Annotated in this window: 49 protein-coding genes and 5 tRNA genes (1 of these 54 only partly in view); 9 read left to right on the top strand and 45 right to left on the bottom strand. The window is 39.9% G+C overall.

What is annotated here, in order from left to right; genetic code table 11:
• The 27 genes from QWZ17_RS22950 to QWZ17_RS22820 form a co-directional block, all read right to left on the bottom strand.
• A protein-coding gene (locus QWZ17_RS22950) for an O-antigen ligase family protein (protein WP_290307654.1) crosses the window boundary here: on the bottom strand, positions 1-572 show its 5' portion. 265 nt of this gene lie to the left of the window's left edge; 572 of the gene's 837 nt are visible here — the first part of the coding sequence; the start codon lies at positions 570-572; its stop codon lies beyond the left edge, outside the window.
• A gap of 532 nt (positions 573-1104) precedes the next feature.
• Positions 1105-2634: a lipopolysaccharide biosynthesis protein gene (locus tag QWZ17_RS22945; protein ID WP_290307653.1), complete on the bottom strand. Its 1530-nt coding sequence runs from the start codon at positions 2632-2634 to the stop codon at positions 1105-1107.
• Entirely contained in the window at positions 2631-3908 is a 1278-nt protein-coding gene (locus QWZ17_RS22940) for a hypothetical protein (protein ID WP_290307652.1), read from the bottom strand. The genes QWZ17_RS22945 and QWZ17_RS22940 overlap by 4 nt, the downstream gene beginning before the upstream one ends.
• A 12-nt stretch (positions 3909-3920) precedes the next feature.
• Complete coding sequence (locus QWZ17_RS22935) at positions 3921-6326, bottom strand: GumC family protein (RefSeq protein ID WP_290307651.1); 2406 nt, start codon at positions 6324-6326, stop codon at positions 3921-3923.
• A gap of 7 nt (positions 6327-6333) precedes the next feature.
• Entirely contained in the window at positions 6334-7179 is an 846-nt protein-coding gene (locus QWZ17_RS22930) for a polysaccharide biosynthesis/export family protein (protein ID WP_290307650.1), read from the bottom strand.
• 161 nt (positions 7180-7340) lie between these two features.
• Entirely contained in the window at positions 7341-7652 is a 312-nt protein-coding gene (locus QWZ17_RS22925) for a DUF3467 domain-containing protein (protein ID WP_290307649.1), read from the bottom strand.
• A gap of 221 nt (positions 7653-7873) precedes the next feature.
• On the bottom strand, positions 7874-12163 hold the full coding sequence (gene rpoC / locus QWZ17_RS22920) for a DNA-directed RNA polymerase subunit beta' (protein WP_290307648.1): 4290 nt from the start codon (positions 12161-12163) through the stop codon (positions 7874-7876).
• Between the two features lie 110 nt (positions 12164-12273).
• Positions 12274-16077, bottom strand: coding sequence for a DNA-directed RNA polymerase subunit beta (gene rpoB / locus QWZ17_RS22915; RefSeq protein WP_290307647.1), 3804 nt, complete (start codon positions 16075-16077; stop codon positions 12274-12276).
• Positions 16078-16303: 226 nt separating this feature from the next.
• Entirely contained in the window at positions 16304-16687 is a 384-nt protein-coding gene (gene rplL / locus QWZ17_RS22910; protein WP_144908957.1) for a 50S ribosomal protein L7/L12, read from the bottom strand.
• 65 nt (positions 16688-16752) lie between these two features.
• Positions 16753-17271 carry a 50S ribosomal protein L10 gene (gene rplJ / locus QWZ17_RS22905; protein ID WP_290307645.1) on the bottom strand — a complete coding sequence of 173 codons (519 nt, stop codon included), beginning with the start codon at positions 17269-17271 and terminating at the stop codon, positions 16753-16755.
• 2 nt (positions 17272-17273) lie between these two features.
• Positions 17274-17972: a 50S ribosomal protein L1 gene (rplA, locus tag QWZ17_RS22900; RefSeq protein ID WP_259088657.1), complete on the bottom strand. Its 699-nt coding sequence runs from the start codon at positions 17970-17972 to the stop codon at positions 17274-17276.
• Between the two features lie 99 nt (positions 17973-18071).
• Positions 18072-18512: a 50S ribosomal protein L11 gene (gene rplK / locus QWZ17_RS22895; RefSeq protein ID WP_259088649.1), complete on the bottom strand. Its 441-nt coding sequence runs from the start codon at positions 18510-18512 to the stop codon at positions 18072-18074.
• Positions 18513-18705: 193 nt separating this feature from the next.
• On the bottom strand, positions 18706-19248 hold the full coding sequence (gene nusG / locus QWZ17_RS22890) for a transcription termination/antitermination protein NusG (protein ID WP_076374894.1): 543 nt from the start codon (positions 19246-19248) through the stop codon (positions 18706-18708).
• Between the two features lie 16 nt (positions 19249-19264).
• Entirely contained in the window at positions 19265-19456 is a 192-nt protein-coding gene (gene secE, locus QWZ17_RS22885) for a preprotein translocase subunit SecE (RefSeq protein ID WP_290307643.1), read from the bottom strand.
• A 17-nt stretch (positions 19457-19473) separates the two neighbouring features.
• Positions 19474-19544: transfer RNA gene (locus QWZ17_RS22880), tRNA-Trp, on the bottom strand.
• Between the two features lie 77 nt (positions 19545-19621).
• Complete coding sequence (gene tuf, locus QWZ17_RS22875; protein ID WP_290307642.1) at positions 19622-20809, bottom strand: elongation factor Tu; 1188 nt, start codon at positions 20807-20809, stop codon at positions 19622-19624.
• A 59-nt stretch (positions 20810-20868) separates the two neighbouring features.
• Positions 20869-20940, bottom strand: a tRNA-Thr gene (locus QWZ17_RS22870).
• A 97-nt stretch (positions 20941-21037) separates the two neighbouring features.
• Positions 21038-21110: transfer RNA gene (locus QWZ17_RS22865), tRNA-Gly, on the bottom strand.
• 150 nt (positions 21111-21260) lie between these two features.
• Positions 21261-21341: transfer RNA gene (locus QWZ17_RS22860), tRNA-Tyr, on the bottom strand.
• A 66-nt stretch (positions 21342-21407) separates the two neighbouring features.
• A tRNA-Thr gene (locus QWZ17_RS22855) sits at positions 21408-21480 on the bottom strand.
• Positions 21481-21729: 249 nt separating this feature from the next.
• Positions 21730-22077 carry a ribosome hibernation-promoting factor, HPF/YfiA family gene (gene hpf / locus QWZ17_RS22850; RefSeq protein ID WP_290307641.1) on the bottom strand — a complete coding sequence of 116 codons (348 nt, stop codon included), beginning with the start codon at positions 22075-22077 and terminating at the stop codon, positions 21730-21732.
• A 13-nt stretch (positions 22078-22090) separates the two neighbouring features.
• Entirely contained in the window at positions 22091-23038 is a 948-nt protein-coding gene (locus tag QWZ17_RS22845; RefSeq protein ID WP_353959528.1) for a tyrosine-type recombinase/integrase, read from the bottom strand.
• A 41-nt stretch (positions 23039-23079) separates the two neighbouring features.
• Positions 23080-23271 carry a 30S ribosomal protein S21 gene (gene rpsU / locus QWZ17_RS22840; protein WP_290307640.1) on the bottom strand — a complete coding sequence of 64 codons (192 nt, stop codon included), beginning with the start codon at positions 23269-23271 and terminating at the stop codon, positions 23080-23082.
• A gap of 97 nt (positions 23272-23368) precedes the next feature.
• Complete coding sequence (locus QWZ17_RS22835; protein ID WP_290307639.1) at positions 23369-23626, bottom strand: hypothetical protein; 258 nt, start codon at positions 23624-23626, stop codon at positions 23369-23371.
• A 53-nt stretch (positions 23627-23679) separates the two neighbouring features.
• A complete protein-coding gene (locus QWZ17_RS22830) occupies positions 23680-24858 on the bottom strand; it encodes an acyl-CoA dehydrogenase family protein (RefSeq protein ID WP_290307638.1) in 1179 nt (392 codons plus the stop codon).
• Between the two features lie 492 nt (positions 24859-25350).
• Entirely contained in the window at positions 25351-25878 is a 528-nt protein-coding gene (locus QWZ17_RS22825) for an adenine phosphoribosyltransferase (protein WP_290307637.1), read from the bottom strand.
• Positions 25875-26741, bottom strand: a complete 867-nt coding sequence (locus tag QWZ17_RS22820; protein ID WP_290307636.1) for a ComEA family DNA-binding protein — start codon at positions 26739-26741, stop codon at positions 25875-25877. Before QWZ17_RS22820 ends, QWZ17_RS22825 begins: the two co-directional genes overlap by 4 nt.
• 78 nt (positions 26742-26819) lie before the next feature.
• On the opposite strand from QWZ17_RS22820, the gene QWZ17_RS22815 reads away from it, so the two are divergent.
• The 4 genes from QWZ17_RS22815 to QWZ17_RS22800 all read left to right on the top strand — a co-directional run bounded on the left by QWZ17_RS22815 (position 26820) and on the right by QWZ17_RS22800 (position 32121).
• Positions 26820-28574 (top strand): bifunctional lysophospholipid acyltransferase family protein/GNAT family N-acetyltransferase, encoded by a 1755-nt coding sequence (locus tag QWZ17_RS22815; RefSeq protein ID WP_290307635.1) that lies wholly within the window; start codon positions 26820-26822, stop codon positions 28572-28574.
• Positions 28575-28783: 209 nt separating this feature from the next.
• Complete coding sequence (locus QWZ17_RS22810; protein WP_290307634.1) at positions 28784-30529, top strand: ATP-binding response regulator; 1746 nt, start codon at positions 28784-28786, stop codon at positions 30527-30529.
• Between the two features lie 613 nt (positions 30530-31142).
• Positions 31143-31751, top strand: a complete 609-nt coding sequence (locus tag QWZ17_RS22805; RefSeq protein WP_290307633.1) for a TNT domain-containing protein — start codon at positions 31143-31145, stop codon at positions 31749-31751.
• Positions 31752-31764: 13 nt separating this feature from the next.
• Positions 31765-32121: a hypothetical protein gene (locus QWZ17_RS22800; protein WP_290307632.1), complete on the top strand. Its 357-nt coding sequence runs from the start codon at positions 31765-31767 to the stop codon at positions 32119-32121.
• Positions 32122-32498: 377 nt separating this feature from the next.
• Here the strand turns inward: QWZ17_RS22800 and QWZ17_RS22795 are convergent, their stop codons facing one another.
• Together QWZ17_RS22795 and QWZ17_RS22790 are read right to left on the bottom strand one after the other, a co-directional pair.
• Positions 32499-35747 (bottom strand): TonB-dependent receptor, encoded by a 3249-nt coding sequence (locus QWZ17_RS22795; RefSeq protein ID WP_290307631.1) that lies wholly within the window; start codon positions 35745-35747, stop codon positions 32499-32501.
• Positions 35748-36393: 646 nt separating this feature from the next.
• The gene (locus QWZ17_RS22790; protein ID WP_290307630.1) at positions 36394-36540 is read right to left on the bottom strand and encodes a hypothetical protein; all 147 of its coding nucleotides are present in this window, start codon (positions 36538-36540) and stop codon (positions 36394-36396) included.
• Between the two features lie 311 nt (positions 36541-36851).
• Between QWZ17_RS22790 and QWZ17_RS22785 the strand changes: the two genes are divergently transcribed.
• Entirely contained in the window at positions 36852-37196 is a 345-nt protein-coding gene (locus QWZ17_RS22785; RefSeq protein WP_290307629.1) for an ArsR/SmtB family transcription factor, read from the top strand.
• Here the strand turns inward: QWZ17_RS22785 and QWZ17_RS22780 are convergent.
• From QWZ17_RS22780 to rpsT, 7 genes are all read right to left on the bottom strand, one after another.
• Entirely contained in the window at positions 37167-37703 is a 537-nt protein-coding gene (locus QWZ17_RS22780) for a DUF962 domain-containing protein (RefSeq protein ID WP_290307628.1), read from the bottom strand. The two genes, QWZ17_RS22785 and QWZ17_RS22780, sit on opposite strands and share 30 nt — an antisense overlap.
• A 66-nt stretch (positions 37704-37769) precedes the next feature.
• On the bottom strand, positions 37770-39332 hold the full coding sequence (rny, locus tag QWZ17_RS22775; protein ID WP_290307627.1) for a ribonuclease Y: 1563 nt from the start codon (positions 39330-39332) through the stop codon (positions 37770-37772).
• Between the two features lie 232 nt (positions 39333-39564).
• Positions 39565-39855 (bottom strand): cell division protein ZapA, encoded by a 291-nt coding sequence (locus QWZ17_RS22770; RefSeq protein WP_290307626.1) that lies wholly within the window; start codon positions 39853-39855, stop codon positions 39565-39567.
• Between the two features lie 21 nt (positions 39856-39876).
• Complete coding sequence (locus tag QWZ17_RS22765; protein ID WP_259088560.1) at positions 39877-40167, bottom strand: hypothetical protein; 291 nt, start codon at positions 40165-40167, stop codon at positions 39877-39879.
• A 116-nt stretch (positions 40168-40283) separates the two neighbouring features.
• The gene (gene pheT, locus QWZ17_RS22760; protein WP_290307625.1) at positions 40284-42683 is read right to left on the bottom strand and encodes a phenylalanine--tRNA ligase subunit beta; all 2400 of its coding nucleotides are present in this window, start codon (positions 42681-42683) and stop codon (positions 40284-40286) included.
• A gap of 199 nt (positions 42684-42882) precedes the next feature.
• Positions 42883-43581: a RadC family protein gene (radC, locus tag QWZ17_RS22755; RefSeq protein WP_290307624.1), complete on the bottom strand. Its 699-nt coding sequence runs from the start codon at positions 43579-43581 to the stop codon at positions 42883-42885.
• 84 nt (positions 43582-43665) lie between these two features.
• The gene (gene rpsT / locus QWZ17_RS22750; protein WP_290307623.1) at positions 43666-43920 is read right to left on the bottom strand and encodes a 30S ribosomal protein S20; all 255 of its coding nucleotides are present in this window, start codon (positions 43918-43920) and stop codon (positions 43666-43668) included.
• A 344-nt stretch (positions 43921-44264) separates the two neighbouring features.
• On the opposite strand from rpsT, the gene QWZ17_RS22745 reads away from it, so the two are divergent.
• The 4 genes from QWZ17_RS22745 (at position 44265) to QWZ17_RS22730 (ending at position 47535) form a co-directional block, all read left to right on the top strand.
• Positions 44265-45023 carry a class I SAM-dependent methyltransferase gene (locus tag QWZ17_RS22745; protein ID WP_290307622.1) on the top strand — a complete coding sequence of 253 codons (759 nt, stop codon included), beginning with the start codon at positions 44265-44267 and terminating at the stop codon, positions 45021-45023.
• Between the two features lie 56 nt (positions 45024-45079).
• A complete protein-coding gene (locus QWZ17_RS22740) occupies positions 45080-45970 on the top strand; it encodes a zinc dependent phospholipase C family protein (RefSeq protein ID WP_290307621.1) in 891 nt (296 codons plus the stop codon).
• 68 nt (positions 45971-46038) lie between these two features.
• Positions 46039-46731 (top strand): TapB family protein, encoded by a 693-nt coding sequence (locus tag QWZ17_RS22735; RefSeq protein WP_290307620.1) that lies wholly within the window; start codon positions 46039-46041, stop codon positions 46729-46731.
• 72 nt (positions 46732-46803) lie between these two features.
• Complete coding sequence (locus tag QWZ17_RS22730) at positions 46804-47535, top strand: TMEM175 family protein (protein WP_290307619.1); 732 nt, start codon at positions 46804-46806, stop codon at positions 47533-47535.
• A gap of 29 nt (positions 47536-47564) precedes the next feature.
• On the opposite strand, the gene QWZ17_RS22725 is transcribed toward QWZ17_RS22730, so the two are convergent.
• The 9 genes from QWZ17_RS22725 to QWZ17_RS22685 form a co-directional block, all read right to left on the bottom strand.
• Positions 47565-48320 (bottom strand): DUF4261 domain-containing protein, encoded by a 756-nt coding sequence (locus tag QWZ17_RS22725; RefSeq protein WP_290307618.1) that lies wholly within the window; start codon positions 48318-48320, stop codon positions 47565-47567.
• Positions 48321-48429: 109 nt separating this feature from the next.
• Positions 48430-49080, bottom strand: a complete 651-nt coding sequence (locus QWZ17_RS22720) for a DedA family protein (RefSeq protein WP_290307617.1) — start codon at positions 49078-49080, stop codon at positions 48430-48432.
• Positions 49081-49125: 45 nt separating this feature from the next.
• Positions 49126-49875, bottom strand: a complete 750-nt coding sequence (locus QWZ17_RS22715) for a DUF4397 domain-containing protein (RefSeq protein ID WP_290307616.1) — start codon at positions 49873-49875, stop codon at positions 49126-49128.
• Positions 49875-50588, bottom strand: coding sequence for a DUF4397 domain-containing protein (locus QWZ17_RS22710; RefSeq protein ID WP_290307615.1), 714 nt, complete (start codon positions 50586-50588; stop codon positions 49875-49877). The genes QWZ17_RS22715 and QWZ17_RS22710 overlap by 1 nt, the downstream gene beginning before the upstream one ends.
• Before the next feature lie 111 nt (positions 50589-50699).
• Positions 50700-51824 (bottom strand): DNA polymerase III subunit beta, encoded by a 1125-nt coding sequence (gene dnaN / locus QWZ17_RS22705; protein ID WP_290307614.1) that lies wholly within the window; start codon positions 51822-51824, stop codon positions 50700-50702.
• A 33-nt stretch (positions 51825-51857) separates the two neighbouring features.
• A complete protein-coding gene (gldG, locus tag QWZ17_RS22700) occupies positions 51858-54263 on the bottom strand; it encodes a gliding motility-associated ABC transporter substrate-binding protein GldG (protein WP_290307613.1) in 2406 nt (801 codons plus the stop codon).
• 319 nt (positions 54264-54582) lie between these two features.
• Positions 54583-55227: a hypothetical protein gene (locus tag QWZ17_RS22695; protein ID WP_290307612.1), complete on the bottom strand. Its 645-nt coding sequence runs from the start codon at positions 55225-55227 to the stop codon at positions 54583-54585.
• A 48-nt stretch (positions 55228-55275) separates the two neighbouring features.
• Complete coding sequence (locus QWZ17_RS22690) at positions 55276-55980, bottom strand: ATP-binding cassette domain-containing protein (RefSeq protein ID WP_290307611.1); 705 nt, start codon at positions 55978-55980, stop codon at positions 55276-55278.
• A gap of 293 nt (positions 55981-56273) precedes the next feature.
• Positions 56274-56942, bottom strand: a complete 669-nt coding sequence (locus QWZ17_RS22685; RefSeq protein ID WP_290307610.1) for a ferredoxin reductase domain-containing protein — start codon at positions 56940-56942, stop codon at positions 56274-56276.
• Between the last annotated feature and the right edge of the window lie 729 nt (positions 56943-57671).

The raw sequence follows: 57671 nt of genomic DNA, 5'->3' as shown, positions 1-57671 counted from the left end.
AAAACAAAAAAATAGCTTTCAAATCCGAATGCTTCTGCATCACTGGATCTTTTTGAATTATCCGAACTAAAACCCAGATTTTCAATTATGTAATCAAATCCATTACCAAAAATAGGGCTATCATTAAAATACTTAAAAGAAAGCAATAATTGGGTTTGCCGCATGTCAACACTGCTACCTTCTGTTGAACTACCGCCGGTTAAAACAACATCAGCCAATTGATCCATAGTTTTACTTACTTTGGGAATCTGAAATAATACTATAATCAGTAGGGGCAAAATTAATATGTACTGAAAAAAGCGTTCTGCAGTTATTGAAAATAGTGCATAAATTCCGTAGCTACCAATAAATATCAGCAAGATGATTCTTGAATTCGAAAAGTATAAATTAATAATAAAAAGAGCTATTAAAGTTAAAATATACCTTTTGGAAACTTTGATTTGTTTTATATTTTGGTAAAAAAAAATGGAAATAAGTGCAATAGTATTTAGCAGAAACCCATACAGATATGGGTGAAAACTAAACGAATTTACTCTTAACCGACCATCGCCAGTAAGTAAATAACTCTTCATATAGTCCTGTGTTTTAAATGCTTCAGCTATAATTGAGTTATATGGATTTGCTTTTATAATAAAACACACAATTCCGTAAAGCGCAAAAATTAAAAAAACAAAAAGAAGCTTTCGAAATAACTTTGAGTAGTTGTAAACATTGTATAATGCAACGTAAACAAATAGGCAACACAGGATATTTATGGTTAAAAATGAAATAGGCTTAGCTAATTTGTGATAAAAATTAACAGTTGCTCGATGGTCAAATAGACCTATTGTTAAGATTAAAATCGAAAATAATACAAATATGTATTTTAGCGGAAAAGTTTTGAGAATGCTAAGCCAAGATTTATTTTTATAAATTGCTATACATAGCGTTAACAATATAAATTGATTATACGGTATAACAAAAAAAATGGTAATTCCGGCCGGAACAAATAGTACAAAAATAAGAAACCAAAAAACCTGGTTGATTCCTGAATCAGTCACTATTTTGTAGAATAAACCGAAGCAAATTAAGGAAACTAAAATACCAACCATTTTTATAATATAATTATAAACTATTAATTGAGTTCCGTTTTTTAAATTTTAAGACGCCTATTACAAAATCCCTGTCGTTTTTATTTAAAAGAAGAAAAATGACAGATGGAATTAAAACAACTCCATAAACCAAACATGATATCCCAATCCTTAAATAAGCTTTAGAGACGTGATTTAGCATGGGAAGAGTGTAAAATAACAAAACTGTTACCGCGGCAATAAATGAACTGGGAAATAAAAAGGATTTTAGAAAAATTCTACTGGAATTCAACTTCATAACCTTCGAATAATAATAGGTGTAGTAAAAAAGCATCTGAAATATGTTGTAAAAAAGGTACCCAAAAACTACCCCGCCTACCTTATAAATTGGAGTTAAAAACCAAGCTATTCCTAATGAAAGAATAGAAGAAAAGGCCGACATTATAACAATTGGTCTGAGCTTGGCTTCAGAAAGAACCAAACTTGATAGCGCAGAAGTATGTGCAGCAAGCAATGTTAAAATCCATATAACTAACCATATCAATAAATAACTATACCCCTTTCCAACGTATAAAGTGAGTAAATCAGAAGATATCAATATAAAGCCGAAAACAAAAAAAGATAAAAAGATTGTTATATACTTAGTTCCATCATAGGCTATTTTATTTATTTTGTCTGTATCTCCTAAAGCCTTAGCTTTAGATGCTGATGGTAGTATAACCGCAGTAAAACTGGAACCCAAAAGTAAAATTACACTTGCAAAGCCTTCCAAAATCCGATAATCTGCAACAAACGCTACACCTGCTCTTAAACTCAATATAATAGGTCTCAAATAGACGGCCGAAAACTGAAAAATCCCAAACGAGAATATACTTAAACAGTAAGGTAAAATCTGCTTGAAAACATCGTTATAATATCGCGGCAAATATGATATTTTATAGCCTAAGCTATTTATTTTCAAAACACTAAAGGGGATAATTATTAATGACGAAAATGTAGTTAACATAAAAAAAAGCTTCACGTTAAAATTGTATTTGATAGTAAGAAATAAAATCAAAACCTGAAGCAGCCTGGAAAAAATCATCAAACGTTGCTCCCACCCAATAATTTCATTTGCTCTCAAAAACTGATCTAATAGAGATGATATCCATCCAAAAAACGCACTTATTATCAATACATAAAACATATGTTGTAAAATATTGGCGTCAGCATCTGATAAAGAAAATATCGACTTAGCAAAATAGGAGATAATGGCCAATATGATACCATTAATGATACCTACGACACCATAGAATACTAAGCTCGATTGAAATAATTTATTTAGTTTCACAAAATCGTTTTTTACAAGAAATTGTGAAAAAAACTTAACATTGCCAGAGGAAAAACCCATATCCATTAATTTGAGGTAGACATTAACGGATAAGGCTAATCCGATTAAGCCATATTGCTGCTTGCCAAAATGAAACAAGAGAATTGGCACCGAAAAAAAACCATATAAAGCGCTTATAATATTCCCTAAAGAACTCCAAACTATACCCGAAAATATTTTTTTTGAACTACTCATTTTTGCAAAATTTGCTCATATCGATTGATACCCATTCCCAAAACATCTGTCAACAAATTCCTAATTGATGTGTTTAACTCATCCGTATCACTTTGCTGATATCTTTTTAAAAGATCTGAAAAAGATGACTCATCATAAAACTTATCGTCTAATCCCATATAATTTTCATTTTCGCCCTTACCATACCTAAAACAAATAAGATTGTAATACATGGCTTCATAATATGCAGTAGTGTTATAGCATATGGAAAAATCAAAATTTTCTGATTTAAAAAGCTCATTCATCGTCAATTTGGTATCTAACATTTTGATGCTATATTTATCTGCAACTTCCCTAAGGCGATTTAAATCCGAACGCGGATGGGGTTTTACTTCAAAATTTATATCCAAAACAGGAGACACCCGGCCTAAAATATTTAGGATCTCTATATTTTGAGTATCGTAAATATCTCTTCCTAAAAAGACAACGCCTTTCTTAAAGGTATTTTTTACAGAGATGCTTTTGGCGGGATACTTAGGATTCCCCGCTACCAAAATTCTATTTTCGTTTAAATTATGATTATTAATTAAATCATCTTTGCTGGATTGTCCCCAAACTAATACGTAATCAGCATTTATATTAGTGCCGTTTACGTTATCCAACGGCCTACTAATCATATAGTTAATATAACTCACTCCATGTGAAAGATGATAAGTTATCATTCCTTTGTTTTTAAAAAAAATCGTCAGCAATGATTCGATATCGTAAGAACTATTAAACGCAATATATTTTTTTTTTGAAAGATCGACGTTTTTAAATAACAACTCCAATGTTTTGAAGACATTGGTATAGAAAATAATGTAGCAAAAAATGCACGTTCTTTCTTTAAAAGAAGTTTTGAGCCGATGATTTTTTATAAAAACATAGAAAAAGGCTTGGTAAATAGCTTTTATACTTGGCAGGCAATACTCATCCGGCACCTGCCCCACCAAAACATGCTTTGAATTTTTCACACCGTTTAAACAAGCCTTAATGAGTTCATTATAATCTGGCCTGTTATAACAACTTGTCATTATTACGTTGTTATCAACTGCAATTCTATAGAGTTCTTCGTAACGCCGAGTTTTAAATAAACGGACGATTAGCTTATATAATTTTATTTTCTTGAAATCTGCATTTCGGAAGGTAATTAATAAAAACTCCGAACATAATATTTTGCTGAAATCAACGCCTTTATAAACAAAACCATATTGATCTTTTAATAATAAATATTTACCAAAATTATCCTGGCTCATAAAATCTGTAAACTACTTACTTTTGCCTTTAGTAAAGGTTTTCTTCCACCAACTTGGGGTTGATGCTTCCTCTACATATCCGTTATAAGAACCATAGCCGTATCCATAACCATAGCCATAACCGTAACCATAGCCATAGCCCGTCTTTTGTTTTTTTACGTCATTTACAACAATATATGAACGTTTAAATTTGCCTGTCTTAACTAAATCCGTTATAATTTGTAGTTGATTTTTAAAAGTGTATTGCTGTCGAACGATATATAGATTAATATCAACAAATTTTTCAAGTAACTGAGCATCAGACACCAATCCTACAGGAGCACTATCTATTATTATAAAATCAAATCTCTTCTTTAATTCGTTAATCATTCCTTCAACCTTCTCGTTCAATAAAATTTCTGATGGATTTGGTGGGATAGGCCCAGCTGAAATGAGAAAGCAATTTTCCGAAAAGAATGTTGGTTTAATAATTGAGTCCAAATCCATATTCTGTGAAACTATATAGTTAGTAAATCCATTATCGCTTTCCATACCCATGTTAAAAGATAATTTAGGCTTCCTTAAATCTAATTCTAACAACAGTACCTTTTTTCCGCTTAATTCAAGCACACTACCTAAATTCATAGAGATGAAAGATTTACCCTCGCCACTCATACTGGAAGTAATCATAATCACATTGGATTTAGAGGCATTGATTACAAACTGAAGATTTGTTCGCAGAGCTCTAAATTGTTCTGATAAAATTGTTCGCGAATTTTTTCCTACAACCAAAGATTTATTGTCACTATTGTTGCCAACTTCTCCTAAAACAGTAACATGAGTGTTTGATTCAATATCGTTCCTATTTAAAATTCTGAAATTTAGTGCGTCCTTGATGTAAATGAAAGAAAATGGCAGCAACGTCCCGACAAATAAGCCTATAATATAAACTAATGACTTATTCGGCTTAAATGGCAAATAGTCGCTTTTTGCCGGGTCAATAATTTTGGCGGTTGATAAGGTAGAGGTCCTTGCAATAGCTGTCTCTTCCTTTTTTTGCAAAAGATATAGATATAACTGCTGTTTCAAATCCTGCTGACGAGCATAATCTAAATATATCCTTTCCTTTTTCGGAACACTTTGTACTTGTGAGGTTAAAGATCGATTCTGAGATTTGAGATCCTTAATAACGACTATTAAACTTTTTTTATAAGTTTCGAAACTTTTTATTAAACTAAGTCTAACATTATTAAGCTGCTGATCAATATTTTGTACTATTGGGTTGTCAGCTTTGTAAGATAAAGATAAATTATCTCTATTTATCAACAGCTCATTATATTTTCCGATAGCCTCAGAAAACACAGGATCCTGAACAGAGAAGGTATTTGGGATTATTCGTTTAGTAGTGGGATTAGTAATATACTGTTCCACGTCATTAACAACTGATAGTTGCGTTTCTTTTTCAGATAGCTTAACGTAATAATCAGAAACGTTTGTAGCTAATGCTTGGCTTTGAGCTTCTACATTCGCAATTCCGTTTTCCTGCTTAAATTTTTCAAATTTGTTTTCAACACCTGACAGTTCTTTACTTACAATATTTATCCTGCCTTCAATAAAATTAAGGGTGCTATCGGCAACCTCAATTTTACTTTGCCGATTTTTATCTAAATATAAAGTCATCAGCTCCTGAAGTATTGCTTCACCCTTTTTAGAATTTGAATATTCCAAGTTTATTTCTAACGTAGTACTTTTTTTGTCCGTTAAATCAACATCAAGATTTTTATTAAAATAATCTACCTGGTCGTCGATAGAATGAACAACTACTTTGTAGCCATTGTCATCTGTCTTCTTTCCCTTAATAGGTTGAAAAGTAAGATTAAACTGCGGCAAATTGATTGTTTGTCCATATTTCACAGCGGTATCAATATTATCCTTGCTGTTAAACACATGCACAATGTTGTTTACTATTTTAATATCATAAACCCTGGCTTTAATCGAATCAACTTTAGATACAACTTGCACACTAAACGGCGATTCATCAAATAATTCCACATTATTTAAACGTCCTTTCCTGTAAATAACTACATCAAGATGCAATTTCTTTACCACATCGGCCATTAAAAGCTTGGACTTTAAAATGTCTATTTCATTATAAACGTTACTTGAAATATCCAAAAGATCTGAAAAGTTCATCATTGAACTACCGCCAGATTTACCTCCTAACAACCCTCCTGCTGCATCATCCTGTATTGTTATCTTACTGGTAATTTTATATGATGGTGTTCCATACCTTGCAAATGCAAACGCTACAACAAAGCAAACCAGAATGCTAACTATAAAAAAATACCAGTATTGAATCACAATACCGATAATCTTTTTTATGTTAAAACTTTCTTCTACAGGAGTAATTTTATCAGCATGCTGATCTTGAAATTCCATATTTATTTTATTTTCGAGTAAGATAAATTGCTATAATTGACAATATTGAACCCAAGATAGTATAATTACGAGCTTGCGCAGCGTCTGTTGCTGCAGCTTTAGCTTTACCGGGTTCAACATAAATAACATCATTTTGGCGCAAATAATAGCATGGCAAATACATACTTGCGCTACTCTTCAGGTTGATTCTATATGGAGTTCTGGTACCATCTGAATTAGTCCTTATTAATAATACATTTTCCCTTTTTCCAAATATGGTCAAATCGCCAGCCATAGCTAAAGCATCCATAACGGTTACTTTTTCATTTGGCATAATGTAAACGCCTGGCTTAAGAACCTCACCGGTAACACTGATTTTAAAATTAGCGAACCTCACGGTAACTGTTGGATTAACATAGTATTTTAACGCTATATTGTTAATTAGAGAAGTTAATTCTGTTGTAGTATAGCCAAGTACCTTCAATTTTCCAAATATCGGAACGTCGATGAATCCTTCTTTGTTAACTAAATATCCTCCTAACGGCTGAGATTGACCTAATCCTATTATTGCTTGATTCGAATTGGTTATTCCACCCAATGCACCCGTAGTTGTAGAACCCGGGGTGTTGATATTCCCCCCGCTAATCATTTGAGAAGCGACTGGATCAAGCGTTTGCACTATGATTGACAATATGTCATCCACCTGTACTTTCGGCTCTGTATATTCGGCAGCAGGAATTGTTTTCAACACACCTGAATCCGGTATATCCTGAAAGTATTTAATCTTTTTTGTAGAAGAGCAAGAAAACAATCCGATCGAAACGAATAAAATGAACAGTATTATATATGAATTTAAAAAGTAGGTCTTTCTCATTGGGTTAAGCTCTCATATTTTTTGTAGGTGTAAGTTTTAAAACATTGCAATATATAGACATTTTTTAAATTATCTGTATATAATTATAATTTTTTTTAAAAAAACGGGATTAACGTAACTTTTTTTTAATCAAAAGCACATTTTAATATAATATTGAAAATTCATGCTTGTCCCATTGTTCCGCCAAAATTCATAGGAAATCCAGATGGGTCTTGTTGAATCTTAATGCGACCATTTAAGTTTTCAAACTTTTCAATATTATCTTCCAATGCTGTCAACAGCCTTTTAGCGTGCTCCGGAGTTAAAATTATCCTTGATTTCACCTTAGCTTTAGGTACACCCGGCATAACGCGGATAAAGTCGAGCACAAACTCCGAACTGGAGTGAGTGATGATTGCCAGGTTTGAATAAATTCCTTCTGCAATCTCTTCAGAAAGCTCAATGTTGAGCTGGTTTTCGTTTTGTTCTTCCATGGTACTAAAATAACAAAAAGACACTTTTAGTATAAAGTCTTTTTGGGGGTACTTATTTTAACCTCATTTTTTTGATCGGGCAAATATAGACTATCCAAATGAAGTCAAGCTAAAACACTCTCGTGTCGCAATTGTTTTACAATATTTACTATTTGTTGAAATATTTTCAAAAAAAAAGCCCCCCGTTTTCACGAGAGGCCTCAAATATTAGAAACTTAAAATTATGCTTCTACTTCTTCGGCTTTTGATGCCATTAAGCGATCAAATTCTTCTTGTGAGCCTACACGGATATTTTCGTATTCGCGTAAACCTGTACCAGAAGGAATTAAGTGACCAACAATAACGTTTTCTTTTAAGCCAAGCATGTTGTCTTTTTTACCTGCAATCGCGGCTTCGTTAAGTACTTTGGTAGTTTCCTGGAACGATGCAGCAGAGATAAACGATTTGGTACCTAATGAGGCCCTGGTGATACCTTGCAGTATCGGGCTTGATGTTGCAGCGATAGCATCGCGCACTTCAACCAATCTTAAATCTTTACGTTTTAAAACTGAATTCTCATCACGTAACCTTCTCAATGATACTATCTGACCGGCTTTCAATGTAGCTGAATCACCTGGCTCAACTACAACTTTTTTGTCAAATATCTCGTCGTTTTCGTTCATGAAATCCCAGCTATCAACAGCTTCGCGCTCTAAGAAACGGGTATCACCCGCATCCTCGATCGATACTTTCTGCATCATCTGGTGAACAATAACCTCAAAGTGTTTATCATTGATTTTCACACCTTGTAAACGGTAAACCTCTTGTATACCATTAACCAGGTATTCCTGTACTGCAGCAGGGCCTTTAATTGCAAGGATATCTGCCGGAGAGATTGAACCATCTGATAAAGGCATACCGGCTTTCACAAAGTCGTTATCCTGTACAAGGATGTGTTTTGACAACGGAACAAGATATTTTTTAACCTGGCCATCTTTTGATTCGATGGTCATTTCACGGTTACCACGTTTAATACCACCTAAAGTTACCACACCGTCAATCTCAGTTACTACAGCCGGGTTTGATGGGTTACGTGCTTCAAACAGTTCGGTTACACGTGGTAAACCACCGGTGATATCGCGGGTTTTACCAGTTGAACGAGGGATTTTAGCAATAACCTGTCCGGTTTGTAGTTTTTCACCTTCTTCAACAGCAATGTGAGCTCCTACCGGGATGTTATATCCTTTAACCAAGTTGCCCTTGTTATCGGTAATCTGGATAACAGGGTTTTTAGTTTTATCCCTGGTATCGATAATTACTTTTTCACGGTGACCTGTTTGCTCGTCAGATTCTTCACGGAAAGTGATACCTTCTAATACAGCATCAAACTGCGCGATACCCGCAAACTCTGATATGATAACCGCATTGTATGGGTCCCATGAACAGATACGATCACCTTTGGTAATTTTAGCACCGTCTTTAATGTATAAGTATGAACCGTAAGGAATATTGTTGGTTACAATAACTTTATTGCTTCCTTCCTCAACAATACGGAACTCACCAGAACGACCTAATACTACATCAACTTTACCTTCTTCGGCAGTGTTGAATTCAACAGTACGTACGTTTTCAAATTCAATGATACCATCAAATTTAGCGTTGATCTGTGATTCAGCCGCGATGTTTGACGCGGTACCACCCACGTGGAATGTACGAAGTGTTAACTGTGTGCCCGGCTCACCAATTGACTGTGCTGCAATTACACCCACAGCTTCACCTTTTTGCACGCGTTTACCGCTTGCAAGGTTACGGCCGTAGCATAGCGCGCACACGCCGCGTTTGCTTTCGCATGTTAATACCGAACGGATCTCAACACCTTCTAACGGAGAGTTTTCAATACGTTTAGCTACCTCTTCGGTGATATCCTGACCGGCAGAAGCTAACAGTTCGTTAGTGATAGGGTCATGAACATCATGTAAAGAAGTACGACCTAAAATACGGTCATATAATGGTTCAACAATATCTTCGTTGTCTTTTAGCGCAGTGGTGTAGATACCTCTTAAAGTACCGCAATCAACTGTACCAACAATCATATCCTGGGCAACATCATGCAACCTACGGGTTAAGTAACCAGCATCGGCCGTTTTCAACGCCGTATCCGCCAAACCTTTACGGGCACCGTGGGTAGAGATAAAGTACTCTAATACCGACAGACCTTCTTTAAAGTTTGATAAGATCGGGTTTTCAATGATCTCGCCGCCCGAGCCTGATTTTTGAGGCTTAGCCATCAAACCACGCATACCTGCAAGCTGACGGATTTGCTCTTTAGAACCACGTGCACCAGAGTCAAGCATCATGTACACCGAGTTAAAGCCCTGGTTATCGTTGCTCAGGATGTCCATCACATTCGCGGTTAAGCGGTTGTTGATACGTGTCCAGATATCGATAATTTGGTTATAACGCTCGTTGTTTGTAATGAAACCCATGTTATAGTTACCCATAACCTCTTCAACTTGTTTAGAAGCTGTATCAATTAAAGTAACTTTTTCTGCAGGGATATTGATATCCTTCAGGTTAAATGATAAACCACCCTGGAATGCCATTTTGAAACCTAATTCCTTAATATCATCAAGGAACTGGGCCGCGCGTGCCATACCGGTAATTTTTACAACTTCACCAATGATATCACGTAGTGATTTTTTGGTTAATAGTTCATTGATATAACCTACTTCGGTTGGTACATGCTCATTGAACAATACGCGACCTACAGTGGTATCAATAATTTTGCTTACAATTTTGCCATCGCGCTCTTTAACAAAAGCTTTCACTTTAATAAAGGCATGCAGGTCTAATTTTTTCTCGTTGTAAGCGATGATAACTTCTTCGGCAGAGTAAAAAGTTAAGCCTTGTCCTTTTACAACACGTGTTTCATCTGTTTTACGGCCTTTGGTTATGTAGTACAAACCAAGTACCATGTCCTGTGATGGTACAGTAATAGGCGTACCGTTTGCAGGGTTAAGGATGTTGTGTGATGCAAGCATCAATACCTGGGCTTCCAAAATTGCCGCGTTACCAAGTGGTACGTGAACGGCCATCTGGTCACCGTCAAAATCCGCGTTGAAAGCCGTACAGGTTAATGGGTGCAATTGAATCGCTTTACCTTCAACCAATTTAGGCTGGAACGACTGGATACCTAACCTGTGCAGCGTAGGCGCACGGTTTAGTAATACAGGGTGTCCTTTCAATACGTTTTCCAAAATATCCCAAACTAACGGGTCTTTACGGTCAACAATCTTTTTGGCAGATTTTACTGTTTTAACCACACCACGCTCAATCATTTTGCGTATGATAAATGGTTTAAACAACTCGGCAGCCATATCTTTTGGTAAACCGCACTCGTGTAATTTAAGGTTTGGACCTACAACAATTACCGAACGGGCAGAGTAATCCACACGTTTACCTAATAAGTTTTGACGGAAACGGCCTTGTTTACCTTTCAGGATATCTGAAAGTGATTTCAATGCACGGTTACCTTCGGTTTTAACCGCGTTAACTTTACGTGAGTTATCAAATAACGAATCTACAGCTTCCTGTAACATACGTTTTTCGTTACGTAAAATCACTTCCGGTGCTTTAATCTCGATCAAACGTTTTAAACGGTTATTACGGATAATTACACGACGGTAAAGGTCATTCAAATCTGAAGTAGCGAAACGGCCACCTTCCAGTGGTACTAACGGACGCAACTCGGGCGGGATAACCGGAACGATTTTAACAATCATCCACTCAGGGTTATTTTCAATCCTGGTTTTTGCATCACGGAAAGCCTCAACAACCTGTAAACGTTTTAAGGCCTCGTTTTTACGTTGTTGTGAAGTTTCGTTTGCTGCCTGGTGGCGTAAGCTAAATGAAAGCTCATCCAGGTCAAGGCGTTTTAATAATTCTTCTAAAGCCTCGGCACCCATTTTGGCAACAAATTTCTGAGGATCTTTGTCGTCAAGGTACTGGTTTTCTTTTGGAAGGGTATCTAATACGTCAAGGTATTCTTCTTCAGTAAGGAAATCCATTTTGTTGATTCCGTCTGCTTCTTTAATACCTGGCTGTATTACTACATAGCGCTCGTAATAGATAATTAAGTCTAATCTTTTGGTTGGTAAACCCAGTAAGTAACCAATTTTGTTTGGCAACGAACGGAAGTACCAGATATGCGCAACAGGAACTACAAGGTTAATGTGGCCCATGCGCTCGCGACGTACTTTCTTTTCGGTTACTTCAACACCGCAACGGTCGCACACGATACCTTTGTAACGGATACGTTTGTATTTACCGCAATGGCACTCATAATCTTTAACCGGACCAAAAATACGCTCGCAGAATAAACCGTCACGCTCAGGTTTATAGGTCCTGTAGTTGATGGTTTCTGGTTTTAAAACCTCGCCACTTGAACGCTCAAGGATAGACTCCGGAGAGGCCAGGCTGATCGTAATTGTGGTGAAATTACTTTTGATTTTATTATCCTTTTTGTAAGACATAGTCTCCTTTGTTTTTAATTATTGAAGGATGAATTATTGAATTATCGAATTCTAAAAATTACTGAAGGACTGAACTAATTCAATAATTCAATCCCTCAATAATTCAATAATTATTCTAACGTGATATCTAAACCTAAACCTCTTAATTCATGAACCAATACGTTGAATGATTCCGGAACTGATGGTGTTGGCAGGTTTTCACCTTTAACGATAGCTTCATAAGTTTTAGCACGGCCGATAACATCATCCGATTTAACGGTTAATATTTCCTGCAGGATGTTTGCTGCACCGAATGCTTCCAGTGCCCAAACCTCCATCTCACCAAAACGCTGACCACCAAACTGGGCTTTACCACCCAATGGCTGTTGTGTAATTAATGAGTATGGCCCTATAGAACGCGCGTGCATCTTATCATCAACCATGTGACCTAATTTCAGCATGTAGATGATACCTACTGTAGTCTGCTGGTCAAAACGATCACCTGTTAAGCCATTGTATAAATAGGTACGGCCAGATTCTGGTAAGTTTGCTTTTTTCACGTACTCTTCTACCTCGGTATGGCTTGCACCATCAAAAATAGGCGTGGCGAATTTTAAGCCTAACTCTTTACCTGCCCAACCTAATACGGTTTCGTAAATCTGCCCTAAGTTCATACGTGAAGGTACACCCAGCGGGTTCAACACAATATCAACCGGTGTTCCGTCTTCAAGGAAAGGCATGTCTTCGTCACGTACAATACGTGCAACAATACCTTTGTTACCGTGACGACCGGCCATTTTATCCCCCACTTTAAGCTTACGCTTTTTAGCGATGTAAACTTTAGCCATTTGAACAATACCAGATGGCAACTCATCACCAACACTGATAGCGAATTTATCACGACGGTAAGCACCTAACTCCTCATTAACTTTAATGTTATAGTTATGAAGTAAGATTTTTATCTGATCGTTTTTATCATCATCAGTTGTCCATTTAGTTGGGTTAATGTTTTCGTAATTAAGCTCAACTAAAATCTTCTGAGTGAATTTAACACCTTTAGGTACATGAAGCTCTTTGTAAACGTTGTAAACACCTTGTGATGTTTTACCGTTCACAATCTCAAATAACTTCTCGATTAAAGTATTTTTAAGATCTTTTACTGCTTTATCATGTTTGTTATCCAGTTTCTCTAACTGTGCTTTTTCTTCGGCTTTCGACGTTTTCTTAGCACGGCTAAATAATTTGGTATCAATAACCACACCTGCAATTGAAGGTGGAGTTTTTAAAGATGCATCTTTAACGTCACCTGCTTTATCACCAAAAATGGCGCGTAACAGTTTTTCTTCCGGTGATGGGTCCGATTCGCCTTTAGGGGTGATCTTACCAATCAGGATATCGCCTTCTTTAACCTCGGCGCCTACACGGATAATACCGTCTTCGTCAAGATCTTTAGTAGCTTCTTCTGATACGTTAGGGATATCTGGTGTTAACTCTTCTTCACCACGTTTGGTATCACGTACCTCTAATTCAAACTCCTCTACGTGAAGTGAAGTAAAGATATCCTGAGATACAACGCGCTCAGAAATTACAATAGCATCCTCAAAGTTGTAACCTTGCCAAGGCATGAAAGCCACTTTTAAGTTACGGCCCAGTGCAAGTTCGCCTGCCTGTGTTGCGTAACCTTCGCAAAGCACCTCTCCTTTTGATACCCTTTGGCCTTTTTTCACAATCGGCTTAAGGTTCATGGTAGTACTTTGGTTGGTTTTCTTAAACTTGGTTAAACGGTAGCTTTTTGAATCGCCATCAAAAGATATCAGGCGGTCAAGCTCGTTACGGTCATATTTAATACGGATTTCGTTAGCATCTACATATTCAACCACACCATCGCCTTCGGCGTTGATTAGTGTACGTGAATCTTTAGCCACACGACCTTCCAAACCGGTACCAACAATTGGCGCTTCAGGGCGTAACAAAGGTACAGCCTGGCGTTGCATGTTTGATCCCATCAATGCACGGTTAGCATCATCATGTTCCAAGAACGGAATCAACGAAGCCGCTATAGAAGTGATCTGGTTTGGAGCGATATCCATTAAATCAAGCCTTTCCGGCTCGATAATAGGGAAGTCACCTTCAAAACGTGCTTTTACTTTTGGTAAAGCAAATACACCTTTATCATCATAGTAAGCGTTTGCCTGGCCAATAGTTTTACCATCCTCATCTTCGGCAGATAAGTAGATAACCGGCTCTTCAACCTGTACTTTACCTTCAACCACGCGTTTGTACGGAGTTTCGATGAAGCCTAAGTTGTTAATTTTGGCGTGTACGCAAAGTGATGAAATCAAACCAATGTTTGGTCCTTCCGGAGTTTCAATGGTACATAACCTACCGTAGTGGGTATAGTGTACGTCACGAACCTCGAAACCGGCGCGCTCACGTGACAGACCACCTGGCCCAAGGGCTGACAGACGACGCTTGTGCGTAATCTCTGCCAGTGGATTGGTTTGGTCCATAAACTGTGATAACTGGTTAGTTCCGAAGAACGAGTTGATCACCGATGATAGTGTACGTGCGTTGATCAGGTCGGTTGGGGTAAATACCTCGTTGTCGCGGATGTTCATACGCTCACGAATAGTACGTGCCATACGGGCCAAACCAACACCAAACTGAGCATATAACTGCTCACCCACTGTACGAACACGACGGTTTGACAAGTGATCGATATCATCCACCTCGGCTTTTGAGTTGATCAGTTTGATCAGGTATTTTACGATGGCAATGATGTCCTGTTTGGTTAAAACCTTAGTTTCATCAGAAGTGTTCAGTTTTAATTTACGGTTAATGCGGTAGCGGCCCACATCACCTAAATCATATCTCTTATCTGAGAAGAACAAACGATCGATGATACCACGAGCAGTTTCCTCATCAGGTGGTTCGGCGTTACGTAATTGACGGTAGATGTGCTCAACCGCTTCTTTCTCAGAGTTTGAAGTATCCTTCTGTAAAGTATTGTATATAATGGTATAATCACCGCTGGTTGAAGCATCTTCCTTGTTAAGGATAATGGTTTTCACGCCGGCGTCAATGATCATATCGATATGGTCATCTTCTAATACGGTTTCACGCTCAAGGATAATTTCGTTACGGTCGATAGATACTACTTCACCAGTATCCTCATCCACAAAATCTTCTACCCATTTTTTAAGCACCCTTGCAGCAAGCTTACGACCAATGAATTTCTTCAGGCCAGATTTGCTTACTTTTACTTCGTCGGCCAGTTCAAATAACTCTAAGATGTCTTTATCAGAGTCATAACCAATGGCACGTAGTAAAGTGGTAACCGGGAATTTCTTTTTACGGTCAATGTAAGCATACATTACGTTGTTAACGTCTGTAGCAAACTCAATCCATGAACCTTTGAAAGGGATAACACGGGCAGAGTACAATTTTGTACCGTTGGTGTGGCGGCTTTGGCCAAAGAATACACCTGGTGAACGGTGTAATTGAGATACAATTACACGCTCGGCACCATTGATCACAAATGTACCTTTAGGCGTCATGTAAGGGATAGTTCCCAAATAAACGTCCTGTACAATTGTTTCAAAATCTTCGTGCTCTTCATCATTACATGAAAGGCGAAGCTTGGCTTTTAATGGTACACTATAAGTTAATCCGCGTTCGATACACTCTTGTATATCATAACGTGGCGGATCAATAAAGTAATCCAGAAACTCTAAAACGAAGATGTTTCTTGAATCTGAGATAGGAAAATTTTCAGCAAACACTTTAAACAAACCTTCTTTATAGCGGTTGTCTGAGGTGGTTTCCAATTGAAAAAATTCCTGGAAAGATTGCAACTGAACATCCAGGAAATCGGGGTAATCAAGTACCTTTCTACTGGTTGCAAAGTTTACTCTTTGATTAATGTTGTTTGCCAAGGTGTTTAATTTTTAGTTTATTAATAAACTTCTGTAGACGTGAGATTTGAGATGTGAGATGTGAGATTGAAAATGGATTCAGAGATCAAAGCCTGTTAAAAAATAACAGGCAACAAACTCGCATCTCATAATCTCATATCTAAGGCTCATATCCAAACCTTTATAAACAGCAATAGACCCCGACCAAAAAGGTCGGAGTCTCATGCTATATTTTTATTGGGTTAACTTATTTAACCTCAACTACTGCTCCAGCTTCTTCTAATTGTTTTTTCAAAGATTCAGCTTCTTCTTTAGTTACACCAGTTTTAACTTCTTTTGGTGCACCGTCAACAAGATCTTTAGCTTCTTTCAAACCTAAGCCAGTTAAGTCTTTTACTAATTTAACAACTGCTAATTTAGCGCCACCTGCTTCTTTCAGGATAACGTCAAATGCAGTTTGTGCTGCTTCAGCAGCAGGAGCGTCATCGCCACCAGCCGGAGCAGCAGCAACAGCAACAGCTGCAGCAGCAGGCTCAATACCATACTCGTCTTTTAAGATCTGAGCTAATTCGTTTACTTCTTTTACTGTTAAGTTTACCAACTGTTCAGCAAACGCTTTTAAATCCGCCATTTTATTTAAATTTTACTTTTAATGCTTTTTGTTTTTTAATATCGAACTTTAAATAAGGTGTTCGGTTAACCTCTTTCTTGTAATGTTTTAACAAGGCCAGCAATGATTGTACCGCCTGATTGTAGAGCAGATACAACGTTTTTAGCTGGTGATTGCAATAAGCCAATAACTTCGCCAATCAACTGTTCTTTTGATTTCAACTTGATCAATGTATCGATCTGGTTGTCACCAATAAATATAGCCGAATCGATATAAGCAGCTTTTAAAACTGGTTTATCACCTTTTTTCCTTAATTGTTTAATCAACTTTGCCGGAGCAGTTGCTGATTTAGAGAAAAGGATTGATGAAGAACCTTTTAATACTTCAAATATTGGCTCGTAGTCGCTACCGGCAGCTTCCATAGCTTTTTTAATCAAGCTATTTTTTGCTACTTTCATCGTGATTTCACTTTGAAAACACTGACGACGAATATCGTTGATCTTTGCAACTGATAGATCAGAGGTATCAGTAATATAGAAATTACCATACTCTTTCATTTGCTCAGTAAGGGCAAGAACAAGGTCGTATTTTTCTTCTTTATTCATGATTAGATCCCCGCTACTGATTTAGTTTCAACTGTAATCCCTGGAGACATAGTAGAAGAGATGTGAATGCTCTTGAAATATGTTCCTTTTGCAGCAGATGGTTTTAATTTTGAGATAGTTTGCAATACTTCTAATGCATTCTCATAAATTTTATCTGCAGGGAAAGATGCTTTTCCTATTGAGGTGTGGATGATACCTGTTTTATCAACTTTGAAGTCGATTTTACCGCCTTTTACCTCAGTTACAGCTTTTCCAACTTCTGGAGTTACTGTACCTGATTTAGGGTTTGGCATAAGGTTACGCGGGCCTAAAATTCTACCCAAACGACCTACCTTAGCCATTACACTTGGCATAGTGATGATAATATCAACGTCAGTCCATCCGCCTTCAATTTTGGCAATATAATCATCCAAACCAACAAAATCCGCACCTGCATCTTTAGCTTCTTGTTCCTTATCAGGAGTACAAAGCACTAATACACGTACAGTTTTACCGGTTCCATGAGGTAATGTTGCAATACCACGTACCATTTGATTGGCTTTACGAGGGTCAACACCCAAACGAACGTCTATATCAACTGATGAATCAAATTTAGTTAAGGTTAATTCCTTTACCAAAGCTGATGCAGCTTCTAATGAATACGATTTGTTTGCCTCAATTTTGGACATTGCCGCTTTTTGATTTTTTGTTAATCTAGCCACTGTCTTAAACTGATTTTGTATAAATTAATAATTTTAATTTCGGATTTCGGATTTTCGATTTCGGATTTAATTCCTTTTCTATTTTCCTATATTCAAAATTTAATTCCAGGGAGCCGTACCTGTTACGGTTATTCCCATACTACGGGCAGTACCTGCCACCATTTTCATGGCTGATTCTACAGTAAATGCATTCAGATCTACCATTTTATCTTTAGCAATAGTCTCAACCTGTTCCCAGTTAACTTTGGCAACTTTTTTACGGTTAGGCTCTGCTGAACCACTCTTTAAACCTGTTACTTCCAATAGCTGGATTGCAACGGGAGGAGTTTTGATGATAAATTCGAAAGATTTGTCAACATAAACAGTAATCAAAACAGGCAACACTTTTCCAGCTTTATCCTGGGTACGTGCATTAAATTGCTTGCAAAACTCCATGATGTTCACACCTTTTGCACCTAAAGCAGGTCCAATTGGAGGTGATGGGTTTGCGGCGCCGCCTTTAACCTGCAGCTTTACCATTGCACCGATCTCTTTTGCCATTTTAATTTACTTTAATTATAACTCAATGTTAGTAAGTGGAAGCTAAGTAACATTTAAGATTTTTATTAGTATCAAGTAGTTAGTATCAAGTATCAAGACCTTTACTCACCACTTTACAAAATATCATTTTTAGCACTGTTCATTATTATCAATATCGTAAGCAATCTTACTACTTGATACTAACTACTTACTACTACTCTTTCTCTACTTGCATGTAATTCAATTCAAGCGGCGTACGGCGGCCGAATATCTTTACCATTACTTTCAGTTTCTTTTTTTCTTCGTTAACTTCTTCGATAACACCGCTGAAGCCATTGAAAGGTCCGTCCATTACTTTTACGTTTTCGCCGATGTAGTAAGGAACGTTCATTGTTTCGCCCTGGGCGCTCATTTCGTCAACCTTACCTAAAATACGGTTAACTTCGGCCTGGCGCAGTGGGATAGCATTACCGGCTTTATCGCCTAAAAATCCTATTACACTGTTAATATTTTTGATGATGTGCTCAGTTTCGCCATCAAGTACGGCTTCCATCAATACATAACCCGGAAAGTAGTTACGCTCTTTAGCGATCTTCTTACCGTCGCGCATTTGGTAGTACTTTTCTGTAGGTATTAATACCTGTGGTACTAAATGCGTAATGCCCAAACGACTAATTTCGGCATCTATATATTGTTTAACCTTTTTTTCTTTACCACTAATGGCTCTCACTACATACCACTTCAATTGATCACTCATCGTTATCTCCTAAATATTATGTAAGTGAATAAAAAGCCTTAAGCAGGTAAGCTATGATTTGATCCATACCTAAAATAACCATGGCGATGATAATAGCAGCAACCAGTACCAATACGGCACTGCTTTGCAACTCGCGCCAGGTTGGCCAGGTTACCTTTTCAGTTAACTCGATGTATGATTCTTTAATATATTCTGCTACGCCAGCCATCTAATTGTTGCTTTATGCACGGGAACAAGGATTCGAACCCTGATCAAAGGTTTTGGAGACCTCTATTCTACCGTTGAACTATTCCCGTGTATATTATTATAATAAGAAAACATAAGTTTACTTTTAACGGTAAACTTATGTTTCCAATTAACCTTTTTGAAATTGTTATTTCAATATTTCAGTTACCTGACCAGCACCTACTGTTCTGCCACCTTCACGGATAGCGAAACGTAAGCCTTTTTCCATCGCGATAGCGTTGATCAGCTTTACAGTGATGGTAACGTTATCACCTGGCATAACCATTTCTACACCTTCGGCTAATGAAATCTCACCAGTTACGTCAGTTGTACGGAAATAGAATTGCGGACGGTATTTGTTGAAGAATGGAGTGTGACGGCCACCTTCTGCTTTTGATAATACGTAAACTTCTGCTTTGAAATCAGTGTGTGGAGTTACTGAACCTGGTTTGCAAATAACCATACCACGACGGATATCAGTTTTTTCAATACCACGTAACAATAAACCTACGTTGTCACCAGCTTCGCCGCGATCAAGGATCTTACGGAACATCTCAACACCAGTTACAGTTGATTTCAAGTTTTCTGCACCCATACCAAGGATGTCAACTTGCTCACCTGAGTTGATTACACCACGCTCAATACGACCGGTAGCAACAGTACCACGACCAGTGATTGAGAATACGTCTTCAACAGGCATTAAGAAAGGAAGATCTGTCAAACGTGGAGGGATTGGGATGTAAGCATCAACTGCATCCATCAACTCCATGATTTTAGCAACCCAGGTAGGATCACCGTTAAGGCCGCCTAATGCAGAACCTTGGATCACTGGGATATCATCACCTGGATATTCGTAGAATGATAATAATTCACGAATTTCCATTTCTACTAATTCTAATAATTCCGGATCATCAACCATGTCAACCTTGTTCATGAAAACAACAAGTGCAGGTACACCTACCTGACGTGCTAACAGGATGTGCTCGCGGGTTTGTGGCATCGGACCATCAGTTGCAGCAACCACAATGATTGCACCGTCCATCTGAGCAGCACCGGTAACCATGTTTTTCACATAATCCGCGTGACCTGGACAGTCAACGTGAGCATAGTGACGGTTTGCGGTTGAATACTCAACGTGAGCCGTGTTGATGGTAATACCACGTTCTTTTTCTTCAGGAGCTGAGTCAATTGAATCAAATGAACGAGCTTCTGATAAACCTGCATCAGCTAATACTTTAGTGATAGCTGCAGTAAGGGTTGTTTTGCCGTGGTCAACGTGACCGATTGTACCGATGTTTAAGTGCGGTTTACTGCGGTCAAACTTTTCTTTTGCCATGATTTATAATTATTTGTAGGTTAATTTTTACTTAAAAATGTATTCTTTTAATCTTATTGAGCCAACAATGGGATTTGAACCCATGACCTCTTCCTTACCAAGGAAGTGCTCTACCACTGAGCTACGTCGGCTTATTTTTTGTTCATTGGTTCACTCGTTTATTAGTTCATTGGTCTGTTCCGGCCGCCACTAATGAACAAATGAACTAACCGACTAATGAACCAACCGAGCGGAAGACGAGGTTCGAACTCGCGACCTATAGCTTGGAAGGCTATCGCTCTACCAACTGAGCTACTTCCGCTTGTTTATTTCAGTTTGCCATTTGCAGTTTTCAGTTGGCAATAAGCTTACTGATAATACAAGTTGATAAACCTCCTTTAATCAAGTTAGCAGTTCTCAATAATCGGATAACTGATGCTATCTGAAAACTGAAAACTGCCTACTTAATAAGTGGGGAGAGAAGGATTCGAACCTTCGTAGCCGAAGCAGCGGATTTACAGTCCGCCCCATTTGACCGCTCTGGTATCTCCCCATTAGTTTGATCCGGATTTATAATGTCCAAAGTTGAAGCTAAACATTATATCTCCGAAAAAAACTGAGCCTCCTATCGGGATCGAACCAATGACCTACTGATTACAAGTCAGTCGCTCTACCAGCTGAGCTAAGGAGGCTTATTTTAATTTGCCGTTTCAATTATTGTTACCCTTAGGGGCTCCGTTAATCGAGGCGCAAAACTAATAAGTTTTTTATATTTTAAAGAACTATTTTCAAAAAGTTTTCCGAGGTATTTTACTACGCTGGCACCTCTCTGAAAGGGATTGCAAATCTACAAAAATTTACTCCACTGCAAAATTTTTTATCAAAAAAAATCGACAGGCGGTAAACCTGTCGATTTTAACCATAAAATGGCCGTTTTTATATTAAAATTCGTCTTCTGCTTCTGTTAAAATAGCTTTTTTGGCTGCAGCAGCGGCGATAGTTTTCTTCTGTTTATGCTTTTCAATCTGCTTGCGCAAGCTTTCAATGGCCAAATCTGTTGCTTCTTCAAAGCTTTTACACTTTTCTTTGGCAAAAATCTGGTTGCCCGGCAGCAATAGTTTAATCTCGGCTATCTTATTAGCTTCATCTTCCACATTTTCAAGCTTTAAGTAAACTTCACCACTAATAATGTGATCATAAAAGGTATCCAGTTTATCAGCTTTCTTCTGAATAAAATCCAATAATTTCTTGTCTGCGGTAAAATGAATTGATTGCACTGTAATTTTCATGTTTCCTCCTGTGTTACGCCTTTGGATGGGCTTGTTTGTAAATAGACTTTAATCGTTCAACTGAATTGTGTGTATAAATCTGGGTCGCGCTCAGGTTGGCGTGGCCCAAAAGTTCTTTAATGGAGTTCAGGTCGGCTCCATTGTTTAATAAGCTTGTTGCAAATGTGTGCCTCAGTACATGAGGGCTTCGTTTATTTTGGGTTGATATGTTTGAAAGGTATTTCTGCACTATCAGGTAAATTAGATTTGGGTAGGCCTTGGCACCTTTACTTGTAACGATTAACATTAAGGAATTGTTATCAAAATTTTCATTTTTCTTTAACTCCAGGTATTGCCCAAGCAATATCCTAAGCTCGGTATTGATGGGAATAATGCGTTCTTTGTTGCGTTTGCCTAACACCTTTAAAGTGCCTTCATAGTCGTTAACATCACTGTCTTTCAGGCCCAATAGTTCGGCCAAACGCATGCCGGTGCCAAACAGTATTTCAATTACCAGCTTATCGCGAATGCCCGTAAAATCATTTGTAAAAATTTTACCATCATCCAGCATTTTGGCCAGGCTTTCGCCTTCCACAACAACAGGAAGCTGCTTGGGTACTTTTTGCGACCGGATTTTTGAGGTTGGATTTTGTGTAATAACACCCTCTTGCATTAAAAACTTAAAATATTTGCGCAGGGTGGCCATTTTGCGGTTTACAGAGCGGCCGGTTATTTTGTTATCAATAAGCTCAACCATCCAATTACGGATATCGTGGTAACTTATTTGATCGGGATGGGTAATAGTTGGCTCTGGCGCGGGGCTTACGTTGCCCGGATTATTGAGGAAGCGCATGAACTGATCCAGGTCTGATTCATAGGCCGATACGGTGTGCGGTGAATACCGTTTTTCGTACTGAATATATTGGATAAAACGCGCTAAAAACATAAAAACTATTTGAACATCCAGAGATTGAATGTACAAATAGTTTTAATATAGTGTTAAGAAAACTGAAAATTTTACAATTAAACAGTTTCGATATTCATACCTTGTTTGTAGATAGCATGTTTAACAACATGACGACGGGTTACAGACTTTTTCTCAAATGCCTGACGACTGCGTAGTTCTCTTAAAACACCGGTTTTTTCAAATTTCTTTTTGAAGCGTTTCAATGCTTTGTCTAATGATTCGCCGTCTTTTACGTTAATAATGATCATAATTCCTAAATACCTCCTTTCAAGGGAGGGCAAAGTTAAGTATTTGGTTTTGAATATCAAATAGGTAAGGTGAATTTAGTTGAGTGGGTTTGATAGTTTAACTCAACATCGCTTTTAACTTCCGTATCTCGCTGATTAACGTGGGAATATCTTGTTTGGCATTTGCAATAAAATCGTAGTCGGCAATAGTAGCCCCCATCATTTCAATATCTTCTTCTCTTTCGGCTCCTTCACCGGTCATTATGAAATTCCCTCCGCTTTGATGATCGCGATTTTCTATGTAAGCTTTCCAAGGGCCGTTTTGCGTATTCGCGCACCTTTGTTCTATTATATTTAATTCTTCGTCAGTTATCATTTTAAGAATATTTATTCAACTCTGAGAATTTCTTTATCTTACTTCGTTTATACTCACCTCAACACCTCCCTGCTAATTACAATTTTCTGAATCTCGCTCGTCCCCTCTCCTATAGTACACAACTTAGCATCACGGTAATATTTTTCTACAGGGAAATCTTTAGTATAGCCATAACCGCCGAAGATCTGTACAGCTTCCGTAGCCGCGCGTACCGCGGTTTCTGATGCAAAATATTTGGCCATGGCCGATTGTTTGGTTACCGGCAGGTGACGGTTCTTCAAATCGGCGGCTTGCATAATCAATAGTTCGGCGGCTTCAATTTCGGTGGCCATGTCGGCCAGTTTAAAGGCGATACCCTGAAAATTACTTATCGATTGCCCAAACTGCTTACGCTCCTTTGAGTAATTTACCGCGGCCTCAAAAGCACCTTTAGCAATCCCAAGGGATAATGCCGCTATAGAAATACGGCCACCATCCAGCACCGCCATGGCTTGTTTAAAGCCTTCGCCTTCCACACCCAACAAATTTTCTTTCGGTACCTGGCAATTATCAAAGATCAGCTCCGTAGTTTCAGAGGCGCGCATACCCAACTTGTTTTCCTTTTTTCCATGGGTAAAACCGGGCGTACCTTTTTCAATTACCAGAGCAGAGATACCATGCGAATCACCTTTATTGCCGGTACGCACCATCACCACAGCCACATCGCCACTTTTACCATGGGTAATCCAGTTTTTGGAGCCGTTAACTATGTAGTAGTCGCCATCTAAAACGGCGGTGGTATTCATCCCGAGGGCGTCTGATCCGGTGTTGGCCTCGGTAAGCCCCCAGGCGCCCAACCATTCGGCGGTAGCCAACTTGGGTAGCCATTTATGCTTTTGTTCTTCATTGCCAAAAGCCAGGATGTGGCCGGTACAAAGCGAGTTATGCGCGGCAACCGATAAACCAATAGCGCCGCATACTTTGGCAATCTCCACAATAACGGTAACATATTCAAAGTAGCCAAAGCCCGATCCTCCGTAAATTTCGGGCACTACTACGCCCATCATACCAAGTTCGCCTAATTGTTTAAATAGTTCGATGGGGAAATGCTGGGCCTCATCCCATTCCATTACATGGGGTTTAATACTGCGTTCGGCAAAGTCTTTGGCCATTTGGCCTACCATGCGCTGATTTTCGCTTGCGGAAAAGTCGAACCCGCCTAAAGCCGGGCCGTCTGAAAGTAAGGTTTCCATACTAAATTTATATAACTGGTTATACAAATTAACGATTTAATTATCAGCTTGGTTTCAATAAAATCGCACTGAAATTTAGTACAAAACGGTATCGGGTATGGAAAATAGGTTTAGTTTAAATAGGGTGGTTTTTGGGGCGAAAAAGAAATTAAAAATATTTTTTGCTAAAATGTGCTAAACAAAAACTGGCGTTTGCTAAACCGATTTTCAGATTCACGGGCGTTGCCTGCGGCCGGGCTATCCGTTCATACGCCTGCAGGCTTTACGCGCGGGGCAGGTATCCACTCCTATCCCTAACGCGATTGTCTGAATCAGAATTAAAGATTAAAGAATTTTCAGAATATTGTCTGAACCGGGATTAAGCAGATTCATCAGATTTTTTGGATTTTGATTTGCAAACAGAAATCCGCACGCAAATCAAAATCCTCTTTAATCTGATAAATCTGCTTAATCCCGGTTCAGAAAGAATCTTACTACTTACTAATAAAGCAACTAATATTCCGCCAACACCACCAAAGTGTCACTAATCGGACTTATCCTTTCCCTACCATTTAAAAATCCCAATTCAACCACAAAAGAAAAGCCGGCCACAATACCGCCCATTTCCTGTATCAATTCGCTGGCTGCGGTTACCGTACCGCCGGTGGCAAGCAAATCGTCGTGGATCAATACATGCTGTCCGGGTTCAAACGCGTCGGTATGGCATTCTATAACGGCTTCGCCATATTCTAATTTATATGCTTTACGTTTTATAGTATAGGGCAATTTACCAGCCTTGCGTATGGGTACAAAGGGTATACCTAATTTGGTAGCCAATGTTAAGCCAAATAAAAACCCACGACTCTCAATCCCTGCTATCACATCTATACGGGTATCTTTTAATTGTTCAACAAAGGCATTAATAATATTATCGCACAGTGCGGGGTCTTTCAAAATTGGTGTTATATCTTTAAAAATGATTCCCGGTTTAGGGAAGTCGGGAATATCGCGGATGGCCTTTTTTATTTGCTCGGTTATCATTTGAAAACTAAATAAGGTCCAATTTTACGCAAAATTCCGTCATCAAGTATGGCTATATTTTTCATATCTGCTATCGATTCATAATCACCATGCTGATTGCGATACTCCAAAATAGCATTCATCTGCTTAAAACTCAGATATGGAAAGCGCCTCAACTGATCAAAGGTGGCGGTGTTTGCATTTAATTTAGTTACATGCTTAGCATCTACAGCAACCTCATTTTTTATTTCGGCATATTTTGTATCGTCCACCCCAAATACTTCCTTCAACTGTTCTTTATTATAAAAGCCCCCTATCCTGTCCCGGTATTTAACAATCCGGCGCGCGAATGATGGCCCTATACCACGGATCATCGTCAGCTTTGCCGAGTCGGCTGTGTTTATTTCGATGATTTCACCGGGTGCTGCTTTCTTCGTATAATGTTCGGTTACCGGCAGGTTGATATACGGCTCCAGGCGTTTATAGTCAGCATCGGTAATGGAGTACATCTTTTTAACGTCGGCTTTAGAATAAAATTTACCGCCTTTAGCTTCGTAGTTTTTGATAACCTGTGCCTGGTGAACCGATAGACCTAACTTCTCCCAGTCTGCCAAGGGTAAATTGTTAGGGTTAAAAGTAAACAGAGCTGCATTTGTAGCCCTTTTATTATCAGCGTTAAGGTCATCATCTGGTAACTCAACCTTTGCTTTATTAAGCATAGCGGCAGCTTTATCAAAGGCATTAAAATTTATTGTATTATCTTTGCGGTTTGCCTGATAAACATATGGCGCGGCTAACACCAATGTCATTAAAATAATTACTACTACCATACCGTTCCATTCTTTTTTAGTGATGGACAAGTAGTTTTTAAGATGCGCCTTCATTTATATATGTTACCAGGTGTTAAATTAAAGAAAATTTCAGGATATTTATTTGTTAATCAAATACATTGTTGTTAAAAAATGAAAGTAATAACCACCGAAGAGTTTGCCAAAGCCACAAAACTGGATAAGCTGAAAATGCCTGGCCTGGCCGCTTTATTGATGGAGATCATGAAGATTAACCAGGTTAATGAGCTTTTTGCTGCTGCACAGCCCAAACAAGGCATTGAATTTATTGATGCTATTTTAGAAGGCTGTGGTATAGATATTGAATTTGACGAACGCGAGTTAAGGCATATTCCAAAAACGGGCTCATTTATAGCTATAGCCAATCATCCCTATGGTGGTATTGAAGGCCTGGTACTTTTAAAAATGTTACTCACCGTGCGGCCCGATGCCAAGTTGATGGCCAACTTCCTGCTTAAAAAAATCCCTAACCTTAGCGATTTTTTTATCGCTGTAAATCCTTTTGAAAACGTTGAACATTCATCAAGCATCAGCGGTTTAAAAAACACGCTTGAGCTTTTAAATAACGGCACGCCGATAGGCATATTCCCTGCCGGCGAGGTATCCACCTTTAAGGTAGAGCAGCAACAAGTTACGGATAAATTATGGCATCCGGTTGTAGGCAAAATCATAGCTAAGGCCAAAGTGCCGGTTGTGCCTATTTATTTTCATGGCAATAACGGCCTGCTGTTTAATTTGCTAAGCCTTATTCACCCAACATTACGCACAGCCAAACTACCATCTGAGCTATTCAATAAACATGGGCATACTATTAAACTGCGTATAGGCAAGCCTATAAATGTGCTGGAAGTGCCCGATTACAACAATAGCTCTAAACTGCTTAATTTCTTACGCGCCCGTACCTACGCTTTGGGAACCGGTTTAGAAGAAGAAAAGAAAATTTTTAACCCGCGTAATCTATTTAAGATCAAACGCGATCCGCAGGAAATCGTGCCCGAAATCAGTTCGGCAGTATTAGATAAAGAGGTTGAACCGTTACGTGACAATTATAAGGTATGGACCGAAAAGAATTACGAGGTATTTATTGTACCCACTTCGGTAATTCCCAATGTGATCCGTGAAATTGGCCGCCTGCGCGAAATTACATTCAGGGAGGTAGGCGAAGGCTCAAATAAGGCCATCGATCTGGATGAATACGACATCTATTATAACCACCTGTTTATCTGGGATTTTGAAGCAAAACTGATTGTGGGCGCATACCGCATTGGCCTGGGCGACGAGATTTTTTATAGCGTAGGCAAAAAAGGCTTTTATGTAAATGAGTTGTTTAAGCTTAAAACCCAATTTACGCCGGTATTACGCAAAAGTTTGGAACTGGGCCGCTCATGGATTCGCAAGGAGTATCAAACCAAACCCCTGCCCCTGTTTTTACTATGGAAGGGTATCCTTAAGTTTTTAATTGATAACCCAAGGTACCGTTATTTAATAGGGCCGGTAAGTATCAGCAACTCCTTCTCAAAATTCTCCAAATCGCTAATTGTTGATTATATTAACCGCAATCACTTTGATCATGAGCTGGCGCAATACGTTAAGCCTCGTAAAAAATTCAAGGTTGATTTTGCCAGCATTGATACCGACCTGCTGATGGCCGGGGAAGATAGCTTTAAAGGGCTGGATAACCTGATATCGGAAGTAGAAACCCGCAACATGAAGGTGCCCGTATTGCTGCGCCAATACATTGCTCTTAATGCCAAGATCATCAGCTTTAACATCGATCCTAAATTTGCCGATTGCCTTGATGGTTTCCTGGTATTGGATCTGGAGCAGGTACCACAGGATATTTTAGATAAGCTGGGTAAAAACCTGTAATGTAACACCCCTTAAATACAAGGGCCATGCAGCTAAAAAATTGAGGGGCCTAAAAGGTCCCTTTTTTATTTTAACGGGCTGTTTGCCTCAACTTTTTATCCTTTGTGATAATTAGGTACATTTATTGTATTTAAAAGTATTACCAGGGCGGCAACCGGCTTCCCTGTGGAATTGATGAATGTTAAACCGAATGCCTGCAAACAGGTGTAATGAATAATACAACCGATAAGTACCACAAGCAAATTGAGCATGATGATAAGCATCTAAACCCTCTTTTTGATATCAAAGAGGTTTCTAAAAGATCGTATCAGCTTGGTATTGCCTCACTTTTTACCGGCTTAGGCTTATCTGTTTACGATGCCTATGCGGGTATCTATGTTTCTTCGTTTTTAGTAGCGTGTTTTTGCTTTGCCATTTTGCTGTTTATGCTGCTCAAATACCAGGGAGTAGTTTTAAACTTAACAAAATCTATCATCTATTTAATTTGCGCGTTGCTTATCACATCTGTAGCCCTGGAGGGCTTACAATCCGATGCCTATTTATACTTTTTCCCGGTATTGATAGCAGTGCCTATAGTGATAGATTTAAAACAAGTTCGGTATAAACAAATATTTATTTATATATCGGTTATCCTGCTTTCATTTGGTATCAGCATCATCATAGGGCGTACCATGCAACCACTTGAAAGCTTTACAGTTACACAAATCAACAAACTTGCCATTGTTAACCGCATTATTGCTATCTCATCAACCATAGTCTTTGCCGTGGCCTATATCTTTTTTGAAAAGATGTATATCAATGAACTTACGGCGCAAAGCAACCAGGTTATTAATACCCGCACCCAGTTTCTGGCTACCATGGGGCATGAGTTACGTACACCTTTAAATGGCATCATTGGCACTATTGCCTTAATGAAAGATGACCCGGCACAACAGGCTAAATACATGCAGATATTGAAGTACTGCTCAGACCATATGCTGAAGCAGGTGAACGACATTCTGGATTTTAATAAAATAGAGGCCGGTCATTTAGAAAACCATCCTGTAAAAGTTAACCTGCGTAATCTTTTACTCAACTCGGGGCTGCCTTTCCTTGCCACTTTCAAACAAAAAGGACTGAAGCTTGATATTGATATCGATCCGCAATTAAATGTTTCTGTACTGGCCGACGATTTGCACCTGGTACAAATTATCAACAACCTCTTCGCAAATGCCCTTAAATTTACCGAGAGCGGCTACATCAGGCTTAAAGCTGATTGTATTAATAAAACTGATACTTATATTGAAATTAACGTAAGCATCGAAGACTCGGGCATTGGTATAGATGCCGACGACCAGAAGCTGATATTTGAAAGCTTTTACCAGGTTTATAATGAAAATACCCGTCAATTGGTTGGTACGGGCCTGGGGCTTACCAACTGCCTGCGCCTGCTAAAGCTGATGAACAGCACACTTGTTTTAGTTAGTGGCAAAAACAAAGGAAGTACCTTTAGTTTTAAATTAAAACTGGAGTATCCCGAAGATCAATATCAGCTAAAAGACACAGGCATTACATCCGGCGATAACCTTGCCGGTGTGAAGGTTTTATTGGTTGAAGATAATAAGATTAACATGCTGGTTGCAAAAAAATGCCTTACCAGCTTTGAGGCCGCCGTTACCGGTACCTATAACGGCCAGGAAGCACTTGACGAATTGGCGTTGAATCAAAACTACAACGTTATTTTGATGGACCTGGAAATGCCGGTCATGAACGGCTACACCGCCATTTATGAGGTTACAAAACTATATCCATCCATTCCGGTAATTGCATTTACCGCCTCGCTTGTTGACAACAAAATGCTTAAAGATTTGCTTGACAGCGGTTTTGTAGACTGCATCCTTAAACCTTTTAATCCACAAACAGTACTAACTACCGTTTTGAAACATTTACGGGAAGAATCGGCGATGTACAGATAAATGATTTATTAAATATTTCTCCTTACCAGGTTACTGTGTGTACACATCTTTTTAATTATCATATATAAATAAAAAACGTTGTCATTTCGAACGAACCAGGGTGGGATTGCGCGCAGGAGGTGAGGAGAAATCTTCTAAAAGCGGACATTCGGCCGCGCAAATCGCAGAAGATTTCTCCTCGCCCCCGCCTTTCCCTGCGCCTGCTCGTTCGAAATGACATTTTTCTTTATCATAAAAGATGTGTACAAACAGTAGCTCACCAGCAGCAAACAATTCCCGCCATATTCCCTCTAAATAACATTAGACTTTATTAGGAAAGCGGGTTTTAAAAGATGTTGGTTCACCATAGTACCACCTATAAACCGGGGCAAGGCTTATTTACTTAGCGCCTGGTAATTAATTTCACCAATTGCAGACTCACAAATTTGGTGAACTATGCATTGGCTTTGGGCTTTGTGCATTCAGCCTTTAGCTTCATTTTAACTACTATAAAGTTTATTTTCTTATGCATTAATTATTCATATTATAAATAATATGAATAAAATAAATATCATAATTCTCTTTCATAAACGCTTTTGTCCGCTTAGTTTTATTGAACCAAAACCACATCGAAATGAAAACTCTACGGATGCTGCTTTTAGCAGTGCTGCTTATGCCTTTTATGGCAACCGCCCAGCAGCGGCAACACCACCCACACCATGCGGCCGACCTACATAACGGCATTGTACGGGGAATTACCTACCAGGATTTTGTTAGCTCGGTATCCAACTTTGCCGATTCGACCACAAAACCGCTTGCGGATAGCGCCTGGAAACTTTGGAAAACCGAAAAATGGGCCGCGCTTGAACAGTTTTTTAAGGATAATAACCTTAACGGAGGCTGGCCACCCAACCGCGGCGCGGTAAACCTAAAAATTGTGATACTTAAAGCAGGCTTGCTGGTTGACCGTTACGGCGGTTATTTTGATGCCGATAGTACGTTTCAGGATAAGGGAACCTTTTTATCATTAAAAGGCGTACCCTTTGAGCAGCGCGCTCTGCCCGATAATACGTTGAACAAACCTTACAGAGTATACAAAATTGTAAAACCGATAGCTAAAGTACGCGAAGGCATCATTATCCCCTGGTTTGGCAAAGCAGGCTTAGGTACGCAGTATGAAGTCCCTTACGATGTCAATACCCTTAAAAAAGAGGGCTACCTGAAGGAAGTAGCGAAAAAATAAATAGTATTGTAGCATGGTATCAAAATATGAAAAGATAAAATCACTACTATTTGATGGGGACGAGCAGGAAGCTGTAAACAAATCTTTCAGTTTGAATACATCAACAAATATTGACGGCCTCATCGGCTTTAAGGATTTCGCTAATCATAATTTTGAAGATCTGCGTGCTGTTATCGGCGATGATGATTTTAAAACTATCGTAAAAAATGCCGGTTTCAATACCGATGGCGGCTTTTTAAACCTATACCAGGGCAGCGACAGGTTACGGCTGTATTACTACAAAAAAGGGAACATTGTTGTAGTTTTTGCCTACGGCGAGTTTCAGCCAATGCGCTACAAGCTTTATGTTGAAGGTATTTGGGTATTATAAGCTGGCATTCAATCGGGCACTTTAAGCCTGTTCATAACCGGGGAAGGGAATCGGCTTACAATAAAGAACTTGAAAACCCTAAGCAAGGAAAAAAGGCTCTAAATATCCTAACTCCCGCGAGGTTAGCGCAGCGCAACTCGTGGGTAAAACTGGTGGAAGCCTTTGGCTTCCGTTTATCTTTTTTAATATAGAAGTGCAGCTGAAAGCTGTAACCAGTTTTACCCACGGGCTGAAAGCCCGCGGGAGATAAGTAAATAAAAAGCGATTAGAAAGAATCACCTTCTATCTAATCGCTTTTTTACTGCTCATTAAAGAGATACAAAAAAGCCCCTGCCGGATATCCGGCAGGGGCTTTTTTGTATTATGTTGTTTGATGATTAGAACGCGTAGCGTACACCGAACTGCATTTGCCAGCGTGAAGCAAACAAATCAACTGAATATGGCAATCCTGGGTCCTGGAAAGTATATTTAGGATAAGTTGTTGCTGCATTAGCAAATGATGGTGTTGTTTTTGGCGTTAAACCAATGCTTGATGTTGAGTTAAAGGTGTTAGCCGAGAAGTAGTACTGACCCCATTTTTTGTTCAACAGGTTGGTTAAGTTAACAATATCATAAGTGAAAGTGATCACTTGTTTGTGTTTACCGTTACCAAATTTAAAGTCTTGTGAAAAACGGAAGTCAAGTTGGTTATTCCATGGCGTAAACGCTGCATTACGTTGAGTAAAGTTACCACGACGTGATGACAAGTAGCTATTTTTATCGATGAAAGCATCAAACGCAGCAGCTTGCTCTGCAGCTGTTTTACCACCTACTATATCAGTAAAGAAGTTAACAGTTTCGCCTTGTTTAGGGATATACGCTAAACTAACTTGTTGACCAGTTCCGTCGATAGCGCTTGGGTAAAAACCATAAGTGTATGGATTACCAGATTGTGAGCTAAAGAAGAAGCTAAAGTTTGCAGTGTAGTTTTTAGCAGCATCCCAGTCATGACGGATGTTGATGTTTGATACAATGCGGTGACGGATATCAAAGTTTGAGTTAGCTAAACCCGGGTTGTTAGGGTTTAAAGCCTGGTTTAACTGCCAGTTTGATTCCATTGAGTTACGGATACCATTGGTAACATCTTTTGAATGACCGTAAGTATACGCTACGTTACCACTTAAACCAAATGGCCATGTTTTACCAACCTGCGCGGTTAAGCTATAACGGTAACCAAGGCTGGTGTTTGATAACTCGTAAGCATTGGTAAATGACGGGCTTACTTTTTGGTTAACAAATATTGGTTGTTGTTTTTGGGTATCGTAAGTGTAGTAAGTTACGCTATCCTTTGTATTTACCTGTTGGAATTTCAAATCGTGGATAGTTTTGGTATAAATACCTTCTACCGAGAATTTCCACTGATCGTCAGTTGTGTAATCAAAAGCTAAGCTGCTTCTCCAAACCTGTGGCATTTTAAAGTTGTTGTCAATTAAATCCACTTGCGTTGGGCCTGTAGCAGCGGTGTTTGCACCTTGTTGATTAACATAGTTTAAACCACCGTTAGGCGAAATTTGTACCGGATTAGTACCTGCTTTTTGAGCGGCTTTGCTATCATAAGCACCGTAGGTTGTACCATTGTTATAAAACGCGTAACCAAACCATGCAAAAGGAACACGACCGGTAAACAAGCCGCTACCACCACGAACGATCAGGCTTTGATCGCCGTTAACATCATAGTTAAATGATACACGTGGGTTAAACTCCACATTGCTCAGGTAGTTTTGTTTGATGTCTCTTGGCTTAGTATAGGTAAAAGTGTTACCGTAGTTAAGATCTGTAGCTGCACCGGTTGTTTTGCTGCTTAATGGTTGTTTGTTAGGTACACCAGCATAATCTAAACGTAAAGCGGCAGTCAGTTTAAAGTTATCAGTAACCTGAATTTCGTCCTGGCCATATAAGCTTAACAGGTTAACTTTAAATTGAGCAGAAGGGTTAGCTAAAATGTAATCCCTGGTATTATCAGTATAGTTGTAGTTAGCACGTACACGTGAAGGAACGTTGTTGATGAAGTTTTCAATGCTGCTGTATGCAACACGGCCGTTCCACGCGTTTACGAAGTTATAAGTAATGTTATAAAACTCGTTGTGTGTACCAAAAGTAAATGTATGTCTACCTTTTGTAAGGGTAAAGTTATCGGTAAACTCGGTAGTTTTTTGGTGCATATCAAAAATAGCAGCCTCACGGTCGGTACCCATAAATATGGTTGTACCTGGTGTACGGCCTGTTATTTCAATTTGTGGTAATGACGGATCAGAGTTAGGATCGCGGAAATCATGTACGTTTGAGTAACCGATTACCAGGCTATTGCTCGCGCTGTTTGAAAACCTTGATTTTAACTCGGCAACTGTTGAAGTTGAGTTGTTATGAGAAGTGTAATCAATACCACTAAAACGGAAGTTTTGCTGATCACGCTCTAAGTTTGTAGCTGTAGATGTGATGGTGTTGTTACGGATAGTTAACTGGTTATTATCATTGATATTCCAATCCAAACGGTTAAAGAATTTGTTTGAGTGTGAGTAGATTGAAGTATTTTGATAAGTACCTGGGCTTACGCCTGTATATTTGGTGAATGCTGTAGCTAAATTTTGCGCGTCAGTTAAGCTCAGAATCTGGCTTGAACCGCTTACATCGGCACCACGGATAACCGGGTCCTGGCGGCGTGCAATCTCCTCGTTAGTAAAGAAGAATAATTTGTTTTTGATGATAGGGAAACCTAAACGGATACCTGTTTGGTAATCATGGAAGTTATTTAATTTAGATCCATCGCCGCCAGCTGCTGCAGATGCATTGTTTGGACCTACCAAAAACGCGCCACGACCGTAACCGTAAATTGAGCCGGTGAAATCATTAGTACCGCTACGGGTTACCGCGTTGATACTACCACCCAATACGTTACCAATTTTAATATCATAAGGAGCAACCAATACCTGTACATCCTGAATCGCATCTAATGATACCGGGCTTGTACGTGTACTGCTACCAACCTGACCAGAAGCGTTGTTTTGACCACCTAATGATGGGCTAAAACCAATCGCATCGTTATTGATGGCACCGTCAAGCGTTACGTTATTGTAACGATAGTTGGTTCCCTGGAAAGAGTTGTTGTTACTTTGTGGAGTTAAACGGGTTAAATCCTGCAAGCTACGGTTAATGGTAGGCAGGTTTTTAATTTGGTTTTGGTTAATGCGTGTGCTTGCACCAGTTTTGGTACCACCTGCAGAAGCCTTAATTTTTACTTCAGATAATGAAGTAGTTTCGTCGGCAAGTGCAAAGTTGAAAGTTACACTACCTAAGCTTAGGTTAACATCATTTCGTTCTTCTTTTTTGAAGCCTACGAATGTAGCTGTGATGGTGTAAGGACCACCTGGATTAACGTTAGCAATAGTGTAACGACCATCGGCATTTGTTTGTGAACCGTAGCGGGTGCCGGTACTGGTGTTAAGCACGGTGATAGTTACACCGGGTAAGGTAACACCTTTAAGGTCGGTTACTTTACCACTAACTAATGAGGTTGTAATTTGCGCGTTGGCAACATTAGCAACTCCTATAATCAGCAGTGATAAAAGGATAAAGTAAAGCTTTTTCATTTGTGTTTATTTTGAACACAAAAATCAACGTACAGTGTTAATACAATGTTAACACTGTATTATTATATTAACATCTCTTTAATACAATATCTTTCCTACTTTAAAATGACAAATAGCGGTACAATATGAGCTGTTTTGGCTATAAACATGCTTATCAGCACTCAATTGGTTATTAATTGCTAATGACTCAAAAAAGGTATCGCCTTAACTATATACTTCATATTGGCGTGAGCGTTCCCTAATATTACGTTTACATTAACATGTAAGCCCGCCAAAATTATTTTTCAGGCATTTAATTTTACGCCCGCTTTGTGTTAAATAAACACAGGCACCCAAATTATTCATGCTACCCGTGGTGATAAAGGTCAATTTATAAAGAATATATACTTCATTTTAAATATTTGCCGGATGCACCGGGCTCATAATGCAATAACCAACGGGTATATTTAAAACAGTTCTACATCATAGTTAATGCTTTATTAATCATAGCTTAATATGATATCAATATTCAACATATAAATTTGTCTGTTTAAACCATCGTTTTCTCCCGCATGATAAAGGCCAAAACAGGCATTAGGGTTTTATCTATACTTATAGCAGCGCTATACTTCACTTTCTCGTGCCTGTATGTTACCCGTTGCCCCAATTATGGGCAATTGGGCACAAAAACGTATTGTTCATTTACAAGCGGTATTGCAAAACTCAGCAGTTGTACCGTATCCAAACATAAAAACACCAAATCGTTACCCATCGCGTTTTTAACAAGACCACGGGTAATTTTCAGCAAAAACATTGTTGTATTATTAAAAGCGCACTTCACTCGTTTATCTCAAGGACCGTTAAAGTCGTTTATTTACAAAGTCGACTTAAAAAGCACATGCTTTAGCAGTAAAGCTCTTCAATCTGATAAAATCTTTTCGGTTTTACGCTCCTGGCGAATCTGATCATTCTGTTTATCCCCAAACTACCTTGCAAAAGTCAGTAAGCTGATTTTTTTGCTGTTTTGTTATTTCAATAAATCGATGTAACCGATTTATTGAAATACTCCCGTATCGAAAACAGATGTTTTAAAAATATTCAATTCATTATATTAATTGAACTATTATGCCTTTTAGCGATTCTAAATTTTCAAACGCCGATAACGAGTTGGCCAACTTTGCCAAAGCACTTGCGTTGCCTGTACGCATAGCCATAATCCGTACCATTATGCTTAATGGCAACACCATAACTAAAGAAAATTTCTATGAGATTCCATTTCACCACGAAACGATAAACAAGCATATTGCCGAATTAAAAACCCTGGGAATAATAAAAGCAAGCGGCTATAAGGGAAACATTAAGTACTCCATAGATGAGCACCTTTTTGATAGCATGGCCGTGAAAATAGCGCAACTTTTTAGCTTTGTGAGCAACAAGCAGTTACCGGTTAACACCTACCGCTTTCAGTAATTTATAAATGATGGCAACCGGCGCTAAAGGAAGCGAGCCAATGTTAAGCCCATATTGAGGGTACGTTTTTTCGCGGCCGTTGCCTATCAAAATCCAGCAAAGGCTTGGGATAAAAATAATAACACAAATAAGCCACATAGCCGGGCCTCCTAAGGCCTGCCAGCTTAACAGCTCTAAAATAAGGTAGCTAAAGCCCAATAGTATAAAAAGAATGGTATAAGAAATAAGAGGTGAAATACGCAGGTAATAATAAATGGCTATCGCGATAGCAAAAGAAGCCCAGTTAAAATAACCGTTGTACGCCCCTAAAAATTTAAGCTGAGGAAATGGGATGGCCCAAAGTAAGCCGAAAAGACTAAACATTAAAAGTGGCACGCATACGTAGTAAATTTTTTTGTTGAGCGGGTCCTGGTGACTAAGGGCATATTCGTTCAACAAGCGTTCGGCGCGGGTTTCTTCGGTTTTAGTTACCGGGGTAATTTTATTGTTTGATGTTTTCGCAGCCACGGTACAAATATAAAAACCCTTTCAGCTTTAGGCCAAAAGGGTTTATTTTTATTTTTTGATGTTCAGTTATTTCGCAAACGCTACCGAACGGGTTTCCCTGATTACGGTAACTTTAATCTGACCTGGATAAGTCATTTCTGTTTGGATACGGTTTGAGATATCGGCCGCCAATACTTCTGATTGGGCATCGCTTATCTTCTCGCTTTCAACCACAACACGCAATTCACGACCGGCCTGTATAGCGAAGGTTTTTTCGACACCAGGGTATGACATGGCCAGTTCTTCCAGCTCTTTTAAACGTTTGATGTAGCTTTCAACAACCTCGCGGCGTGCACCCGGACGAGCACCAGAGATAGCATCACAAGCCTGGATAATTGGCGACAACATCGAGGTCATTTCAATTTCATCGTGGTGTGCGCCTATGGCGTTACAAACCTCAGGATGCTCTTTATATTTTTCGGCTAATTGCATACCTAAAATCGCGTGTGGCAATTCCGGGTTATCATCAGGTACTTTACCAATATCATGCAGTAAGCCGGCACGCTTTGCCATTTTCACATTCAGGCCAAGTTCGGCTGCCATGGTGGCGCAAAAGTTAGCAACCTCGCGCGAGTGCTGTAATAGGTTTTGTCCGTAAGATGAGCGGTAACGCATACGGCCAACCATACGGATCAGCTCAGGATGCAAGCCATGAATGCCCAGGTCAATCACAGTACGCTCGCCTATCTCAACAATTTCTTCTTCAATTTGCTTTTTGGTTTTGGCAACCACCTCCTCAATACGTGCCGGGTGAATACGCCCATCTGTTACCAAACGGTGCATAGCCAACCTGGCGATCTCGCGCCTTACCGGGTCAAAGCCTGATAAGATGATGGCTTCCGGGGTATCATCCACAATAATTTCGATACCTGTAGCAGCTTCCAAAGCACGGATGTTACGACCTTCGCGACCGATGATACGACCTTTGATCTCGTCATTTTCGATATTAAAGATCGATACCGTGTTTTCGATAGCGCTCTCTGTAGCGGTACGCTGAATAGTTTGGATAACTATCTTTTTAGCTTCTTTAGTAGCGGTAAGTTTAGCCTCGTCAACAATATCCTTAATCTGAATCATGGCTTTGCTACGGGCTTCCTCGCGTAGATTATCTACTAATTGATTCTTAGCATCCTCGGCAGATAAACCGGCAATAGTTTCCAATTGCTGTACGTGCGAGTTTTTAAGGTGCTCAACCTCTTCCTGCTTTTTAACAACAATCTCGGTTTGTTTCTCCAGGTTTTTACGGGTACCGTCCAATTCATTTTCCTTGCGGTTCATGTTTTCCAGGCGTTGGTTTAAGGATTGCTCCTTTTGTTTTACACCGTTTTCGCGCTGGTTGATGGCGTTATTTTTATTGTTTACTTCCTGCTCATGTTCCGCTTTCATTTGTAAAAACTTCTCTTTGGCTTCAAGTAACTTATTTTTCTTCAGGATTTCGGCATTGTTTTCAGCGTCTTTTAAAATCTTCTTCACTTTATTTTGTGCCGATAGTTCCTGGTCTTTGAACAACTTCAGTAGCAGGAAGCGTCCGATGACTATCCCAACGCCAGTGCCGAGGAGTAGTCCGATAATAACATATAGTATGTTCATTTTAGGTTATTGGTGGTATGTATGTATATAAAAAAACCGCAACTAATTTTTAAGTATCATGTATTTAAAACCTCATTTCGGATATTGGAATCATGGGTTACGTTAGTACTTATAGTAACGCATGCCTCTTTGATCCGCTCATATTGAAGCGTTAAGTTTTTAATAGTGAAACCTAAAATTTAACTGCGGTTAAATCTTAAATGTGCTCTTGTATATATGTAAAGAACGTTTATTACTTCGAAAAAAACTCGTCAAGCATGTGATCCAATTGGTAAACTTTTTCGGCTACATCAGTATCCTCTACGTTTACCTTCTTCTCGGCCTTTAATGACGATGTTGCATAATGCAGCACGCACATTGAAAGCAAATCCTGCTTATCCCTCACCGCATAATTTTCCTGATATTCTTTTATCCGGTCGTTAATTAGTTTAGCCGCCCTGCGTATTATTTCTTCTTCTTCCATGTTTACCTTTAAGGGGTAAACTCTGTCAGCAATATTTATTTTTATTGAGATTTCTCCCATTTGAGCTGTTCACTTTTTGTGCTATTTTTTTAATAACACAATACACTTATCTATTTCTTGCACAAAGTCGTTAATTTTTTGCTTAATGTCAACACTTTTTTCATTTGTTTCTGAAAATGATTTAGCAAGTTTCAATACACGAAGCTTTTCTTCCAGGTCTTTCGTCTTATTTTTACTTGCATCAAGTGCCACGGTAAGCGCCTCACTCTCCAGCTTCAACAAGTCATTCTCCTCCTGTAAAGCAGCGCAGAGCTCAATCAACCTCTCGGTTTTATCAACTATCTTGTTTAACTGTTCTGCTACCGAGGCCATGTATTTGCTAAAACTCTAAATCTTAATTTCTAAACTCTAAATCAAAAAATATATCCAAAAAGGAAATCAAAAATTTCAAAATCAAGGTCTTGACTCTTGATTCTAATCTCTTGACTCTACTTCCTAATCTCCGCTCCTGCTTCTTTTCCTAAATTATAAATTAACTTTTGCATTATACCGTCGATGGCTTTATCGGTAAGGGTTTTCTCGATATCCTGGATAATAAAGCTCAGCGCGTATGATTTTTTACCAGCCGGCAATTTATCGCCCTGGTACACATCAAATACACTTACTTCTTTCAATAGCTTACGCTCGGTACGTTGGGCAATTTGCTTTAACTGTGCAAACGAAACCGACTTATCTATCAGCATAGAAAGATCGCGCCTTACAGCCGGGAACTTAGAAACCTCCTGGTAAACAATTTTGTTTTTACGTACCGCGTTAAGTACCATATCAAAGTTAAAATCGGCATAAAATACTTCCTTATCAACATCAACCTTTTTTAACGATGTAGTATTCACCTGGCCAAATTTAACCAGTTGCTTACCGTTAAGCATGTATTGCAAACCGAAAGCCAGTTTGCTGCAGGTAGCATCTTCGGTCACCAGGTCGGTAATGTTCAATCGCTTTAAAATACCATCAACAATAGCTTTCAGATTATAAAACGAAACTGGCTTTTGTTTTTGGTTCCATTGCTCGGCAGTATCGGCGCCGGTAATAAATACCGAGAAGCGTTGCACCTCATTGTATTTATCATCCTTTACACTGTATACTTTACCAAATTCGTAAAACTTCAAATCGGCAGCACGGCGGTTTTGGTTATAGGCGATAGCTTCCAGGCCAGAATATAACAACGACTGGCGCATTACATCTAAATCGCTACTTAGCGGGTTCAGAATTTTTACCGCTACATCCAGGTTGTCTGAATAAGCCGACTTGGTTAACGAGTTGGAAAGAATCTCGTTAAAGCCATTAGCAGTCAACAAATCCGAGATCTGGTTTTGTACGGTATCCTTTTCGGCACGTTGTGAGTTATTTAACGACGCGCGAATTTGCGTAGGGATATGAATGTTGTTATACCCGTAAATACGCAAAATCTCTTCCACAATATCAACCTCACGCGTAACATCAACACGGTATGGAGGTACTTGTAAGGATAGTGAATCCGCAGTTTCGTTCACTATTTTGATATCAAGTGCCTCAATAATCGCTTTGATCTCGCCATGGGTTATCTGCTGACCTATCAGCCTGTCGATGTTTTTATAAGTAACATCAAAAGCAAATGGCGCAACCGGAGCCGGGTAATGGTCAACAATTTCTGAAGATACCTTACCACCCGCTACCTGCTGAATTAACAAGGCAGCGCGTTTAAGGGCAAACACGGTCATATCCGGATCGGTACCACGCTCAAACCTGAACGACGCGTCGGTTTTCAAGCCATGCCTCTTGGCAGTTTTACGTACCGATACCGAGTTAAAGTAAGCACTCTCCAGGAAAATACTGGTAGTAGATTCCTTAACACCAGATTTCGCGCCACCAAATACACCGGCAATACACATCGGCTCTTCGGCGTTGCCAATCATTAAGTCGGCATCTGATAATTTACGGTCGGCATCATCTAAAGTTTTGAAGATGGTTCCTTCGGCATAATTTTTAACCAATACTTTGTTGCCGGTTATTTCATCGGCATCAAAAGCGTGTAATGGTTGCCCAAGCTCATGCAGTACATAGTTGGTAACATCCACAATGTTGTTGATAGAACGGATGCCGATAACAGCCAAACGCTCCTTTAACCATTTTGGTGATTCCTTAACCTCAACACCGCTGATGGTTAGCCCAGAATAACGCGGACTTGCCGCTTCATTCTCTACAACAACTTCAATAGTCCTATCCGTGTTATCAACCCTAAAAGCGCTAACATCAGGCTTGGTGATGCCAATTTTCAAAAACGCAGCTACATCCCTCGCAGTACCTAAATGCGATGTAGCGTCGGCACGGTTCGGGGTAAGGCCAATTTCGTACATGTAATCGTCGTTCAGGCTAAAATAGTCCTTAGTCAATGAGCCAACTACCGCATCTTCGGCAAGCACCATAATGCCGGCATGGTCGGTTCCTAAACCTATCTCATCTTCGGCACAAATCATCCCTTCAGATGCTTCACCACGGATTTTTGATTTTTTTATGGTAAAAGGCTCACCAACGGTTGGGTAAATGGTGGTCCCAACGGTAGCTACAACCACTTTTTGTCCGGCGGCCACGTTGTGCGCGCCGCAAACAATCTGCAGGTCTTCGGCACCGCCAACATCAACTTTAGTTACATGCAGGTGATCGGAATTGGCGTGATCAACACATTCCTTTACATAGCCAATTACTAGGCCTTCTAATCCGCCGGGGATAGGTTGTACTTTTTCAAGACTTTCGACCTCCAAACCTGTACCGGTAAGGATAATGGAAATTTCCTGAGGGGTTTTATCAGTATCAATAAATTCTTTAAGCCAGTTATACGATATCTTCATTATTCAAGAATGATAATCGGCAAAGATATAAAGATTTCGGATGTCGGATTTGGGAATTGGGATTTATTTAATTTGAAGATTTGGGAATTTGAAGATTTGAAAATGTTCTAACTCAATATAGGCGAATTTGATGAGAGGCTAAAAAACTAACCGCCACACCAAATCCGAAATCGAAATTCCGAAATCCGAAATCAAAAAATTACATCAAATCCGCATCACCCAAACTTGTATAGCCATTATCGGTAATAATCAAATGATCAAAAATCTTAATATCCAGCATTCGCCCGGCGTTGATGAGGTTGCGGGTTAGGGAAATATCTTCGTGACTGGCTTTCAGATTGCCAGATGGATGGTTATGCACCAGTATAATGCCGCTGGCCTGGTACTGTATGGCCGAGAGGAAAATAATCTTAGGGTCGCAAACGGTAGCCGTTAGTCCGCCTTTGCTGATGAGCTCTTTACCCAACACTTTTTGCGAGCGACCTAACAGAATGATCCAAAACTCTTCGTGGTTTAAATCCATCAGGTGGCGGCGCATAATGTTGTAGCCGTCTTTACTGCTGTTGATAAAATCGGGGGCCTGGCTTTCAGAATCATTTCGGCGGCGGCCAACCTCCAGGGCAGCTATGATAGAGATCGCTTTAGCCTCTCCTATCCCTTTAAACTTACACAATTCGGCTATAGAAGCTTTACCAAGCTTGTTTAAATCATTTTCGTAATGGTGCAGGATGCGCTTGCTGAGTTCAACAGCTGTTTCGGTGCGACTGCCCGAACCGATGAGGATGGCGATCAACTCGGCATCGGTTAAAGCCCGGCGACCTTGCCCGCTTAGTTTTTCGCGCGGACGATCTTCTTCGGCCCATGCTTTTATGCTGATCTTGTTTTCATAGTTTTCCACGGCCTTAAAATATGAAAATCCATGAAACAAAAAAAGGGATCATGCCACGGCACAATCCCTTTTTATTATTTTGAAAGCTAAAGATTAGCTTAAGCCATTAACAAATTTGGTAAGCTTCGATTTATTGTTTGAAGCTTTGTTTTTGTGAATAACATTCTTTTTAGCTAAACGATCAAGCATAGAAACCACTTTGCTTAATAATGCAGCAGCATCAGCTTTAGTAGTAGTGTTTCTTAATTTTTTAATAGCGTTCCTGGTTGTTTTAGCCTGGTACCTGTTGCGCAGACGCTTCGCAGCGTTTGATCTGATTCTTTTTAAAGATGATTTATGATTTGCCATCGTATAGCTTTGTTATTCTTTTTCTACTTATTTTAAGGACTGCAAATATAGGGTGATAAATTTAATTATGCAAGTGTTTTTTATTTTTAAGTTGATTGAGTTTATTAAGTTGGATTAGGTTGATTAAGTTGGGGTTATGGATGATGGCTGGTGGGTTTATTGAGTTGGATTAAGTTGAGTAGGTTTAAAACAATTCATATAAATTACCCCTTAATAAAGAAATGAAAGGTTCAATGCTAACAGTCAATCTAATCAGCCCAATCAACTTAACCAACTCAATCTAAGCAAATCCAACTTAATAAACCCAATCCAACTTAATCAACTTACTCCAACTCAATCAACCCATGGAAAACAACAGCACCACCCGCTTCAGTAACCGGGTAAACGACTATGTAAAATACCGGCCCACCTACCCTCCCGAGATCATTAGGTTTTTGCAAAACATTTATGAGCTATCAACCGATAAACTGATTGCTGATATCGGTGCAGGTACGGGCATTTCTACAGCACTGTTTTTAAATGCCGGTTACCGGGTAATAGCCATTGAACCCAACCTGGAGATGCGCGAAAAATCAATTGAGTTATTAGGCTCAACATCTGGTTTTAAAGCGCAAAACGGCACAGCCGAGAACACTGGTCTCGAAACAGGCAGCATCGACGCCATTATTGCCGGCCAGGCTTTTCATTGGTTTGACGCGGTAAAAACCAGGGAAGAGTTTAAACGCGTACTTACACCCGGCGGGATTGTAGCGTTGATCTGGAATGAGCGATTAACCACATCAGCATTTGAAAAAGAATACGACGAGTTGATTATTAAACATGGGGATGACTATGTTAAGGTAGATCATCGCAATATTGATCCAGCGGCAATCGGAGCGTTCTTTAGTCCCGAAACATTCCATCTCCAGGAGTTTGTCAATAAGCAGATTTTTGATTTTGATGGCTTGGCGGGAAGGTTGCTTTCGTCATCGTATATGCCAACGAAAGAGGATGCGGGATACGAGCCAATGATAGCTGATTTAAAAATTCTTTTTGATAAATATCAGGAGGATGGGGTTATCATTATTAATTATGATACGAAGGTTTATGTTGGGAAATTGTAGAAAATTAATATCACCGACGCATTCTAAACCCAAAACTAAAACCCATATTTACGCTCATGAAGCGGCGTATCGTTTTAAGTTCAGCTATTTCCATATTACTCCTTTGCTCTTCCTGGGGTTTTTACGCCCATTACCGCATCAATCGCATGGCGGTTTATACCTTACCTAAGGCAATGGCGGGCTTTTACAAATCCAACATCGATTATATTGTTGAACACGCTGTAAGTGCCGATAAACGGCGTTATGTGGACTCTACCGAGGCACCACATCATTTTTTCAATGCCGACCATTATGGTAAAAAGCCATGGGCGGCCATGCCTCAAAAATGGAAGGACGCCGCAGCCAAATATACCGCCGATACGCTGAATAAATATGGTACAGTTCCGTGGACCATCCAATACCAATATTATAAACTGGTGAGGGCATTTAAAGCGCACGATACTATTGCCATCCTAAACACATCTGCCAACCTGGGGCATTACCTTGCCGATGCACATGTGCCCTTACACCTCACCCAAAACTATAACGGGCAATTGAGCAATCAAACCGGCATCCACGCGCTTTGGGAAAGCCGCATTCCGGAACTTTTTGGCGATAAATACAATTACAAGATTGGCAAAGCCCGTTACATTGAAAATCCCTTGGCAGAAGCTTTTAAGATTTGCAGGGCTTCCTTTAAAAGTGTAGACACTGTTTTACGTTTTGAACGACTGCTAACCAAAAGCTTCCCGGCCGATAAAAAGTACGCTATGGTGCTGCATGGCAAAAAAGAAATCAAAGATTACTCGGAAGCCTATTGCCTGGCTTATCAAAAAATGATGAAAGGTATGGTTGAGCGCCAAATGAGATCATCTATCCTTTCGGTTGGTAGTTTCTGGTATTCAGCCTGGGTGGATGCCGGTCAGCCGGATTTACCCCTGGGCCCGGTTTCGCCGCAAAACAAATAGCCTGATTTTGACCCCGGCTATACTTTGGTTTAAATTTTGTAGTTTAGATACTTATAAATCCTCCCTGCATGAAAAAGATCAGCTTCATTATACTTCTGCTTGCCGCTTGTTCGCAATTCGCATCGGCACAAAATTGCAGCCAGTTTATCAATAGTATCAATGGCAAAAAATTCACTTACGCCAACCAAAATATACAGGGAAATACCATAGGCACCATGGTGTGTAATACCATTAAAAAGGACGCATCGACCATAGCGGCCCACATTGAACTGTTCGACAAGACCAACAAATCAATGGGTAGCGGCGATTCTGAAATTTTATGTACAGGCACATCTATCAAAGTGGATATGAAAACATTTATCCCGGCATCATCATTAAAACAATTGGGCAGCATGCAAATGACCGGCGATACCAAATACCTCACCTACCCCCTGAGTCTTAAACCCGGTCAGAAATTAGAAGACGGAGCCCTTGCCATCAACGTAGCAAACAATGGACAGCAAATGGGCCAGGTACTGCTTAACATCAATAACCGCAAAGTAGAGAAAGCCGAAAAGATTACCACCAAGGCCGGCAGCTTTGATTGTTATAAAATAACCAATGATGTTGCCCTCAATATTAAAATGATGGGTATGTCGTTACCGTTTCAAATAAAAATCATAGAATGGTTTACACCCAAACTGGGCCGATTTGCCAAATCAGAAACTTATGGTAAAGATGGAAAATTGGTTGCCACTACCATGCTGGAGTCAATCAATTAAGCCTGTGTAGCAAACTGTATTTGGTTATCCGAAAAATTTAAAGCATCTTGTTATAAAATTAACTTGCTTTAAATGAGATCAAAAGCAGCAAAACTCCACAACAAAGCAAACTCCATTGAATGGCGAAGCCACGAGCCATCGCGTATTGAAACTTTTAGCGACGCCGTGTTTGCTTTTGCCTTAACGCTCATTATTGTTTCAATTGAAGTTCCAAAATCTTTTGATGAGTTAATGGAAACCATGAAGGGCACCATCAGCTTTGGGGTTTGCTTTGCCCTGTTGTTCCAGATTTGGAATAATCAAAACATTTATTTCAGGAGGTACGCGCTTAATGACAGGTATACCATTTTAATAAATGCCATCTTGTTGTTTGTGGTATTGGTTTACACCTATCCGTTAAAATTTCTGTCGATGCTGCTGTTCTCGTTTTCAAACGGCACGTATGTACATGATGGTCATGAGTTACCCATGATTCGTGAAGGCCAAACACAATCTTTAATGCTGATATACGGCGCGGGTTTCCTGGTGATCTACCTGCTTTTTTACCTGATGTACCGCCACGCTAAAAAACACGCAACCGACATAGGACTTAACGACCGCGAAATATTTGATACCCAAACCGTTTGTGGCATCAACTTTATCTGCATGTGTATTTGCGCGGTGGTAATGCTTATTGGCATTCTTTTCCCATCCGTAGCCGGCCCTTCGGGCTTTTTATATTGCACCATACCAATTGCCTATACCATTTGGTTTTCACGAAGAGGAAAAAAGAGCAGGTCATTGTTTGGCGAAACGGTTAATTAAGCAATATAAGGTTTGCTTTTAAAAAGTGATTATAATTTGAGTTTTATGGATTGCCCTTCAACAAACCTCCCTTTAGATACTATAACCGATATCTTTTGATCGGCAGTTAGTCCGATTGTTTCGCCATTCTTTAGCGTAATATCACTACCAATGATATAAGACACAACGCTGAACAAAAAATCGAACAATTCTTCCAGGGTTAAATTGGAGTCGATAATTTCAATCTCCTTTTTTTGAAAAGCCTTTAAGCCATATGTGTACACGCAATTCCCTGCCTGCCTTTTTTGAAGGCCAATATAAATCCACAAAGAGACAGGAATATCATCATATTCTAAAACTTCCAGATTGGCAAGATATTGAGATTTAGGTATCAGTAATGACTGATTTCCATCATATAAACCAACGGCATCGGATGCAATTAAAACTGAACCGATAACCTTACTTAGAATTTTAAACCTTTCTAAGACGCTCTTTTTGCCCGCCATTACGGAAACGATAGCATGCCCGGTGTGATACTTAAGATCATCCACAGCCGTTGGCCAATTATAGGCATATTGGGCTATACCTTCAATGTCCCCAAGTGGAATAGGCACCGGCATATACGCCAATGCCACAGTTTCGCCATTTATGTCAAGAGTTATAATATGCTCATCCCCCTCAACATTAACAACTTCAAGCCCCCATTTCGATTTAAGGTTGTCAATAACTTCCCTTACATTAAAGCTACCGCCATTATTAAACATCGGCATCGCCAGCAAGATATTATTTTCTGCAACTTCAGACATAGATTTCTTCTTGATGGGTTAAATATCTTTTTTAGATAAAACTACGTTACGATACCTAATAAACCGCATCTGTAAAGGCTTAAACATTAAACCAATATAGCAATAGCTATCAAATAGTATTTTTTGCGGTTTTAGCTTTTATAGCTGCGTAAACGGGGGGTATAACAGATACGAGTATAATTACCATAACAACAATTGTAAAGTTCTCCTTTACAACAGGGATGTTGCCAAAAAAGAAACCTATCAATAAAAAGCTGAGTACCCATGAGGCTCCGCCAATAATATTATATAAACTATACCGCAAAAATGGCATATGGCCAACTCCTGCAACAAAGGGAGCAATGGTTCTGATAATTGGCAAAAAGCGACTAAAAATTACAGCCTTACCACCATGTTTATCAAAAAACGCTTTGGTTTTGAGGTAATACTCCAGCTTTAATATCTTATTTTCTTCTTTAAATACTTTTGGGCCTAAATAATTGCCCAGCAAGTAATTCACTGTATTGCCGCCAAAGGCAGCAATTACCAGAATAATAGCCAGCAGGTAAATATCCAGGCCCGATTGTCCACCGGCAATCAAAGCACCAGCAGCAAACAGTAGTGAATCGCCGGGTAAAAATGGGGTTACTACAAAGCCGGTTTCGGCAAAAATAATGGCGAATAATATCAGGTAAGTCCAGCCCTGGTAAGCGCTGGTGATTTGTACCAGGTGTTTATCAATATGCAGGATAAAATCGATAATGCTTTTTATTACTTCCACTTTTTTATTTTTTGCCCAAAAATAGAAATATAAAAAGAAATCCCCCTACTGCGTTGCCTTAATCAACAAATTATTGGTTAAAACTGCCGCTCCAAAAGCCACCGAATCCGTACGGCCAACAATGCCCTGGGTATAAATGGTATAGGCGCGTCCGTCCTGTATGGTTACACTTTTAAGTGTAATTTCTACCTTGGTAGGTGTATTGTGCGCGTTTATAGTAAAGTTGTAATTACCGGTAGGCAAACTAAGATAAGGCGAAATGGTATTGAATTTACGTCCCAATTTTTTAGGTTCAAAAACCATTAGGGTATCATTGGCCTTGATATCCAAATCGGGCGATGATGGAGAAAAATTTGCAAACCGCACCTTGGCACGCCCTATTGCCGGTAGCGTTGCAGTATCTAAAGATAGTACTGAGTTTTTAATGGTAGTATCTTTAGCATATCCGGTTATAAACAATGTATATTTTGAGTTGGACCTTAAAACGGTATCTATTTGATAAGGAATATTTGCGGCCGCGGCATTTGCCGTACGAAACTGAATTGGCGGCGTAAGCGAATTAAGAAAAAAGTAACCCGAGTTATTGGTGTAAGTATAAGTAGTAAGACTTTGTTTTACCGAATTAATATACAAGTTAACAGGCCCAAGATCCGAACTTAAGTTAATGATTTGCAATTGTGTATTTGCACCGGTTATGTTGGTTGATTTACCGCACGACGCGATGAAACAAAGCACCAATATCCATACCGGGGCGGTAAGCAATAAAAAGCCTTTTTTATATCTGTTAGTCATCATTAGCCATTATTAAACAATCCCGCGATAATACCCTGGTTACCTGCCGGTACGGCGGTGCCATAGCCATAAAACGTATATATTTTCCCGGCGGAGATAGTGACGGTATCAATTTTAGGTTGACTGGGGTACGCCGAACGATAAATACCTATATAATGTATCCCCTTGGTGATCCTGGTAAAATCGGTAATGGTTTTGTAGGGTACATTATCATATTGGGTACTATCGGCAATGGCAGTCGTTTTGCCTACCAATACAAATTTTAAGTTACCCGCGCTTGCTGAAGCATTTACAAACCTGATCTGCGCGTACTTTGTTAAATTTACGCCTGTATCGGGATACCAGGCATCGCGACTGTTAAATACATCATTATCGGTTTGCCCGGCTACATAAAACGTATAACCACCGGCACTATCGGCCTTAAAGGGCTTATTATAAAAAGGCGAAAGCGCATTGGTTCCGTCAACCTTAAAAGCGTAATTTTTGGTACCTGCCGCAACGGTTAAGTAACCAAGCGTACCACCCGGGTAATAGGTTGTAGTACTGTTAACACGGTTACCGTTAATATAAAAGTTAATGTTGTTATTTGATACGTTTATAATATTAACATACGCCGCACTTGACGCCTTTGCCGGCGCATCCCCATTTTTTTTGCAGGATGCCCAACAGGTTACCGCTGCTGCAACAATAAAAAAAGCCTTTATCCTGGTATCCATATTTAATTATAAGCTATAACTGCTTATGGTAATTTTTGTTATCTGCACGGAACAAAAAAGTCCGGTTTTTAAAGCCGGACTCTGTTTTGGATTTATAATTTAAGTTTACACTTAAGCATAACTATTGAGCATTACCGGCATTACCAGCATCAGCACATCTTCATTTTCATCACCACCCTGTGGCAGCAATAAGCCGGCACGGTTAGGGGTCGACATCTCCAAAGATACTTCTTCGCAACTTAAATTCTTCAACATTTCTATTAAAAAACGCGCGTTGAAGCCAATTTCCATGTCATCACCTTCATATTGGCTGGTTAAGCGCTCATGAGCCTCGTTGGCAAAGTCGATATCCTCTGACGAGATATTCAATTCGTTGCCACTTATTTTAAGCCTTACCTGGTGGGTGGTTTTGTTGGCGTAGATAGCCACACGGCTTAACGATCCTAAAAAGGTAAGCCTGTCTATCGTTAATTTATTGGGGTTATTTTGTGGAATAACCGCTTCATAATCTGGGTAACGCTCATCAATTAAACGGCACACTAAGTTGATATGACCAAATTTAAAGAACGCGCTGGTTGAGTTATACTCTACCGATACATTTACATCATCACTTGGTAATGATGACTTTAAAAGCGTTAAAGCTTTTTTAGGCAAGATGAATGAGGTAGCAGTTGCGGCTTTGGCATCTTTACGGCGGTAACGTACCAGCTTGTGGGCATCGGTAGCTACAAAGGTAAGGTGCTGCTGGCTTAACTGGCAAAATACACCTGTCATGGCCGGGCGTAACTCATCATTACTTACCGCGAAAATGGTTTTGTTTATCGCCTCGGCTAAAACCGATGCAGGCAGGTTTACCGACGACGCGTTTTCAACAACCGGGATTTTTGGAAAATCTTCGCCGTTTTCACCGCTTAGTTTGTATTTACCATCGCCCGCGTTTATTTCAATGGCGAAGGTGCTATCATCAACAGAAAAAGCCACCGGCTGCTCTGGTAACGATTTTAAGGTATCTAATAATATACGCGATGGTATAGCTATACGGCCGTTCTCTTTAGCTTCAACAGGTAAAGAGGTGGTCATGCTGGTTTGCAGGTCTGTTGCAGAAATGGTTAAGTTTCCTTCCTTTATTTCAAACAAAAAGTTTTCCAGTATAGGCAATACGGTGCTATTGCTTAAGGCGCCGCTTACTGCCTGTAGTTGTTTGAGTAAAGTTGTGGTAGAAACAATAAATCTCATATGTGTCTAATTAATCTATCAAAAATATAAAATTTAATGGGCATACTTTCTTCTGCGGAAATAATGTTGAAAAATAGCACATATTAACACCAGGGCCAGCGGACCAACCGTATTTACCAGCTGCCAGTACAGTTTTTCATTACGGATACGGGCACGGTTCAACAGGCGAATCTTGATCTCCTTAGTGCGCAGGGCAATAAGGCCTGAGTCGTCGGTCATGTAATCGGCTATATTAAGCAACAGGTTTTTGTTGCCGTATGATTGCTGGGTGTAATGATCATATCCCAACGGGTAAGGCGAGCCATCTCTGCCTACCTGATTCTTTAAAATATCACCATCACTTATCACTACCATTTTGGTAGGCACGCTTTCGGGCATAATGGTAACGGGCTCCTTGAGGCTATCGGGCAAGGGGCGGTTACGCCAGTTAGAAACAAACTTACCTTCTAACAACACAGCCACCGTTTTTGGCGTACCCTTAAAATCGTTGGGGTTGGGCTCCTGCTCCAGCGCCTGTAACGATAACATATGCGGCGCGGTCACTTTATGATTATAGGGCGATGAACTTAGCAAAATGGTTTTCTTTACGTTTTCCGTTTCGAGCAAATCGATGGTGCTGACGAACTGGCTGCTAATGGCATCCAGGTTTTTTACTATCGGGTGTTTGGCCAGCGGCATTAATACCGGGTAAAACAACCATGGCAGCATTTGTATTTGCGCCTGCCCGCCAACATCACCGGTACTTACGGGGATTTGGGCAGCACTAAGGTCGGCAATCAAATCGTAGTTGATGCGTACACCATATCTGAACAGCTGGTCATCTAAATTTAACTGTTTGGGGAAAGCCAACTGCTCGCCGCCATGCCCGCGCAGGCTGTCAAGCTCGGCGCTTACCTGGTCTATCGTCCACAGTACCCGGCCGCCACGCATAATGTATTGATCAAGCTTGAACTTTTCCAGTTCGGTAAATTTGGTATCGGGCTTAGGGATCACCAACAATTTGATATTCATTAAAGCCTTGAACGGGATAGCCGATAGGTTTAACCTTCCAACCTCAAACCCATCTGATAATGATTTCATGGCATCATTAAGCTGCACATCGTTCAACTCATGATGCCCTTCGGTAAATCCAATTTGCGGTTTGCCGCCTTTAACAGCTTTTTTTATGGCCGATGAAAAAGCATATTCTAAATTCTGGATAGAGTTGTTGATCTGCTCATCATCTGATAAACCTATGCGGGTTTGAATAAGGTTTACCACAATCTCCCTGTCGCCCGCCTTTACTACCGCTTCGGGGAATATGAGTTTTTGCGATACGCCATCATCGGTTTTAAAGCTGAGGTTTTGACCTACTACACCTTTGGCTTCAAAATCCTCATAAGTTTGTTTTTGTTTATCTTGTGGCAGGTTTTTGATAGACGATAGCAAGTCGATAAATTCAAACTGGATATTGCCATGACTGTAAGCTTTCAAATCACTCAGCATATCTTTGGTAGCGCTTTGCAAATGCCTTAAACCACTGGGCAAACCACTGCCTTGCAGGTAAACGGTAACCTTAACCGGCTTTTGCAGGCTATCCATAATATGCCTGCTAATGGGCGATATGGTGAAGCGTTTTTCGGTAGTAAAATCAAACCGGGTAAAAACCCATTGCGAAATTAACCCAAGGAAAATTAAAGGTGATAGTAAGCTGAATATGACCGTACCACGCAGCTTTTTTTGCCTTTGTTTGATGAGAATAAATAAAGTAAGCCAAATGAAAAAAGCTGCTACCAATAAAAAGTAGGCCAGATCGCGGGTATCCAACACACCACGGCTTACCGATTGATAATGCTCCGTAATACCCAGGCTTTGCAGGTTAAACTCCTGTAGGGATAAAAGCTGGCTCAGGGAATCAAACCCGCTGTAGAAAAAGAAGCATAGGAAAACGGCTACTGTAAAGGCGATGATCTGATTTTTGGTGATGGATGAGGCGAACATGCCTATCGCCACGAAAGCGCCACCCAATAAAAACAAACCGATGTAGGAGCCAATAACCGCCCCGCTATCTATATTACCCTGTGGTGTACCCAATGTACTTACCGAAAAATAGTAAACCAGCGTTGGTAACAACGCGAAAAGCACAATAAGCAGGCAGGCAAGGTATTTCCCTATCACTATTTCCCAATCCCTTAAAGGGCGGGTAAACAACAGTTCGAAAGTGCCTTCTTTACGCTCCTCGGCCAGCGAACGCATGGTGATGGCCGGGATAAGGAACATGAAAAGGTAAGGGGCTGTGCTAAACAGGCTATCCAAACCGGCGTAGCCATAATCAAGGATACTTGAATCCGGGAAAACCCACAGGAATAATCCCAATACCAGTAAAAATACCCCGATGGTAACATAAGCCACCAACGAGCTGAGGTATGATGTTATTTCTTTTTTTAAGATGCTAAGCACTGCGATATATTTATGCTGAAACGCCGAAATTACAACAATAATATACTAAAGCAAAGAGTCATTTTGCTGCGCTGTCATTTGCTTCGCAGTCATTGGGTCATTGGTCATTGGTCATTGGTCATTGGTCATTGGTCATTGGTCATTGGTCATTGGTCATTGGTCATTAATGCAAGTTGATTCTGCTGATGTTGATTTAAAATTCTCAAATAAAAACTAATGACGCAAAGCAAATGACTAATGACAGCGAAGCGAAATGACCAATGACGCGAAGCAAATGACTAATGACAGCAAAGCGAAATGACTAATGACGCGAAGCAAATTATAAGCCGAAACTAAAGGCCACCTTAAGCGCTACCTGGTTGTACGCGCCAGTTGTGGAGGTAATACTGGCGGTAGAACCGCTGCCATCGTCATAAGTTGTGGTTGTTTCACGGGTGGGTTCAATGCGGGCTTCGTAGGCCAGGCTTAAATCAAGGCCCATTTTTTCCGAGTAGCCAAAACGCCAACCGTAACCTATTGCAGGGGTTACCAATAACGCCGTTTTTTTGCCGGTGTATTGCGATGGATCTGAATTGACACAGAATGAAGCGCCCGCGGCCGCCTCAAAAAACAGTTTGTTTACATACACCCTGGCACCGATTTGCGCCGGAACAAACGATACAATAGACCCATAGCTATAACTTACACCATCCGAGTAGCCAGTGCTGTAGCCATTTTTCGATATAAAACCAGTATAACCCGTTTTTAAAATGATACTTAAGGGTAAATCGCCGCCCGTGGGGATTTCTAAATTTAAATTAATTCCTGTTGCAGCAGGGTAATCGCTGGCGTTGTGGCCAATGGTAGCGCCAACGCCAAAGCCGCCGCTAAGTCTCATACCAGAACCGCCTTCACCAGGCACCTGGGCATAACTTGTTAATGCAGCACATACTAAAACGACTAATGCGAGTAAGGTTTTTTTCATATTGTTTAAGGTTTTAGGCTTCGAAAATAAGGTAATTAATTGATCATATCAATTAGTAAGGCTTATAAATATTTGCTCAAGGGTGCTGTTATTGTTCTTGTTACGTAAGCCCGACAAGGCATCATCGGCTACTATTTTTCCTTTATTAATGATGATAACCTTATCGCAAACGGCTTCAACCTCCTGCATAATATGGGTAGATAGGATAACGGTTTTAGTTTTCCCCAAATCTGTTATTAACTGGCGGATGCCTATCAGTTGGTTAGGATCGAGGCCCGATGTTGGTTCATCCAGTATCAGCACATCGGGGTTATGAATAATGGCCTGGGCTAACCCCACACGCTGGCGGTAGCCTTTGGATAACTGGCCTATCTTTTTATGCTGCTCGGGGCCGAGGCCGGTTTGCTCAATCACCTCGGCAATGCGGGCTTCAGGGTCGGCTATTTTATGAATATCAGCTATAAACGCCAGCGACTCCTTTACATACATATCCAGGTAAAGTGGATTACTCTCGGGCAGATAACCGATGCGCTTGCGCACCTCAAGCGACTGGCTCACCACATCAAAACCGCACACCGATGCCGTGCCCGATGTTTGCGGAATAAAACCCGTAAGTATTTTCATGGTGGTTGATTTACCCGCGCCATTAGGCCCTAAAAAGCCCAATACCCCCGGCTCGGCCGTAAAACTGATACCATCAACCGCCTTTTGCTCGCCGTAAACTTTTGTTAATGCTTCTACCCGGATACTCATGGCGGTAAATGTAAAGAGTATTTCGGAATTGGGAATTTCGATTTCGGATTTATTTTTTTGATTTTGGAATTTAACGAGGTGTCCGTCCGCTTAGGGGTGACCAGTGTTTTTGGACAAGTGGACAGACAATTTCGGAATTGGGGATTTCGAATTTATTTTTTAGTTCATGGTTCATAGATGATGGTTCATGGCAACTGCGAATTTAGGTCACGGTGATAGAGCATAGTTCATGGCAGCTGCACAAGAGGTTTAAAATACTATGAACCATGAACTATGATCCATGAACTTCTCTCCTACTTCTCAAACACTACCGAATCAGCATCAGCACCTAATCCACTTAAAATCCCATTAATTTCCTCCACCATAGCATCGGGGCCGCAAACGTAAAAGTGTTTGGTAAAATCGCTTACTTCGGCTTTTAAAAAGGCCTCGTCAATGCGGCGGGTATCGTGGATGCTATCTTTTTGACCGCTTATTAAAAATACGGCGTCGGGACCAAGCATGCTTTTCAATTCATCGGCCAAAATGATATCCTTATCGGTTTTATTGCTGAAGAATAATTTGTTGCCAGCCAACTTGCGTTGATTATTTAAATCGCGCAAAATGGCTATAAACGGCGTAATACCTGCGCCACCGGCAATAAAGTAACCGGGACCTTTGTATTCAATAGCTCCCCAGGCATCACGCAGTATCAGCTCATCGCCAGGCACCAATTTGCTTAACTGGTTGGTAACACCTTCGGGGCTATCGGGGTATATTTTAATAGTGAACTCCAGGTATGGGTCATGGGCCAAACTGGTGAAGGTAAAAGGGTTCTTTTTATCTTTCCAATCTGGGTGGTTAACAGATAGTTCGGTGGCCTGCCCCGGTGTAAAGGTAAATCCTGCCGGCTTTTGCAGCCTGAATTGTTTAACGTTGTGGGTTACGTATTGGGCGGATATGATGTTTACAATGGTTTCCATGATACGGTGTATTTAAACTATTAATACAATGCTTTTTGAGGCATTTGGTTTTAGGGCATATAAATACTTACATGTGGTTAACATATAGGTTAGTTATTATGCTGATGATAAACCTGTAGCTGATGTGGGTGTCCGTCCGGAGGTAATGGTCACCTGCGGACGGACGGAAACTTTTTGGGAGCAAAGATTATTGGATAAAAGAGCAAGGATTTTTCTATTGGTTAGGATTTGATTTCGTCCGCTTTTACTTACTTTCATCCAAAAACCATGGATACCTGCAAGCGGACGGACACCTTTGGGGAGCAAAGATTATTGGATAAAAGAGCAAGGATTTTTCTATTGGTTAGGATTTGATTTCGTCCGCTTTTACTTACTTTCGTCCAAAAACCATGGATACCTGCAAGCGGACGGACACCTTTGGGGAGCAAAGATTATTGGATAAAAGAGCAAGGACTATTTTATCATGTTGATTAAAGATTGGGAACACTGCGGTTGTTCATCTAATTAATCATTTTTAAAAACCCTTACAAGCTGTTTAAAAACGTATAAAAGCCGTCATTGCGAGTTATAAAATCCGCAGACTCTAAAGGTGGACATGATGCAAGAACGACCCTCTCCATCCTGTCATTCTGAGGAACGAAGAATCTTCTTCACTATAAAAGTCTGCAATTAGCAGGGCGAAGAAGATCCTTCGTTCCTCAGGATGACAAACTTTTCCGTCATTTCCAC

Origin of the sequence: Mucilaginibacter flavus (assembly GCF_030409315.1) — a bacterium.
Lineage (GTDB): Bacteria > Bacteroidota > Bacteroidia > Sphingobacteriales > Sphingobacteriaceae > Mucilaginibacter > Mucilaginibacter flavus.
This window is presented reverse-complemented; position numbering and strand designations above follow the sequence as displayed.

Excerpts from the sequence above, each read along its gene's own strand:
- pheT (WP_290307625.1), bottom strand. The coding sequence starts at position 42,683 with ATGAAGATATCGTATAACTGGCTTAAAGAATTTATTGATACTGATAAA.
- QWZ17_RS22815 (WP_290307635.1), top strand. The coding sequence starts at position 26,820 with ATGAAAGTAATAACCACCGAAGAGTTTGCCAAAGCCACAAAACTGGAT.
- hpf (WP_290307641.1), bottom strand. The coding sequence starts at position 22,077 with ATGAAAATTACAGTGCAATCAATTCATTTTACCGCAGACAAGAAATTA.
- QWZ17_RS22795 (WP_290307631.1), bottom strand. The coding sequence starts at position 35,747 with ATGAAAAAGCTTTACTTTATCCTTTTATCACTGCTGATTATAGGAGTT.
- QWZ17_RS22765 (WP_259088560.1), bottom strand. The coding sequence starts at position 40,167 with ATGGCCTCGGTAGCAGAACAGTTAAACAAGATAGTTGATAAAACCGAG.
- QWZ17_RS22695 (WP_290307612.1), bottom strand. The coding sequence starts at position 55,227 with ATGAAAAAAACCTTACTCGCATTAGTCGTTTTAGTATGTGCTGCATTA.
- QWZ17_RS22825 (WP_290307637.1), bottom strand. The coding sequence starts at position 25,878 with ATGATAACCGAGCAAATAAAAAAGGCCATCCGCGATATTCCCGACTTC.
- QWZ17_RS22810 (WP_290307634.1), top strand. The coding sequence starts at position 28,784 with ATGAATAATACAACCGATAAGTACCACAAGCAAATTGAGCATGATGAT.
- QWZ17_RS22715 (WP_290307616.1), bottom strand. The coding sequence starts at position 49,875 with ATGATGACTAACAGATATAAAAAAGGCTTTTTATTGCTTACCGCCCCG.
- QWZ17_RS22785 (WP_290307629.1), top strand. The coding sequence starts at position 36,852 with ATGCCTTTTAGCGATTCTAAATTTTCAAACGCCGATAACGAGTTGGCC.
- QWZ17_RS22930 (WP_290307650.1), bottom strand. The coding sequence starts at position 7,179 with ATGAGAAAGACCTACTTTTTAAATTCATATATAATACTGTTCATTTTA.
- rplK (WP_259088649.1), bottom strand. The coding sequence starts at position 18,512 with ATGGCAAAAGAGATCGGTGCAATGGTAAAGCTGCAGGTTAAAGGCGGC.
- QWZ17_RS22740 (WP_290307621.1), top strand. The coding sequence starts at position 45,080 with ATGAAGCGGCGTATCGTTTTAAGTTCAGCTATTTCCATATTACTCCTT.
- QWZ17_RS22820 (WP_290307636.1), bottom strand. The coding sequence starts at position 26,741 with ATGAAGGCGCATCTTAAAAACTACTTGTCCATCACTAAAAAAGAATGG.
- QWZ17_RS22925 (WP_290307649.1), bottom strand. The coding sequence starts at position 7,652 with ATGGAAGAACAAAACGAAAACCAGCTCAACATTGAGCTTTCTGAAGAG.
- dnaN (WP_290307614.1), bottom strand. The coding sequence starts at position 51,824 with ATGAGATTTATTGTTTCTACCACAACTTTACTCAAACAACTACAGGCA.
- rplJ (WP_290307645.1), bottom strand. The coding sequence starts at position 17,271 with ATGAATAAAGAAGAAAAATACGACCTTGTTCTTGCCCTTACTGAGCAA.
- QWZ17_RS22800 (WP_290307632.1), top strand. The coding sequence starts at position 31,765 with ATGGTATCAAAATATGAAAAGATAAAATCACTACTATTTGATGGGGAC.
- nusG (WP_076374894.1), bottom strand. The coding sequence starts at position 19,248 with ATGAGTGATCAATTGAAGTGGTATGTAGTGAGAGCCATTAGTGGTAAA.
- QWZ17_RS22725 (WP_290307618.1), bottom strand. The coding sequence starts at position 48,320 with ATGTCTGAAGTTGCAGAAAATAATATCTTGCTGGCGATGCCGATGTTT.
- QWZ17_RS22805 (WP_290307633.1), top strand. The coding sequence starts at position 31,143 with ATGAAAACTCTACGGATGCTGCTTTTAGCAGTGCTGCTTATGCCTTTT.
- QWZ17_RS22935 (WP_290307651.1), bottom strand. The coding sequence starts at position 6,326 with ATGGAATTTCAAGATCAGCATGCTGATAAAATTACTCCTGTAGAAGAA.
- tuf (WP_290307642.1), bottom strand. The coding sequence starts at position 20,809 with ATGGCAAAAGAAAAGTTTGACCGCAGTAAACCGCACTTAAACATCGGT.
- rplL (WP_144908957.1), bottom strand. The coding sequence starts at position 16,687 with ATGGCGGATTTAAAAGCGTTTGCTGAACAGTTGGTAAACTTAACAGTA.
- QWZ17_RS22745 (WP_290307622.1), top strand. The coding sequence starts at position 44,265 with ATGGAAAACAACAGCACCACCCGCTTCAGTAACCGGGTAAACGACTAT.
- rpsU (WP_290307640.1), bottom strand. The coding sequence starts at position 23,271 with ATGATCATTATTAACGTAAAAGACGGCGAATCATTAGACAAAGCATTG.
- QWZ17_RS22790 (WP_290307630.1), bottom strand. The coding sequence starts at position 36,540 with ATGTTTTTGCTGAAAATTACCCGTGGTCTTGTTAAAAACGCGATGGGT.
- rpsT (WP_290307623.1), bottom strand. The coding sequence starts at position 43,920 with ATGGCAAATCATAAATCATCTTTAAAAAGAATCAGATCAAACGCTGCG.
- QWZ17_RS22690 (WP_290307611.1), bottom strand. The coding sequence starts at position 55,980 with ATGAGTATCCGGGTAGAAGCATTAACAAAAGTTTACGGCGAGCAAAAG.
- secE (WP_290307643.1), bottom strand. The coding sequence starts at position 19,456 with ATGGCTGGCGTAGCAGAATATATTAAAGAATCATACATCGAGTTAACT.
- QWZ17_RS22735 (WP_290307620.1), top strand. The coding sequence starts at position 46,039 with ATGAAAAAGATCAGCTTCATTATACTTCTGCTTGCCGCTTGTTCGCAA.
- QWZ17_RS22770 (WP_290307626.1), bottom strand. The coding sequence starts at position 39,855 with ATGGGAGAAATCTCAATAAAAATAAATATTGCTGACAGAGTTTACCCC.
- QWZ17_RS22685 (WP_290307610.1), bottom strand. The coding sequence starts at position 56,942 with ATGGAAACCATTGTAAACATCATATCCGCCCAATACGTAACCCACAAC.
- QWZ17_RS22945 (WP_290307653.1), bottom strand. The coding sequence starts at position 2,634 with ATGAGTAGTTCAAAAAAAATATTTTCGGGTATAGTTTGGAGTTCTTTA.
- QWZ17_RS22940 (WP_290307652.1), bottom strand. The coding sequence starts at position 3,908 with ATGAGCCAGGATAATTTTGGTAAATATTTATTATTAAAAGATCAATAT.
- QWZ17_RS22710 (WP_290307615.1), bottom strand. The coding sequence starts at position 50,588 with ATGGATACCAGGATAAAGGCTTTTTTTATTGTTGCAGCAGCGGTAACC.
- QWZ17_RS22835 (WP_290307639.1), bottom strand. The coding sequence starts at position 23,626 with ATGATAACTGACGAAGAATTAAATATAATAGAACAAAGGTGCGCGAAT.
- QWZ17_RS22830 (WP_290307638.1), bottom strand. The coding sequence starts at position 24,858 with ATGGAAACCTTACTTTCAGACGGCCCGGCTTTAGGCGGGTTCGACTTT.
- rpoC (WP_290307648.1), bottom strand. The coding sequence starts at position 12,163 with ATGTCTTACAAAAAGGATAATAAAATCAAAAGTAATTTCACCACAATT.
- QWZ17_RS22730 (WP_290307619.1), top strand. The coding sequence starts at position 46,804 with ATGAGATCAAAAGCAGCAAAACTCCACAACAAAGCAAACTCCATTGAA.
- rny (WP_290307627.1), bottom strand. The coding sequence starts at position 39,332 with ATGAACATACTATATGTTATTATCGGACTACTCCTCGGCACTGGCGTT.